Source organism: Caldanaerobius fijiensis DSM 17918, assembly GCF_900129075.1.
Taxonomy (GTDB): Bacteria; Bacillota; Thermoanaerobacteria; order Thermoanaerobacterales; family Caldanaerobiaceae; genus Caldanaerobius; species Caldanaerobius fijiensis.
This window is the reverse complement of the sequence record NZ_FQVH01000001.1, coordinates 1-57514: the sequence shown is the minus strand read 5'-3', so window position 1 is coordinate 57514 and position 57514 is coordinate 1. Positions and strand designations below refer to the sequence as shown.

The following is a 57514-nucleotide window of genomic DNA, read 5'->3' as shown; positions in this document are numbered from 1 at the left end:
TCAATCGGACCATTATGGAATTGAAATGAAAACATGTATCGATATTGATACACTTGAATATAGCAGTTTCAATCGGACCATTATGGAATTGAAATCAGGCTGCAGGTGCAGGCCTTAGGTTCAGCCTCGTTTCAATCGGACCATTATGGAATTGAAATGGAATTTATTTCTAAACTTTTTGTACTCCTTTGGTGTTTCAATCGGACCATTATGGAATTGAAATTATCTGCCGAAAAGCCTTCCGATGAATTCATACATTTGTTTCAATCGGACCATTATGGAATTGAAATTTTACAAAAACCGCTAAGAATTCATCTATTGTTTTTGCGTTTCAATCGGACCATTATGGAATTGAAATTGCCTCCGGCGAAGGATAAGAAGGTAAAATGTGCGGTTTCAATCGGACCATTGTGGAATTGAAATCACGGATACTGCTTTTGGAACACAGCTACGCCGTGCTCGTTTCAATCGGACCATTATGGAATTGAATTTTGACGACGAAGCAATCCACCGCACGTGGATATTTCGTTTCAATCGGGCCATTATGGAATATTAAACAAAAGGTAGTAGTTGTAATTTCCATATACAACAGCGTTTAGGTGGAGTGAGGCGTGTCACTAAAGTTGTCAGGGTTGGTATTTATTCCACACATGGTTTGCAGCTAATACATCGCTAATGTCTGGAATAGTAGTCGGAGTTTGATTAAAGGCATTAAATTGTTTACTAAAAAAAAATCACTTACCTATAGAAAGGTAAGTGATTACATGTTTTTGACAACTTGTTTTTTGTAGCTGTGAATAACTACTATAATCTGCTTCGATATTGGTTTTAATGCGCCTGGCAGGAATTGAACCCGCGGCCTTTTGGTCCGGAGCCAAACGCTCTATCCACTGAGCTACAGGCGCGATGCTTATTTTAAGACTTCATTTTTTGCTTTGCTAACATTACTTATTATAACATATTATAATTACTTATTATAACATATTATAACATATTTATGATAAAATTTCACCTTCTCCTGACCGAAATCTGAGGATTCAAAAGATCATATCCTAAATCCTGCAAAAAGAAGTATTTATTGTAATCAAATTGTTTCATCTATAGGAATGTATTATAATAATGAGGTATTTATGAATTCTTATATAGGAGTGAGAGAGATATTTTATGAAAAAATACGACGCAATAGTTATAGGAGGAGGACCAGCGGGTCTCTTTGCTGCAATAAACTTATCTGGAGGAAGTAGAAGTGTTCTCATTCTGGAGAAAAATCAAAAGCCGGGTAAAAAGCTTTTATTGACAGGAGGAGGACAATGCAATTTAACCCATACAGGAGATGTATCTGAGTTATTGAAGCACTATGGAGATGGTGCAAAATTCTTAAAAACTGCACTATTCAGCTTTTCTAACACGGATCTTATGCATTTTTTTAATAAAAGGAAACTTAAACTTATAACTGAAGAAGATGGAAAAGTCTTTCCGGCATCAAAAAAAGCAGAAGATGTATTAAATGTACTTTTAAGAGAGTGTGATAAAAATGGTGTAGAGATAGAGTGCGGTACACCAGTAAAACACGTTGAAAAGAGTGATGATGGCTTTTATATTTTTACTGATATTAAAAAATATCTAGGCAAAAATCTTATAATAGCTACCGGCGGCATGTCGTATCCAAAAACGGGTTCCACGGGAGATGGCTATGCTTTTGCAAAATATTTTGGACATACCATAAACCAAGTAAGGCCAGCATTGACTCCTTTGTATGTTAAGGATTTTGTCTTGAAGGATTTGGCTGGCATTTCTTTTGAGGATTTGTGTCTTTCATTGTGGAGGGATGGCAAAAAAGTAAGAGAGTTTTCAGGAGACGTCCTTATAACTCATAGAGGAATATCTGGGCCGGGCGTGCTTAACAATTCCAAATATGTGGATGCTGGCGATGTTATAAAAATTAATTTTATGAATACCAATCCCGAAAGATTCAGAGCTGATTTTGTTGAGACTGTGGCTAAAAACGGTGGGTTAACTGTAAAAAGTATTTTAAGGAAATATCCAATACCGAGAAGATTAGCGGATAAGATTTTACAGTTGGCTGGTATCCCTGATGAAATGACATGCGCAAACCTTAAGAAAGAATACAGAAAAAGGCTTGTTGAGATGCTGACTGAATTTCCTATAGAAGTAGAAAAACCAGGAGATTTTAATGTGGCAATGATCACTAAAGGTGGGATTTCTTTAAGGGAAGTAAAGCCAACCAGCATGGAGTCTCGCCTTGTAAAGGGATTATACTTTGCAGGAGAGATACTGGATATAGATGGAGATACAGGCGGCTATAATTTACAAGCGGCATTTTCTACAGGATACCTTGCTGCTCGCTCTATATTACAAAATACACATGAAATTATGTTATAATTATTAAAGTACCTCTGCTTTAGAATTAGGGAGAAAATGTAATAAAATGTATAAATATGAGGAGCGGATATTTATGAACATCAAAAAATGGTTAGTCTTTTTATTATCCATATTGATAATATTGAGTTTGTCTGGATGTATGTCTTCAGATATAGGCCATAACAGAGATGTGCAAGATACCCATTTCACTTTGGAACAAGATACAGGTGTTCAGAATAAAAATGACCTGATAGTGAGTTTTATTGATGTAGGGCAGGGTGATAGTATATTGGTACAGGCACCATCAGGTAAAAATATGCTTATAGATGCAGGAGTACCCGAAGCCGGGGAGAAAGTTGTATCGTATCTTAAAAGCAGGGGGGTGAATAATATAGATATTCTTATAGCCACGCACCCTCATAGTGATCATATAGGTGGACTGCCTGAAGTTATATCGTCGTTTTCCATAGGTGAAATTTACATGCCTAAAGTAAGCAACAATACATATTCGTTTGAAAAATTATTAAATTCAATAAAGCGTAAGGGATTAAGGGTCAAAACCGCTAGAGCTGGAATAGTTTTAAACATGGGAAAAGGCATAGATGCAACCATGCTGGCACCGAATAGTGCCTATTATGAAGATCTCAACAATTATAGTGTTGTAATAAAATTGAGATATGGCAATACTGCTTTTTTATTTACAGGTGACTCTGGAACTGTATCAGAAAGAGAGATGCTGAAAGCAGGGTATGACCTTAGCGCGGATGTCATGAAAGTTGGGCATCATGGAAGCGCATATTCTACTTCCATGGATTTTTTAAATGCTGTAAATCCTCGATATGCTGTTATATCCGTTGGGAAAAATAATGACTATGGACATCCCGCTAGAGTTACATTAAATAAGCTTAGAGCACATCATGTGACAGTTTATCGAACAGATGTGAATGGAACAATTATTGCTATCAGTAATGGAAATAATATCTCTTTTCATTTCACTAAGATGTATTGAAGATGTGAAGGTTTTATGTTAAGATTATGCTAAATGTGGTAGGAGTTGAGATTAATTATGTTAGAATTGTTCATAGTTATTTTGATTATAGTGATTGACCAGGTATCAAAATATTTTGCAAGAATCTATTTAAGGCCAGTTAAGACTATTCCCGTTATTGATAATTTTTTTCACCTTACATATGTAGAAAATCGCGGTGCGGCTTTTGGAATATTGCAGAATCAATTATGGTTTTTTATCGTAATTACTATTATGGTGGGATTTGCGTTGATTTATATGATGATTTCTATGCCGGAGAAAAATAAGCATATTAAACTTATTTTAGCTATGATATTGGGTGGGGCTATAGGCAATTTTATAGACCGCATAAGGCTGGGATATGTAGTAGATTTTTTGGACTTTAAGATATGGTCTTATATTTTTAATGTAGCTGATTCATTTATAGTAATAGGTGCAATATTACTAGGTGGTATAATGTTATTAAGGAAGGAAAATCAATGAGCCAGGATACATTTGATGTATATAATTTGCAGGCTGAGGCTGAAAATATAAGACTTGATGCTTTTTTGAGTACAAAAATTGATGGGGTATCGCGTTCATATGTAAAAAAATTGATAGATGAGGGTTATGTGAAGGTAAATGGACATGTAGTTAAGCCGAGTTATAAGGTTAAAAAAGGTGATGATATTTCAGTCTGTATACCAGAGCCCCAAGAATTAAAAATAGAACCTGAGGCTATACCGCTGGATATTTTGTATGAAGATAGTGATATTATTGTTATAAACAAGCCGCAAGGCATGGTGGTACATCCAGCGCCGGGGAATTACCATGGCACGCTTGTTAATGCATTGCTTTACCACTGCGGAGATAATCTGTCAGGTATAAACGGGATTATAAGGCCGGGGATTGTGCACAGGCTTGATAAGGATACATCTGGTGTTATATTGGCAGCTAAGACCAATAGCGCTCATTTAAAATTGGCACAGCAGATAAAAAATAGAGAGATAAAGAAGATATACAATGCCATTGTCTTTGGGAACATAAAGGAAGAAAATAACACTATCAACGCCCCGATTGGAAGACATCCTGTCGAGAGAAAAAAGATGGCCGTAGTAGAGGATGGGAGAAGTGCTGTAACACACTATCGTGTATTAGAGAGATTCGGCGAGTACACATATGTAGAAGCGAGGATCGAGACAGGAAGAACTCATCAGGTGAGGGTACATTTCGCGTATATAAAGCATCCCATATTAGGTGATACCACTTATGGTCCTAAAAAACAGCCCTTTAACTTAAAAGGCCAGGTATTACATGCGAGACTTTTGGGTTTTGTGCATCCTGCTAAAAATGAGTATATGGAAATAGAAGCTCCATTGCCGGATTATTTTGAAGAATTATTGCATAAGCTGCGAAGAACCTGTGGATCAAATAATTTTATAAGTGGGGGTAATGGCAGTGAAGGTATACAGGGGCATTAGTGCATCTCCGGGAATTGCCTTGGGTTGTGTTTATGTTTATTCCCATAAAGACATAGATAAATATTCGTATAAGCCTTTGAATCCTAGGGCTGAGCTTAAAAGATTTGAGACGGCATTGAAGATTTCAAAAAAGCAGATAAAAAAACTTAATAGCAAGATTTCTAAGCATTTGGGAGAAGAAGATTCCAGGATAATAGATATCCAGATGCACTTTTTAGAGGATGAGGTGTTTATTGGTGAAGTAACACAGCTTATAAGTACAGGTATGTCTGCTGTTGAGGCGGTAAAGAAGGTTTTAAAAGAGTATGAAGAAACGCTTTTAAAGAGCGGTGATGAGTATTTCAAAGAGCGTTGTATAGATATAAGGGATATAGGTTACAGGATAATAAGTAATATACTGGGAATAAAAAATGAGTTAGGTTCTTTGGATAAGAATGTCATATTGGTAGCAAATGACCTTACGCCGTCGGACACAGCGCAGCTGGACAAATCAAAAATACTCGGAATAATAACGGATACAGGTGGTTTGACATCACATACAGCTATACTGGCAAGGGCGCTTGGCATACCAGCGATCGTTGGTTTGAAAGATTTTTCATTAAAGGTACATGAAGATGACGAAGTTATTATCGATTCTGAAAATTCTATTGTAATATTGGAGCCGGATGAAGCTACGAAGGCAGAGTACCTGAGGAAAAAACAAGCATACGAAAATAAAAAACAAGAGATATTAGTTCTCAAAGATGTAAAAGCAGTAACAAAAGATGGTGTGCAGGTGACAATCGATGCTAATGTAGGCACTCCAGAAGAAGTTGCAAAAGCACTAGAGTATGGTGCTGAAGGGATAGGCCTTTTAAGGAGTGAGTTTTTGTATATAAATAGATTTGATTTTCCTTCGGAAGATGAACAATTTGAAGCATACAGGTATGTAGTTCAGACAATGAAAGGCAAACCTGTAACTATAAGGACTTTTGATATTGGAGGCGACAAGGATTTTCCATATATAGATTTAAAGAGAGAGAACAATCCGTATCTAGGAATGAGAGGTTTGCGATTTAGTTTGGCAAATATTCCTGTATTCAAAGCACAGCTTAAGGCAATACTGAGAGCCAGTGCATATGGACCGGTTGGCATGATGTTTCCCATGGTTTCGGATGTAAGAGAAGTGATTGCATGTTTAGATATCGTCAACGACGTAAAAAAGGAATTGATTGATGAGAGAAAAGATTTTGATAGGAATGTAAAAATAGGTATAATGATAGAGGTGCCTTCAGCAGCGTTAACTATAGATAGGTTTATAGATTTCGTAGATTTTTTCAGTATTGGCACCAACGATCTCACTCAATATACGTTGGCAGTAGATCGCTCTAATGAGAATGTGGCTGACTATTATATTCCGCTTCATCCATCTGTTCTTAAATTGATCGGCATGGTCCAGGATGTTGTCCAAAAAAGCGGCAAAAAATTGAGTATTTGTGGAGAATTGGCTGCATTTAAAGATGGTATCTTCGCGCTTTTAAAGCAAGGCATAAGGGTATTTAGCATGAGTCCGGTAAGTATTCCTGATGTAAAAAAGTATATAAGTGAAATAACATTGGAGTGATACCAGAAATGAAAAGCGCAGAAATTATAATAAATATACCTAATGGATTTCACGCACGGCCTATTGCTGAATTTATAGCCCTCGCAAAAGAGTATAAATCCCACGTAGAACTTCAATATATGGATAGAAAGGCTAACGGGAGAAGCATACTGAGCATGTTAGCCTTAAGAGTTCCCGATGGCGGAAAGATGAAAATAACAGTAGAAGGCGAGGATGAAGACATCGCCTTTGATGCATTGTGTCAGTTACTAAAAACCTATAATGAATGACTATAGATTTTTATAGATTTAAGGTTGATATCACTTCTTTTAGAGTATTAGCCGAATTTATAAAAGAATTTATTTCATCTTCACTTAAAGGCATTTCCAGTATCCTTTTAACCCCTGTATTACCTACAATTGTTGGAAGGCTTAGGCATATATCTCTTACACCATACTGGCCTTTTAAAAGAGTCGACACGGTGAGTATGGAGTTTTCATCTCTAAATACGCATTCAACAATTCTTCTGACAGCAAGGGCAACTGCATAATATGTGGCGCTCTTTCGTTCGATGATCTTGTATGCGGCGTTTTTTACTTCATCCACAATGGCTTTTTTTTCTGAATCATGGCAACCTTTTTGACAGAAATTGCAATATTCTGTAAAAGGAGACCCTGCTACGTTTGTCAGGCTCCAGGCGGCTACTTCAGTATCCCCGTGTTCTCCGATTATGTATGCATGGACATTTCTGGGGTCAATGCCGCAAAGCCTTCCTAGGAGGAATTTGAATCGAGAACTGTCCAGCACAGTACCGGAGCCAATGACTTGATTTTCCGGGAGGCCAGATACTTTTAATGTCACGTATGTCAGTATGTCTACAGGGTTTGTAACTATCAGGTAAATGGCTTTGTCATTGTATTTAAGCAATTTTGGTATCATGTCTTTAAAAATGGCTGTATTTTTTTTAACCAGGTCTAACCGTGTTTCACCTGGTTTTTGGTTTGCCCCTGCTGCTATAATAATCATTCCTGCCTCACTACAAGCGGAATAGTCGCCATTGTATATATTTGCTGGTGGGATAAAAGCCATTCCGTGATTCAGGTCCATGGCTTCACCCTCTGCCTTTTTAGCGTTTATGTCGATAAGGGCGATTTCAGGAGCTATACCGCTTATAGATAATGCAAAAGCTGTGGTTGAACCTACAAATCCGGTTCCAACTATTGCAATTTTGTGTGATGCTATTGCATCCATTCTTAACACCTCTTACATTCTTTTTTAATTATTTTACCTTGTTATAGTGAAAATTATTGATGAGACAAGCCCTGCACACTCGTGAATTTATTCATGAGTAAGGGGCTATTGTTTTACATATGTAACATATACATTCTATTATAGATATATATAAGAATAATCAGCAAAATCACTACACATATGTTATAATGGGATAGGGTGAAAAATATGGCAAATGTGTATCATGGTAGAGGGTATGTATATTCTATACAATGGAAACTAACAAAGATCATACACTTACTAATAGAATGTTCTTCCCAACATTACATTTCAAATATCATAAAAGCCTTAAAAGGAGTAAGTGCAAGACGATTATTTCAAGAATATCCCGAAATTAAATTACATTAATTCTCAAAAAGAGAGATGAGATTATGGGAGAAACAATAAAAACGGTTAAGCTTAAGCTGTTTAAACCAAACAAGGGTAAAGTGGATTATCTTTCTGAGACGAAGAAAAAATGCGATGAAGCTTTGGACTTTTTCATTAACCTCATTATGAACAATAGTCAAGTGTTAGAAGATAAGTATCCTCTACGCGCAGTAGAGTCATTATGTATAAGGACAAAGGAAAGACAAGATACCGTAGTAGATTTTTACAAAGAATTTCCTGATTTCCCATCGGTAACAAAACGAGCAATAATAAACACTGCAATTGGTATGGTAAGAAGTTATCTTTCCAATTTAAAAGCGTGGGAAAAATCACCTAAAACTGAAAGTAAGCCAGCAATTCCCAAAGCGTCCTCAATGCCAACGTTCTATAAAGAAGACTATTCGATGGAATTTAAAGATATTAAAAATCAGTTTATCAAGTTAAGAATATATAACGGAGAAAAGTGGACATTTGTTAATTATCCTGTTAAGTTTACAAAACAGTTTCTCGACCTATACGCAGAAAACGAAAAAGCAAAGGAATATAACAAAAAGCGTACTCGATACAGAAAACAGCTAAAACTGCTGGGGTTGGACAGTAAGCAGATAAAAGAGATAATGAAAAATTACCCAGCTAATCCATACTTGGAGTGTTTATCACCGTCGTTGAGCTGGAATGAGCGAAAGAAAGAATGGTATATCTGTTTTCCATTTAAGAAAGAGATTAAAGTAGACAAAATAGAGGATCAAATAAAAAAAAGGAAATATCAAAAGGACGCTGGCTGTAGATCTTGGCTTACATCATACGGCGGTTATAACGATTATGGAAGGCAATAAGCTAATACATGCGGAATTCATCGATACAAACAACATAGATGAAATAAGATATAAACGTTTAATTAAGATAACACAGCATCAGAGATTATCGGGTAAACCAACGAAAGGGGTACATTCAGACAAAAAGCTGTGGAAATCGATACACAACATGAACAACGATACTGCACATAAAGTGTCAAGAAAGATAGTCAACCTTGCGACAGCTTATAACTGCTCAGTAATTATCTTTGAAAAATTAAGTGGTTTCAAAGCAGAGAAAAAACAATCGAGAGCGAAGAAACTCAATCTGAAGCTTAACTACTGGATGTACGGGAAAATAATCGAATATACAAAGTATAAGGCATATGCAGAAGGAATACTTACAGTAGAAGTCAATCCGTTCATGACAAGCCAGATATGCTACAGAAATGAGTTAGCGGGTGAGAGGTTCTCACCAGCGGATATAAAAGGCAAATCGTTGATCATGTTTTCTGATGGAAGCATACTCAATGCAGATTTTAACGGCAGTATGAACTTACACAGAAAGTTTTGGGGAACATTTCCGTCGTTGAAAGGTAGAAAAATCAAAGAAGAAAGAAAAGAAATTAAAAAGGAGATAGAAAGATTTATCAACAAAACCCTACAGCAATGCAGGGTAGCACATATACAAGACACGGTTGCATGAATAGGGTTGGTGTATTGTGTGTTATGCAGCATGTGACCTGCTGTGGACTGGAGAATTGGGGCGTGGCACCTACGGTACCGCACCTGTAGATTAGGCAGTACCCAATTCTCATACCCGGAGGGAATTAGGAATCCTGAATCTACCGGGATACAACACGGAAGGCATCATGTTAGTCCTGTACCTGAAGGGGCAGCCTAAACCGCAACCGGGCGTAAGCCGAAAGACTACATAATTCCCGGGGATGACCACCAATGAGGTCGAGGGGAGACGAAGCCCTCGACTTCAGTCGTGGGAGGAGTCACTATTGACACTCAAAAATATATCTGTTATGATAAAATTTAATTAATAATTTTTTTATATTTTTGGAGGTGCGTCAATTGAAGATATATTTAAATGGGGAGTTTGTTGATAAGCAAGACGCTAAGGTATCGGTATTTGATCACGGTTATCTCTATGGAGATGGAGTATTCGAGGGTATTAGAGCCTATAACGGTGTTATCTTCAGGCTCGATGAACATATAGATAGATTATACTATGGTGCAAAGGCCATAATGCTGGACATTCCCTTAAGTAAAGAGGAAATGAAAGCAGCTGTTGTAGAGACCGTAAGGCGTAATAATCTTTATGATGCGTACATAAGGCTTGTAGTTTCAAGGGGCGAAGGCGATTTGGGGCTGGACCCGCGCAAATGTCCCAGGCCAACAATTGTTATAATAGCTGACTCCATACAGCTTTATCCGAAAGAATTGTATGAAAAGGGCATGAAGGCTATGACTACATATATGAGGAGGAATTCTCCTGCAGCACTAGATCCTCAGATAAAGTCATTGAATTATCTCAATAACATTTTGGCTAAACTGGAGGCCAATAGGTGCGGTTATGCCGAAGCTATATTTTTGAACGATAGAGGCTATGTAGCGGAATGCACGGGCGACAATATATTTATAGTAAAAGATGGGGTTCTGATAACGCCGCCTGTTACTATAGCAGCTCTGGGTGGCATAACGCGAAAAACCGTTATAGAAATTGCAGAACAGATAGGGATAAAGGTGGAAGAAAGGGAGTTTACCCTTTACAACCTGTATAATGCTGATGAATGCTTCTTGACAGGTACAGCAGCAGAAGCTATACCTGTTGTAGAGATAGATGGAAGGGTGATTGGCGACGGCAAGCCCGGCCCAATAACAAAAAAGATTCTTCAAGAATTTGCAGAGATAGTGGACAAAAAAGGTACAAAAGTATACGAATAAAGAGAGTGCAAAAAAAGAGCACGAAAACGTGCTCTTTTTTAAATTTTCAAAAAAATAAATTCATTTTTTTAAAAATATGTGATATAATAATAAAAAAGGCGTAGGAATAAAATCTTGTTAAACGTTTTCCTGAAGGAGGGGATAGAGTGAAAACAGTGGTGGCTTATTTTAATTCGGTGTTTAATGCTCAAAGAGCCATGGGTCTACTCAAAAAAGCAGGTTACGATATGGTTAATATAGACATAATGGATTTCGAATCCGATTTGTGGGGAAGTATATCTCAGTTAGTATTAAAATCTTCATTGAGCAACAGATACGATGTTGGAACTATAACTGACTCAGATCCTATGGATGATTTATCATCAGGTATATACGGAGAGTTAAGCGATTCCAATATAAAACTGGTGGTAACCTTTGATGATGAGGATGATTCATCAGTAAAGAGGATTATAAAAGAGAATGGTGGAATTATTTAAATAGAAAAAGAAGGAAAATATTGTTTTGTGTAGAATGTATTTATTACGAAAACGAAAGAGGGGGTAGCAATTATGGTCAACGCAGAAGATGAAGTTATATTAAAGCAAATATATTCAGTATTAGATGATATTAAAAGTAATATAGAAAGTGATCCATATTTATATGGAACCTATAGAAAAGATATTGAAAATGAAAATATCGCGTTTGAGACAAATGACCCTATAAGAGAGAGCATTGCAAATGATATAATCTACATTTATAAAAAAATATCGGAAGCGACATTATATGACAAAATTATTTATTGAAAAAAAATGTGAAAGGCTGGTATTATTTATAAGTGGTCAAGTGATAGTGTTAGTATTTAATGTATTAATAATACAGTTATTGTAAAATATTATTAAATATTATTAAAAAATAAGGAGCTATAAAGGAGTTAGATCGATGGATGAACTACAGCTTAAAAAAGAGATTGCCAATTTAAGAGAGGAACTGGATAAGTTTATATCCGGTCCTAAAGACAAAGAATATTCAAGAAGGTTGTTGCAGTTAAGTCAAAAATTGGACGCATTAATTATGGCATATTACAAACAGTATAAGGGGAAATTATACAGTTAACAAGGGGGTAGAAACATTTTGCATATAACGATATTGGGCAACAATGGGCCATTTGCAGGTCCGGGTAAGGCGTGTTCAGGATACCTTATAGAAGAAGGGGATACTTGCCTGCTTATAGATCTCGGTAACGGAGTTCTTGAAAGGTACCTGTCGCTTAGGAAATTAGAGGATATAAATGCAATCATCTTGTCGCACCTGCATAATGACCACATAGGTGATATGTTTATTTTGAGGTACGCCTTAGAGCTTAGCGGTATAACAAACGTTCCTGTTTATATTCCTGAATCGCCAGATGGGATAATACAGTCGCAAAATGTAAAAGGCGTATTTGACTTGAGACCCATCAATGCTCTGACGCGATTTGGCAATATAGAGTTTAAGACGATGAGGACCATACATCCTGTAGAGACCTATGCCATATCCTTTAAATGCAGTGGTAAGAAATGCACATATACCTCCGATACGTCTTATTTTGAAGAGCTGAAGGAGTTTGCCATGGGTTCTGATATCCTCATATGTGAGTCAGGGCTGCTAAGAAACCAAAAGAAGGAAGATTCTGTACACCTAACGGCTTATGAGGCAGGCTGTATAGCCAGGGATGCACGGGTAAAATCGTTGTACCTTACCCACTTTTACCCTTTTCAAGATCCGAAGAGATATCTGGAAGAGGCCAGGGAAGTATTTAAGGATTCTTTCATTGCAGGGGATTTCTTGAGGCTTGAAGTCTAAAGTACTTTTTGACAGGCCTCTTGTTATCCCCAGCTTGCTTTTATGCGCCGGTATTGTGATAGGAAGATATCTATCCCATCCTGTTATTTTTTTGTGGAGTGTTTTTGCATTATTTTTTTTCTATGCTCTTTATCGCTATTATTATATTTTGCTTGCTCTTTTTCTGGCTTTTGGTGCATATGTAAGCAGTAGAGCGCTATCTGTACCATCGGATTATCTCTCGCTGGCAGGCACAAATGTTAATATAAGAGGATACATAGTTACACAGCCGCTCTATAGGCCTCAAAAAGTTTCGTTTGATCTAAAGCCTTATAATGTAAATACAGAGCAAAAAATACGGATAAACATGTACAGCAACTCAAACTTTCTGCCTGATTTAAAGTACGGTGATATACTGGATGTAAAAGTAAAAGTAAAGTTGCCGCGTGGAAGAACCAATCCTTTTGGTTTTGATTATAGCCTGTATTTAAAGAAAAATGGTGTATATGCCATAGGTTCAACAGATATTAATGGCTATAAAAGAATAGGTAAAAGGGATATGGGCTTTTTAGGATTAGCTATGGGGATAAAAGATAAGCTAAATGGAACGATCCATGCGTGCATGGATAACCCCTATTCTGATTTATTATCAAGTATGCTCCTGGGCTATGATTTTAGAGATGAAGATGTTATCGAGTCTTTTTCTACTAGTGGCGTAATGCATATTCTGGCCATATCGGGCTTTAATGTAGGTATCATTTTTAGTGCAGTATTTTTTATGGCAAAACCGATAAAGGATGTATATATTAAAAATACTATAGCTATTGTAGTTCTTTTGATTTATTTATTTTTAGTGGGTTTTTCTCCATCTATGCTCAGGGCTGCATTAATGGCTATTATATTTTTGATAGGTCAATTTTTTAAAAGACAGGCTGATTCCTTAAACTCATTATCTGCAGCAGCCATCCTCCTTTTAATAATAAATCCGCTGAGCCTTTTCGATGTAAGTTTTCAGCTTTCTTTTGTGGCGACGGCGTCTTTAATCCTCTTTTATCCGACAGTATATAAGTACTTGCGCTCATTGCCCATTTCTGAGAATATCAGTTCACTGATGGCAATGACCATATCTGCACAGCTAGGGGTTTTGCCTTTTCTTGTATATTATTTTCATAAAATTTCTATAATATCTATTTTGGCAAATGTTGTGGTAGTTCCTTTTGCGGCCTTTTTAATACCATTAGGCTTTTTACTGATTCTGACGTCTTTTATACCTGCTGTATCAGCTTTTTTGACAATGCCATTGGTAGGTATAATCTACTATGTATTGAGGGTCACAGATTTCCTCTCAAATCTACCTTACGCTGCCATTACAGTGCCTTTTCCAGGTTTTATATGGATAGGTTTGTACTACTTGTTTTTATTCAGGTTTACTGATATCATAGAGTTTGATGCGAGGTATACCATAGCCAGCATGATATTAGCTCTGGCGTTGTTTATACAGCAATTTTATATACCAGGACCGCTTACAATATCATTTATTGACGTTGGACAGGGGGACAGCATATTAATCGTTACGCCCCACAAACATTCACTTTTGATTGATGGAGGTAGACTTGACACCAGGACAGGATTTGATGCAGGCAAAGCTATTGTAGAACCATATCTTTTGATGAATGGAATAGGTAAGCTGGATGCCGTAATTGCAACCCATCCCGATGCAGATCATATGGGAGGATTGCTCACAGTGGTAAGGGATATGCCTGTAAAAAGTGCTATTGTGTATCAAAAGTGTGATGATAGTTTATCCTCAGCTTTTTATGACGCTTTAAGAGACAAAAGAGTGCCGATAAAATATCTGCATAGAGGCTACAAAATACATATTGACGGCGTTACACTTGAGGTGTTAAATCCGCCGCAGCCTACCCCGTTTGAAAATGATAACGACAATTCACTGGTTTTCAGGCTTTTGTATAAAAAGGCTTCGATTTTGCTGACAGGTGATATGGGATTAGATGCGGAAAAAGACCTTGTAGCTGACAGTATTGATTTGAAAGCTGATGTATTGAAGGTATCCCATCATGGCAGCGCAACAGCCGGTTCTCAGGAGTTTGTCCAAGCAGTTGGTCCTTTGGTTTCGATAATTTCGGTAGGTGAGAACAATTATGGACATCCATCAAAGATTGTTCTGGAAAGGCTTAAAAACACACGGATATTTAGGACAGATATGAATGGTGCTATAGTTTTAAAAACCGATGGAGAAAGATATTATATAAGGCCTTTTTTAAGGCGGTGAGGTGGTGGAAACATGTTTTTGAAAGAGCTAAATAAGCTGGCAGAAAACGTAAAAAACGGCTTTTTCCTGTTGGCAGGTGAAGAAGACTATCTTATAGATTTGTTTTTGCAAAAAGTCCAAGAAAAATATGACCAGGTCAACGTCAGCACTTTTCGAGAAAAAATGAAGGCACAGGATATTATAGACGCATGCGATACAGTACCTTTTTTTTCGCAAAATAAATTGGTGATCGTGAGAGATTCTGTAGATGACGAGCAAAAGCTGGCTGATTATATACAGGATATTCCATCATTTACGTGCCTTATTTACGTTAAAAAAGACATAGATAAAAGGACAGGATTTTATAAAGCTGCAAAGAGATATGGTGTGATATATGAGTTTAACAAATTAAAGGCTTATGAACTGGAGAGATGGTTAGTAGATTACGCAAGAGAAAAAAACATTCGATTGGAAGAAAGAGCGGCGTCCTATCTTACTCAAATGGTATCAGATCTAAGGGATGGCGTAAATTGTATCGATGTATTGGTATCTTATGTATATCCAGGTAAGGAGATAGGCCTTCAAAATGTAAAAGATTTTTATGGAAGACTTATTGATGACAATATCTTTGATTTTATTGACAGCGTGCAGGCAGGGAATGGTGGTTCTATAAAGAATTTAAATGATCTAATAGTAAAAGGCGTAAATCCCTTGTATATTTTATCCATGTTAGAGTGGCAGTACAGGTTGCTCATAAAAGCACGGCTTCTCTTAAATCAAAGCGTTCAGAACGTGCCCGAGAGATTAGGTGTTCACAGATACGCAGCTGAAAAGATTGTGAATATAGCTAAAAAACACAAAATGGATTATTTTGTACGAGGCATGAGGTTGTGCCTTGAGGCAGAGCAGGATATAAAAACAGGGGCAATAAAAGATGAATTAGCTATCGAGATATTAGCTGCCAGGCTTGTAAGCGCGCAAAAGTAAAAAGCGTACACTGTACGCTTTTTCTTATGCGCTGGTGCTTTCTGCGCTAGCGCTAAGTACCTTATTTAACTTAGAAGCTAATTTTGACTTTTTATTAGCGGCATTGTTTTTGTGCAAAACACCTTTTGTAACGGCTTTATCTAAAACCCTAACGGCATTTTTAAACGCCTCGGTAGCCGCTGTTACATCGCCAGAGTTTAATTTGCTCATAAAATCTTTTATAGCTATTTTTACCGCGTTTTTTACCCTTCTATTCCTTAAAGTCCTGACTTTGGTTATTTTAATTCTTTTCTTTGCTGATTTTGTATTCGCCAAAAAATTCACCTCCCTTGCCTTTTGAACAAGTGTATTTTATCATTTTAAAACTTTTTTTGCAATAGGAATGAATAAAAACAATATATTTGTCAATTATAGCATTAGGGAGGTGAAGTAATGCTAGGAGCTATTGTGAGATTTATTGTTTCAGCATTGGTGCTGTTAGTAATATCATATCTTTTACCCGGATTCAGGGTTGCAGGCTTTTGGGGTGCACTGATAGCAGCGGTCGTAATTGCGGTTTTAGGATGGGTTGTAGAGAGCATATTTGGCGATAAAATATCTCCACAAAGAAGGGGAATAGTAGGTTTTCTGGTCGCGGCGGTTGTGATTTATGCATCACAGTTTATTGTACCTGGTGCGATTAGCGTTTCTATATGGGGTGCTTTAATAGCTTCATTGGTTATAGGAATAGTAGATGCCTTTGTTCCCACGGAGTTGAGGTGATTAGATGGTTGATCTGAGAAGGACGGATCTCGCTATTGAAAGCCGTGAACTTTATAAAAGTGATTCGGGTCGAGAGGTACCAGGTGTAGAAGTTGATCAAGAAAAATTGGAAAACATCACCATAACTCGTGTAAATATCTTTGATCCACAGGGCAGCATGACAATGGGTAAACCAATGGGCAATTATATAACGCTGGAAATACCCGATATGAGGATGGGGACACCGGAATTCAATCATTATGTGTCCAGGATACTTTCAATAGAGTTGAATAGACTCATGAGGAGATTCCCAATTCACAATGTGTTGGTTGTAGGATTGGGCAACTGGAATGTGACGCCAGATGCTCTTGGACCTAAAGTGGTATCCAGAGTGGTTGTTACAAGACATGTATTTGAATTTGCTCCCGAAGAAGTAAAACCTGGTATGTTGTCTGTAAGTGCCATAGCTCCTGGTGTTTTGGGCATTACCGGGATTGAAACGGCTGATATAATAAAAGGCGTTGTAGATAGGATAAAACCGGATTTAATCGTGGCTATCGATGCTTTAGCTTCCAGGAGCACAGCGAGGGTTGCGTCCACTATTCAGATTTCAGATACAGGCGTAAGCCCGGGGGCAGGTATAGGCAATAGGCGTACGGCACTTGACTATAGTACACTGGGTATACCTGTGATAGCACTGGGCATACCAACGGTAGTGGATGCCGCCACTATGGCCAATGATACTATAGATCTTTTGATAGATTCGCTTATAAAGGCTACACCTCAAAATAGCCAGTTTTATCAGCTGCTAAAAGATTTAAATAGGGATGAAAAATATAGCCTTATAAAAGAAGTTATTTCGCCGTATGATAACCTTATGGTTACACCGAAAGAAATTGATGAAATGATAGACGATATGGCGGGAATAGTAGCAGAAGGTATAAACATAGCGCTACATTCCAACATGTATCAATAAAAAGTCATAATGTGCCCTTCTTTTTAATATAAATAGAGTAACTCAAAAGAAAAAGAGGGGTGCATTTTATTGTTTATACTCAAATATCGATCGTTATATACATTTTTTGCCATTATCTTATTGCTATTCATCTTGAGTTCTTTACTGTTTTCCGATACAAAAGCTGAAACAAATAATAATGCGGAAATGGACAAGCAGGTGAAGATATCGGAGGTTTTGTTGGATATGGGTATGCCATTACTTCAAGCTGAAAACAAAAAGCACAGTTATGACATCAATTGGGCTTTTATTAGCAAAATGACCTCTATAAGATTAGATCCTGAATTTATTTTATCTTTTCAGATACCTTTACTTAATAACACAAAAAAAATTGCAATAAGTAGCAGTATTGCAAAAGAAAATCAAACAAAATTACAGCCCAAAAAAGAGGTGATTGATGGCGATAAGCTACAAGATAACAATAATAATGTGGAATCTAATCCTGTAGGAAATTTCGATAATTCAAAACCATTGGTGTTAATATACCACACTCACACTCACGAGTCATTTATAGCTACATCTCAATACAAATATATTCCCATTGATAGCGATAGAAGTGATGACAATAATGTAAATGTGGTTAGACTAGGGGAGGAGCTTAAAAAAATTTTAAACGAAAATGGAATAGGTGTGTTGCACGATACAACGGTACACGATGTGCCCTACGAGGGGGCGTATGAAAGATCTATCATCACTTTTAAAAATGATTTAACAAAATACCCGTCGATAAGATTTGCTATAGACCTACATAGAGATGCTTATGGTGAGGTAATGAAAAAAGGTATAACGAAGATACCGGACTTAAATAAACTTCCCAATCCTGATTTCCGGAAAAAATATCTTCTGGAACGGAATGGTCAAAGGTATGCAAAAATCATGTTTGTTATAGGCACCAGGCGAAATCCTTCTGATAAAGAAGATTGGCATAAAAATTATGATTTTGCAGAACAAGTGAGCAATAGGGTCAATGAACTTATGCCTGGCTTAAGTTTGGGCATAGACACCAAGACTTATGCAAGTTATAATCAGCAACTTTTAGATCATGCTGTTCTCATAGAGGTTGGGAGTAATTATAACACATTAGAAGAAGCACTGGCATCAATTAAATACATAGGAAAGGCTTTTTCAGATGTTATAAATTCGATAAACAGATAGAAAAAACAAGGAGGTAAACACATATGAAAAGAGTACAGCGATACATGATGAGAAAACGCATGATAAGACGGTGGTATGCAGTTATACTGGCATTTATAGTAATATTTTTGGCAGGGTTTTTGGTTGTAGACTATAATACCGCTTGGATAATAGAAGGCCATGGAAGAATCAGAGCAATTTCCATAGATATAAGCAATCGTTATATTAATATAGATTTGCTAGGAAACAATATAAAAATACCGTTGTAAATTACGGATCAAAGCAATGGTGTTCAAAACTTATACAGTTGTGATATAATTAATATAATGAAATGATATGGTGTCGTAGGAGGATGAAATTTGTATAGGGAACATATCAGGAATTTTTGTATTATTGCTCATATAGACCACGGGAAATCAACCTTAGCAGATAGATTAATAGAAAAAACTGGTACTCTCACTCAAAGAGAGATGGAAGATCAGGTCCTGGATACTATGGATTTAGAAAGGGAAAGAGGCATTACCATAAAGCTTCAACCTGTTAGACTCATATACAACAGCGAAGATGGACAGGAATATATCTTAAACCTTATCGATACTCCTGGACATGTGGATTTTAACTATGAGGTGTCTAGAAGCCTGGCTGCCTGTGAAGGAGCTCTATTGGTAGTAGATGCATCGCAGGGAATAGAAGCTCAAACCCTTGCCAATTTATATCTGGCACTGGAGCATGATCTAGAGATAATACCTATTATCAACAAAATAGATCTGCCCAGCGCTCAGCCCGACGTGGTAAAGCAGGAGATAGAAGACGTAATAGGGTTAGATGCCAGCGATGCCCTGTTGATATCAGCAAAAGAAGGGATAGGCATTGACGAGGTTTTAAAAGCTATTGTGGAAAAAATACCGCCTCCTGAAGGCGACGAAAATAAACCTCTAAAAGCCCTGGTTTTTGATTCTTACTACGACAACTATAAAGGTGTTATCGCATTTGTCCGGATAAAAGACGGCATGGTGAAACCAGGAACTATTATAAAGATGATGTCAACAGGACGAGAATTTGAGGTCACAGAAGTAGGTACCTTTACGCCGAGTTTAAAGCCACTAAATCAGTTACAGGCAGGAGATGTAGGCTATATCGCTGCTAGCATGAAAGATGTAAGGGATTGCCGTGTAGGCGATACTATAACGGATGCCAAAAATCCTGCCAGCGAGCCTTTGCCTGGCTATAAAAAAGCAACGCCAATGGTCTATAGCGGCATTTATCCTGCGGATACCACCCAGTACGAGGATTTAAAGGATGCCCTTGAAAAGCTTCAGCTAAACGATGCTGCGCTTGTATTTGAGCCGGAAACATCTGTAGCTTTGGGATTTGGCTTCAGATGCGGTTTTTTAGGGTTGTTGCATTTAGAGATTGTACAGGAGCGATTGGAGCGAGAGTATAATCTCAAGCTGATTACGACGGCTCCCAGCGTTATATACAGGGTAACTAAAACTAACGGCGAGGTACTGGAAATATCCAATCCTGTGAACATGCCTAAGCCGCAAGAGATCGAATACATTGAAGAGCCGATAGTTGATGCATCTATCATTGTATCATCAGACTTCGTAGGGCCCGTTATGGACTTATGCCAGGAAAGACGAGGTATATATGTAAATATGAACTATATAGATATCAATAGGGTAATGTTACAGTATAAGCTGCCGCTGAACGAGATCATCTTTGATTTCTTCAATACGCTGAAGTCGAGGACAAGAGGTTATGCATCGCTGGATTATCAAGTTTCAGGTTATCAAAAGTCAGATCTCATAAAATTGGATATCCTGATAAACGGAGAAGTGGTAGATGCCCTTTCTGTAATCGTTCATAAAGATAAGGCTTATGAGAAGGCCAGAAAGATTGTAGAAAAACTCAAAGATTCTATACCGAGACAGCTATTCGAGATACCAATACAGGCGGCTATAGGAAACAAGATAATCGCCAGGGAAACTATAAAGGCTATGAGAAAAGATGTGCTGGCCAAGTGTTATGGCGGCGATGTAACCAGAAAGAAGAAACTCCTGGAAAAACAAAAAGAAGGGAAAAAGCGCATGAGACAGATCGGCAAGGTGGAAATACCTCAGGAAGCTTTTATGTCGGTATTAAAGCTGGAGGATAAAGATTAAAATTGAACGATATAAGCCTTTATATACACATTCCTTTTTGCCTTAAAAAATGTTATTATTGTGATTTTAATTCTTATCCAGGCATGGATGATTTAAAATCCACTTACGTAAATGCCTTGATAAAAGAACTGTATATGTACTCATATAAATTAAAAGGTTATGTAGTAAGGACGGTATTTATAGGAGGCGGTACACCTACCACGTTTACTATCTCACAGCTTTCCCTTCTTTTAAATACCGTTAAGAGTGCATATAATATAGAAAAGGGAGCGGAGATAACCATAGAGGCCAATCCAGGCACGCTTTCTCGAGACATGCTTTATGCTTTATCTTGCCTGGGCGTAAACCGGTTAAGCATAGGTCTACAGGCCGTGCAGGATGATATTTTAAAGTCAATCGGTCGTGTGCACACCTATCGCCAATTTTTAGAGAACTATAATAATGCTTTAGCCTATTTTGACAATATAAATATTGATCTTATGTTTGGGCTGCCTTTCCAGACTGTAGACTTGTGGTTAGAAACCCTTGATACCATTATAGCCCTTAAACCTCAACATTTATCTTGCTATAGTCTCATTTTAGAAGAGCATACACCTATGTACGATATGGTGCGCAAGGGCGTTTATAAATTGCCTGATGAGGAAACCGAGCGACAGATGTACTATGAAGCAAAGAAAAAGCTGAGATCAGCAGGATACAGGCATTATGAGATATCCAACTTTGCGTTACCGGGGTATGAGTGCAGGCACAACATGGTTTATTGGACAGGCGGCCAATATGTTGGCGTAGGGGTAGGTGCCAGCTCATATTACAGCAACATAAGGTATAAGAATGTGGATAGCATAGAAGATTATATCGATAGGGTTTATAAAGATTTACTGCCAATAGATGAATTTGATTATGTTGATAGCCAGCAAATGGTGATATATGCTATTATCACAGGCTTAAGGCTTATTGACGGAATAAACCTCGACGAGTTTAGGCAAAAATATCGCTTTGACATAGAAAAAGAGTATGGCGATGTTATTGAAAAATACAGTGACCTCGATTTGCTGGAAATAAAAAACGGACGCCTCAAATTTACAGAAAAAGGTATAGATGTATCCAATACTGTATTGTGCGATTTTTTAAGATAAATATTGACATTTTGGCTTTTAAGTGATATTTTATAAGCATGAATTAGCACTCTACACAAGAGAGTGCTAATAATGAGAGGTGAGGCCAAATGCAATTGGATGAAAGGAAGGATATGATTTTAAAGGCTGTCGTTGATGGATATATAAAGACAGCCGATCCTGTGGGATCCAGGACAATTGCAAAAAAATACAAGATGGGTTTAAGCTCAGCCACTATAAGAAATGAGATGGCTGACCTTGAGGATATGGGATATCTGGAGCAGCCTCACACATCTGCCGGCAGAATACCTTCCATTAAAGGATATAGATATTATGTAGATAGTATAATGAAAGATCTGATGGGTTTGACCTCAGAATTAGGTCAGGATGAAAGATATATACTTGAAAAATATTTGTTTGAAGATATATATTCTAAAGCCAATGATAGAATCGATGAAATTATCAAGAAAATTGCCAAGTTGCTTTCAGATATAACTAAATATACATCACTGGTATTAGCGCCGCAGGTCAATCAGAGCAAATTAAAGGCGATAAAACTGGTACCTATCGATGAAAGAAATATGCTATTAGCTTTGCTTACCAACACAGGTCTTGTTAAAAATACGGTATTTAAAATAAATGCAGTGTTAGATGCTCTTGAAGTTGACAGGATAAACAACCTTATAAATGAAAAACTAGCAAATTTAACCGTCGAAGACATAGATGACCACTTGATCACCAGTATAAAGGCCGAATTTAACAATGATGCGTTGCTAAACGATGTAGTGAACATGATAAAAAATTTTCTAAGGAGAGCCGATGATAGCGATATATTCATGGATGGTACCACGAATATATTTAACTATCCTGAGTACCAGGACATAGAAAAAGTAAAAAACTTTATGTCATTGCTCGAAGAAAAAGAGCTGCTTTATGAAGTATTGCGGCCGAATAGAGAGAATGAGATAGATATAATAATAGGTAGTGAAAATAAATACGATGAGACAAAGGACATGAGCATAATTATTGCCACATACAGATTAAACGGCAGATCTATAGGCAGCATAGGTATAATAGGGCCTACGCGAATGAATTACCGAAAGGCCATAGCTACTGTTAAAATAGTCAAAGAGGACATGTGCAAATTGCTGGAATACCTATATGGAATATAAAGACAAGGGGTGGGTTGAACGGTGGAAAAGCAAGAAGAAAAAAAGCAAGAAGAAATAGAGAATAAAGAAATAGAGAATAATGAAGTAGAGGATAGTATAAATCAAGATGAACCGAACACCGAAGAAATAAAAGAAGAAACCATCGAAGCCACAATGAAAGATACACCGGTAAACGACGAGCAGGATAAAAACGAGGCCGAAGATATCCAGAAACTCAAGGAAGAGCTTTATGAAAAAACAAGACAGGCAGACGAGTATCTAGATATAGCCAGGAGGGTTCAGGCTGAGTTTGATAATTTTAGAAAGCGGACTCAGAAAGAAAAAGAAAATCTCATTAAATATGCTAACGAGCAGCTGATATTGGCTATATTGCCTGTACTGGACAATCTGGAAAGAGCGGCTGCCGTAGAAGTCAATGAGGCTAACAAATCAATAGTAGATGGTGTAAATATGGTAATAAATCAGTTCAAAAAGGTCCTTTCTGATTTCGATGTAAAGGAGATCGAAGCAGAGGGAAAGCAGTTTGATCCATATAAGCATCATGCAGTGATGCAGGTGGAAGACAGTGGCTTAGAGCCTAATACAGTTGTAGAAGTGCTACAAAAAGGCTATGAACTAAATGATCGCGTAATAAGACCTAGCCTTGTAAAAGTTGCAAAGTAAAAATAGATTCAAGGAGGAATGATTTAAATGGGGAAAATAATAGGGATTGACTTAGGTACCACATTTTCATGTGTTGCAGTAATGGAGGGAGGCCAACCTGTAGTAATACCCAACGCAGAAGGTGCCAGGACGACGCCCTCTGTAGTGGCGTTTACGAGCAACGGCGAAAGGTTGGTAGGCCAGGTTGCAAGGAGACAGGCTATTACCAATCCTGAGAGGACGGTTATGTCCATAAAAAGGCACATGGGAACAAATTATAAGGTAAAGATAGATGATAAGGAATACACGCCACAGGAAATATCTGCTTTTATCCTGCAGAAATTGAAGAGCGACGCTGAGGCATATCTGGGCGAACCGGTTACTCAAGCTGTCATTACCGTTCCTGCATATTTTAATGATAGCCAGCGACAGGCGACAAAGGATGCAGGCAGGATAGCGGGGCTTGAGGTCCTGAGAATCATCAATGAGCCTACTGCCGCGTCTTTGGCCTATGGACTGGATAAGGAAGAAAACCAGAAAATTATGGTATACGACCTGGGTGGAGGTACATTTGATGTATCTATTTTAGAGCTGGGCGATGGTGTATTTGAAGTACTGGCTACCAGCGGTAACAACCACCTGGGTGGTGATGACTTTGATCAGAGGATAATGGATTGGCTGATAGATGGGTTTAAGAAAGAGCACGGAATAGATTTAAGCAAAGACAAAATGGCGTTGCAGAGGTTAAAGGAAGCCGCAGAAAAGGCAAAAATAGAGCTTTCATCTGCTACCTCATCGCTTATCAGTCTGCCATTTATAACTGCTGACGCTACAGGACCAAAACATCTGGAAGTCACATTGACCAGGGCAAAGTTCGAAGAGCTTATATCAGATCTGGTGGCTTCTACAGAAGGGCCTGTAAGACAGGCATTAAGTGATGCTAATCTCACTCCGGATCAGATAGATAAGGTCATATTGGTAGGAGGCTCTACCAGAATACCTCTGGTGCAGGAGACTGTAAAGAGGCTTACAGGCAAAGAGCCATATAAAGGCATAAATCCGGATGAATGTGTGGCTATAGGTGCGGCTATACAAGCAGCTGTGTTGGGCGGTGAAGTAAAGGACATATTGCTGTTAGACGTCACGCCACTATCTCTTGGTATTGAGACCCTTGGCGGCGTGTTTACAAAGCTTATAGAGCGCAATACTACGATACCTACAAGAAAGAGTCAGATTTTCTCCACGGCAGCAGACAATCAGACCAGCGTTGAGATACATGTGCTCCAAGGCGAAAGACCTATGGCCAGGGACAACAAGACGCTGGGGCGCTTTACTCTGACAGGTATACCCCCTGCTCCAAGAGGAGTACCGCAGATTGAAGTTACATTTGACATTGATGCCAATGGTATTGTACACGTATCGGCTAAAGACCTGGGAACAGGCAAAGAGCAGAGCATCACGATTACTTCTACCACTAACCTCAGCGAAGAAGAGATTGAGAGGATGAGGAAAGAAGCTGAGAGGTACGCCGAAGAGGATAAAAAGAAGAAAGAAGAAGCTGAGATAAGAAATAACGCTGATTCGGCTATATATCAGGCTGAAAAGACATTAAAAGACCTGGGTGACAAGGTAACACCTCAGGAAAGAGAACGGATAAACTCAGAGATAGAGAAGGTAAGAAAAGCATTAAGCGGCAATGATGTACAGGCCATAAAGAATGCCACAGAGGCATTATCTCAGGCATTCTATGAAGTGTCTACAAGAATCTATCAGCAAGCCGGTAGTGCTGGTGGAACCGGTGGTGCAGGCGGTACTGGAACCGGCTCCAACTCAGGCAACGATGGTAATACCTACAATGCGGACTACAAGGTTGATTAAAACCTGCGATTGAATTAAAACCTGCCCTGTCAGGGCAGGTTTTAGATTGAGGTGGTGATAGTGATTGGCTAAAGATTATTATGAAATATTGGGAGTAGATAGAAATGCGTCGCAAGATGATATAAAAAAGGCGTATAGAAAACTGGCCAAAAAATATCATCCTGATATGAACCCTGGCGATAAAGAAGCCGAACAGAAATTTAAAGAAATAAACGAAGCCTATGAAGTGTTGAGCGATCCTGAAAAAAGGGCAAGATATGATCAATTCGGGCATGCGGGAGTAAATGGCCAGGGAGGATTTGATACGGGTGGATTTGGCGGCTTCGGTGGCTTTGGTGATTTTGGCGATTTTGGTGGTTTTGGAGATATATTCGATATGTTCTTTGGCGAAGGATTTACGGGCCGAAGAAGAAATGCTCCACAAAAAGGTGCCGACATAAGGTATAGCATGACCATATCATTTGAAGAAGCCGCTTTTGGAGCAGAAAAGGAATTCAGGATTGAACGCACAGAGGCATGTAGTACTTGCGGTGGTACTGGTGCAAAGCCAGGGACCAAACCTGCAGTGTGCGGATACTGCGGTGGAACAGGTCAGATAAGACAGACTCAGCGTACGCCCCTTGGAAGCTTTACTCAGGTGAGGACTTGCGAACACTGCCATGGTACGGGTAAAATTATAAAAGAGCCATGTCCTGAGTGTAGGGGAACGGGAAGAGCCAGAAAATCCAGGAGAGTAAAGGTAAAGATACCAGCGGGTGTAGATAACGGTTCTGTTATATCCTTGAGAGGAGAAGGTGAACAGGGTATAAACGGCGGCCCTCCGGGAGATTTGTTTATTGAAATAAAGGTAAGGCCCCATGAAATATTTAAAAGAGAGGGACAAAATATCATATGTGAAATTCCCATTTCTTTTGTTCAGGCAGCCCTGGGAGCCGAGATCGAAGTACCCACATTAGAAGGCAAGATAAAATACACCATTCCTGAAGGAACCCAGAGTGGAACGATTTTTAGATTAAAAGGCAAAGGCATACCAAATGTTCACGGCTATGGTAGAGGCGATGAATTGATAAAGGTGTATGTAGAAGTGCCTAAAAAATTGACAGAAAAACAAAAAGAGCTTCTCAGAAAGTTTGCCGAAATAAGTGGTGAGGACGTCAATGAACAGAGCAAATCCTTTTTTGAAAAGATGAGAAACGTATTTGGAGGTTAGGGGTATGAGTTGGATAGAAGTCCAGGTTAAAACTACTCGGGATGCGGTAGATGCGGTTTCTAATATTCTTTATGATGTTGGTGCGGGAGGCGTTGTAATAGAGGATTTTCATATAAATTTGGATGAGGTCAACGAATGGGACGAAATAGATATAGACAGATTTATTGTGGATGAGAATATTGCTACAGTTAAAGGATATTTGCCAGGAGGCCCGGATTTGCCGGATAAGATCAATGTAGTAAAAGAGCGAATAAGAGAGTTGCGGAATTACCTTAATACCGGCGAAGGCACTATAAGCATCACAGAGGTTTATGAAGAAGACTGGGCTAATTCATGGAAAAAGTATTACAAACCGGTGAAAATCGGGCCTAAAATTGTGGTAAAGCCCGATTGGGAGGAATATGAGCCTGAAGATGGGGAAATAGTTATAGAGATGGACCCCGGTATGGCTTTCGGCACGGGCACCCATGAGACCACAAGGATGTGTATAATAATGTTACAAAAATATGTAGAGCCCGGAATGAATGTCTTTGACGTGGGATGCGGTTCAGGGATATTAGCGATAACAGCCGCAAAACTAGGGGCATCCCGGGTCCTGGCTTCGGATATAGATGATGTGGCGGTAAATGTGGCGAAAGAAAACGTGCAAAAAAACGGTGTAAGTGATGTCATAACCGTAAAAAAGAGTGATGGACTTAAAGAGGTGAACGAAATAGGACCAGCAGATCTAATTGTGGCTAATATAATAGCGGATGTTATCATAAAAATAACCCATGACGTCAGGGAAAACTTAAAAAATAATGGTATCTACATCGCCAGTGGTATCATAAGAGATAGGGAAAAAGACGTGGTAGAAAAATTAAAAACCGAAGGATTTTCTATTGAAGAAATTATGTACGATGGCGAGTGGGTTACGATAGGTTGTGTGTTAAATGCATAAGTTTTTTGTGCCGCCTCAAAATATATTTGACGATAAAGTTGTAATAGAAGATAAAGAAGATTTTAATCATTTTAAAGTTCTGCACATCAAAAAAGGCGAAAGCATTATAGTATCTGATGGTATGGGAAACGACTATGAAGCAGAAGTTTATAAAATAGATAAAGATAAGGTTACGGCAAAAATTGTAAATATCCTTCCACCGGTGGAGTCCAATATCGATGTAACCCTTTATCAGGCTCTTCCCAAATCCACTAAAATGGATTTGATTGTGCAAAAATGTACTGAATTGGGTATCAATAGTATTGTTCCTGTCATCACAGAGAGAGTGGTCGTAAAATGGGATGATAATAGCAGTAAACTTAACCGATGGAGAAGAATAGCTTATGAGTCATCAAAGCAATGTCGGCGGTCCAGAATTCCACAGGTACATGAGCCCATGAGCTTTGAAGAACTGCTGAATTTGATACCGACTTATGATATTTTTATTTTACCGTATGAAACTGAAAACGTGGTTCACTTGAAAGATATTATGAGAGCGGACAATAATTTTAAAAAAATAGGCATCTTTATAGGTCCTGAGGGAGGATTTAGCAATTGTGAAATAATCAAGGCCACGGAAAAGGGAGCTCGTGTAGTGACACTGGGATCCAGGATTTTAAGAACCGAAACAGCGGGTTTTGTAACTGTTTCAATAATTATGTATGAGATGGGGGATATTGGTTAATGCAAAAAAAAGCAGCATTTTATACGCTGGGTTGTAAGGTAAATCAGTATGAAACAGAGGCAATGGAAGAGCTTTTTGAAAATGCCGGATATACCGTGGTGGATTTTGACGATGTGGCAGATGTGTATATCATAAACACGTGCACCGTAACTGCCAGAAGCGATAGTAAATCCCGCAATCTCATCCATAAAGCGTTAAAACTTAATCCCAACGCGGTTATAGGTGTTGTGGGTTGCTATGCCCAGGTCGCACCCGAGGAAATCATGGACATTCCAGGCGTAGATCTGGTAGTAGGCACAAATCACAAACAGGAAATCGTGCATCTGGTAGAAGAGGCCATGAAAGGCAAGAAGATAAATGCGGTGGAAAACATATGGCAGCAGAAGGATTTTGAGCAACTGACAGTAAAAGGCCATAAAGGCAGGACAAGAGCATATGTAAAGATTCAGGAAGGTTGCAATCAATTTTGTACCTACTGCATAATACCGTATGCCAGAGGACCTGTGAGGAGCAGGCCTGTAGAACATGCTATGGAGGAAATACGCCGATTGGCCGCTGCCGGATTTAAAGAGATCGTGCTGACGGGTATACACATAGCATCATATGGAAAAGATTTGAAAGGTGAAAGCCTTATAGATTTGATAGAAGCGGTCAACGAGGTGGAAGGTCTGAAAAGAATACGCATGAGTTCTGTAGAGCCGTCTCTTTTAACCGATGAATTTGTGAGCAGGGTATCCCGAATGCCTAAGTTTTGCAGGCATTTTCATATTTCGCTTCAAAGCGGTTGTGATGAGACTTTAAGGAGGATGCATCGGAAGTATACCACCTCTGAATACAGGTCTATAGTAGAAAGGGTACGGCGGTATATACCTGATGTAGCCATAACCACTGATATTATGGTAGGATTCCCCGGTGAGACGGAAGAAGAGTTTGAAAAAAGTTATGAGTTTGTAAAAGAGATAGGTTTTAGTCATATTCACGTGTTTAAATATTCCAGACGAAAGGGGACACCTGCAGCTGAATACCCCGATCAGGTAAAAAACAGTGTAAAAGAACAGCGCAGTAAAAAGATGATACAGCTGGGTAACATATTAAAGCAAAATTATATGTCCAGATTTTTGGGGACAACACAGGAAGTGCTTTTTGAGCAACCAGTAAATGACAGACCTGGATATATAGAAGGTCTTACAGATACCTATATAAGGGTTTTAGTAAAAGGCGATGAATCTCTAAATAACAGGCTCATACCCGTGGAATTTACGGCTATAGAGGATGACCACATAATAGGCAAAATTAATTAAACAAGGAGGATTTTTCGAATTTATATTGAATATAAAATATAGTAGGTTTGGAGGTGAAAAGATGACTGAATGTATTTTTTGTAAAATTGTAAACAAGGAGATACCGTCAGAAATTGTGTACGAAAATGATCAGGTTGTGGCTTTCAAAGATATAAATCCAGTGGCACCTGTACATATACTCATTGTACCTAAAGTACACGTAAAGTCTATTATGGAACTGGATACAAGTTCTAATATATTAAATGGTGTTGCCGAGGCGATACAAAAAATTGCCAAAGACCAAAACATAGCTTGTGAGGGCTTTAGAGTTGTCAATAATTGTGGTACCTTGGCCGGCCAATCGGTAGACCACCTGCATTTCCATCTGTTGGGTGGCAGGGCTATGCAGTGGCCGCCGGGTTAATAGCTTGACTTTAATAGAAGAGGGGTATATAATGTAAATATACTTCGCCCAATGTACTTGGAAGGGGGGAGAATATTATGCCAGAAATCAGAGTTGGGGAAAATGAATCTTTAGATAGTGCACTTCGCAGGTTTAAAAGAGAATGTGCAATGTCAGGTATCCTTTCTGAGATAAGGAAGAGAGAACATTACGAGAGTCCCAGCGTAAGGCGCAAGAAGAAGTCTGAGGCTGCAAGGAGAAGAAAAAACAAATAGTGGAAGAAAAAATCCGGTTAACGCCGGGTTTTTTTATTTACTGTTCAGCATAGATATTAGTATAGAAATAAAAAAGGAATGCGGGGATATGTATGAAAGAAGATTTGAACAGGGTAAAAAAGGCTTTCGCCGATATGCTTGATTACCCCAAAGATGTCATACTGGATATGCCGCGGATCACGATGATAGGTGATATAGAGCTGGTAATAGACAATCACAAGGGCATTATAGAGTACAAAAGCGATATCATAAGATTAAATTCAGGATGTGGGGTTGTGAGGATCACCGGGAAAAATCTTACTATCAAGGAGATACAACCTGAAGAGATATATATAACTGGAAACATCACAGCCATAGATTTTATGCAGTAGGGTGATAATGTTGCGAAATAATGTGTGGAATTATTTGAAAGGTTATGTTAATATAAGAATTGACGGACTTTCCATAGAAAAATTTATAAATATGGCTGTGACCAGAAAAATCTGGCTGAAAGATGTCAAAAGATTATCTAATACCAGTATGCTGGCTACTGTCAGCATAAGGGGATTTTTTGCGTTAAGACCTGTGGCAAGAAAACTCAAGTTGAAGATATCCATAGTAGATAAAAATGGGTATCCCTTTTTGTTGAGCAAAATCAAAAGGCGAAAGGTATTTGTATTTGGGATTATTTTTTGTTTTCTTTTTGTGATGTATATTTCATCATTTATATGGGTGATAGATATCCATGGCAATGAAAAAGTCAGCACTAAAACCATTGAAGAGGTACTTGCCAGATGTGGAGTAAAACCAGGGGTTTTTAAATACGGCATAAAGCCATCAGAAATTGAGAGAAAACTTCTCATTGACATAGACGACCTTGCATGGGCGGGTGTCATGATACAAGGGACTCGAATCAGCGTGTCTGTAGTTGAAAAGAAAAAGCCGCCAAAGGTTAAAACAGATAATGCTCCATCAAATATTGTGGCGAGCAAAGATGCCATTATTGACCGCATCATCACATTTCAAGGAGATCCGGTGGTAAAAGACGGCGATACGGTGAAAGCAGGCCAGATTCTTGTTACAGGTATAATTCAAAGAGAAGGGGTACCTACCAGGTTTGTCCATTCCAGCGCCATCATCGATGCCAGGACCTGGTATGAAGAAGAAGCCATGATACCTATAAAAGATTCAAAGTTTGTTGACACAGATAAAAAGATGGCAAATTTATGGCTTGATGTAAATGAAAAGGTATTTCCCATATATGTGCGGGAAGTACCATATAAATATTACAGTAAAAGTATATCCAGGACCCCTATTCTCTGGTATGGCGATAAAAAATTTCCGCTCTGGATAGTAAAAGAGACATATAAGGAAAAACGGCTGGTAGAAAAAAGCATGCCACCGGAAGTAGCTCGCAAAAAAGCGGAAGAAATGGCTTACGAAAAGGTCTACAAAAAATTGCCCCATAATGCTATAATTATAAGTAAAAAGGTCATTGCCTCCAGCGTCTATAATGGTGTTGCCAGGGCTAAAGTCTTAGTTGAAGTTAAAGAGGATATTGCGAGGCAAGAAAAAATTGAGGTGAAGGAGGAATACGTTGAAAGAATCAACGATTCAAATAGATAAGTTAGAGGCTGCCGTGGCTTTATTTGGTAAATTTGATGAAAATATAAAGATGATTGAAGAAGGACTAAATGTGAGGATAGCTATAAGAGATAACGAGCTGAAGATCATAGGGCAGGACGAGTCTGTGAATTCGGCTTACAAGCTTATACAGAGGCTCTTGGAAATGTTGGAGCACGGTGAAATGATAACGCCTCAAAATATTGTGTACGTTATGAATCTCATAGATGGAGGCGAAGAAGAAAAGATAAAGAGCATATTATCCGACGTAGTCCTTATAACTTTCAGGGGTAAGCATATCAAATGCAAGACCATAGGACAAAAAAACTATGTAAACGCTATAAGAAATAATGATATCGTATTTGGCATAGGGCCTGCTGGTACAGGTAAAACATACCTTGCTATGGCTATGGCTATAGTGGCATTTAAAAACAAGGAAGTTAACAGGATAGTGCTTACAAGGCCTGCTGTAGAAGCTGGCGAGAAACTGGGTTTCTTACCTGGAGATCTCCAGGACAAAGTGGATCCGTATTTAAGACCGCTATACGATGCACTTCACGATATGCTGGGCTATGATACTTTTAACAAGTATATTGAAAAAGGGCTTATAGAAGTTGCACCACTGGCTTACATGAGGGGCAGAACCCTTGACGACGCGTTTATCATCCTTGATGAGGCGCAGAATACAACGCCAGAGCAGATGAAGATGTTTTTAACCCGTATCGGCTTTGGATCAAAAGCGGTTATAACGGGAGATATCACCCAGATAGATCTGCCTAAAGACAAGGTATCGGGTTTAGTAGAAGCTATAGATATCCTCAATGGTATTAAGGGTATATCATTTGTATACTTTACCGAGAGAGATGTGGTAAGACACCCACTGGTTCAGAAAATAATACAGGCCTATGGAGAATACGATAAGAAGGTCAAAAATAACTATTCAGTAAAAGCGAATAGGTGACATGTCATGTTTAACATTCAGGAACGATTGAGGCCTGTTTGGGGAAACTGTCTGAATATTGTTTTCTCTAAAGATATGCAGAGGCTATTGATGCTAATAGTGGTATATGCAGCAGTATTTTTTGTTCTATTTGATGGAGTTTCCCCAAAAAAATACGAATTGAAAGTAGGGGATATATCCCAGAGCGATATAAAAGCCCCCAGGGATTTTATTGATGAATATGCTACAAAGCGAAAGATTGATGCTGCCGTTAATGCCGTTAAGCCCAAATATGACCTGGATAATACTGTGCTACAGCAGTCTCAGGGCAAAATAGAGGATTTTTTTGACAAGTTTATAAACAGCGGTGACAGAGGGAAAATACAACCGGCCACTGTAAAAGCGGTTATAGATTTACAGGACAATTTAATAGAATACCTTAAGTCCCTAAAAGATGATCAATTGCTTCAATTAAAAACGATTGCAGTAAAGATTGTACACGATACCCTATCAAGACCTGTATCTATAGAAAGCCTGAATAGTGCAAAATTAGACGCCAAAAATCGCGTGCTTACAATGGATATTCCGGATAAATCCAGAAGTGTGCTTATGCAGATAATAGACAGTGTCGTAAAACCTAACATGATATACAACGAAGAAGAAACTAAAATGGCCAGGATGGAAGCAGCTCAAAGCGTTGAGAAGGTCATGTACAAAAAGGGACAGAGCATCGTAAAAAGCGGTGAAGTAGTGACAAAAGAACAATATAGAATTTTAAAAGCTATGGGTCTGCTAAAAGATACGGGACATACGGATTTGTGGTTGGTGGCCGGTGTAGCAGCATTTGCCCTTTTTATTGTAGGGATATTAGCCGCTTTTATAATTTTGTTTAAAGATGATTTAAAAAACGATACGAGCAGGTTGTTGCTTTTATGTATTTTATTTATACTGCCACTTTTCTTTTTACTTGCTTTTAAAGATATATCGGTGTACTATATACCTGTAGCTGCTATTGCAATGCTGTTTACGGTTATATTTGATTACGGCATTGCATTGGTAGGTACGTTTATGCTATTCATTATAAGCGGTTCTATTGTGGGTTTTGCTCCTGCTCTTTTGTCTATAGGCTTTATCGGCCCCATCGTTGGTATATTGATGCTGACAAGGGCACGACACCGAAATGCCATCATGTGGACAGGCGTGGCGATAAGCGCAGTTAATGCGCTAAGCATTTTGAGCCTCGGTCTTATAAACAGCAGTGAGATAACAATGGTTTTAAAGGAAAGCCCATGGGGTGTTTTAAATGGAGTTTTATCAGCGGTATTTGCCATTGGCACACTTCCGTTTTGGGAAGCGGCTTTTTATGTTGTTACACCCATGAGGCTTATTGAGCTTTCAAATTCAGATCACCCACTTTTGAAAAAACTGCTGATGGATGCGCCGGGTACGTATCATCACAGCATTATCGTAGCCAACCTGGCCGAAGCTGCGGCTAGTGAGATAGGTGCTAATGGGCTATTGGTCAGGGTTGGAGCGTACTACCACGATATAGGTAAGATTAAGAGGCCATATTTTTTTAAAGAAAATCAATTGACGATGGATAACCCTCATGATAAGATATCGCCCGATTTAAGCGCTCTTGTGATAATATCCCATGTAAAAGATGGAACTAAGATGGCCAGGAAATATAGGTTGCCATCTGTTATAAGGGATATAATAGAGCAACACCACGGCACTACCCTGGTATATTATTTTTATAACAAAGCGTTAAATATGCGGGAGGAATGTGAAGAAAAGGACTACAGATACCCAGGGCCAAAACCTACAAGCAAAGAAGCAGCGTTGGTCATGCTGGCGGATTCGGTAGAAGCTGCGGTAAGGTCTCTGGTCAATCCTTCAGAGGATAGTATAGACAACATGATAAAGAAGATAATAAGGATGAGAATGGAAGACGGACAGTTTGATCAATGTGATCTTACTTTTAAAGATATAGAAGGCATAACAAGGGCCTTTAATAAAGTATTAACAGGGATATTCCATGAGAGAATAGAATACCCTGATATTCAGCCTGAACAGGAAGGAAGATGATCATGGAAGTATATATAGATGATAGACAAGAAAGCGTGTATATAACGGAAGAACTAAAAAAATTATTGATAGATGTGGTGGAGAGTGCTGCTAAATCCGAAGGATTTGAAGATGTAGAAGTGAGCATTTCTATCGTCGATGATGAAGAAATAAGAAAGTTAAACAAAGAATACAGAGGTATAGATAGAGCGACAGACGTATTGTCATTTCCTATGATGGACTTTGAAGGGGATGATGCCATTATTCAGGAAGCTACTGATATTGTCATGCTTGGAGATATAGTCATATCAGCTGAGAGGGCTAAAGCTCAAGCCGCAGATTATGGGCACAGCTTTGAGAGGGAGATGGCTTTTTTGACCGTACACGGCATGTTTCACCTTATGGGCTATGACCACGAGAAGCCAGAAGATGCCAGGGTCATGAGGGCAAAAGAAGAAAAAATTCTTTCGGAATTGGGTATTGAGCGGGTATGAAAGCGAGGAATATTATAGAGAGTTTTAATTACGCCATAAATGGAGTAATATATGCCTTTAAATCTCAGAGAAACATGAAGATACACTTTGCAATAGCCATTTTAGTTTTATTTTTAAGTTTATTTTTTGATCTGAATAAATGGGAATTTTTAATATTGCTTTTTTCCATTACACTTGTTATCGTATCCGAATTATTTAATACAGCCATTGAGTCTGTAGTAGATCTTATAACGGATAAACATCACCCGATTGCTGCTATAGCTAAGGACGTGGCAGCAGGTGCTGTGTTGATATCTGCTATGAATGCCATTGCTGTGGGATATATTCTTTTTTTCTACAGGACCAATGACATACTCAGGAATATTTTTAGTAAAGTGAAGCATTCACCGCCATACCTTACTTTTGTGGTGCTTATAATCATCATGATTTTGACGATCATGTTAAAGGCCTATTTTAGAGATGGGACTCCCCTTAGAGGAGGCACGCCCAGCGGGCATAGCGCTTTGGCTTTTGGTATAGCCACTTCCCTTTCCTTTATAAGCGAAAATGTTCTCGTCATGGTGTTGTCGTTTTTAATGGCCTTTTTAGTGGCCCAGTCAAGGGTAGAGGGTAGGATTCATAGTGTATATCAGGTAATCACAGGAGCGGCATTAGGAATGGTCGTAAGCGTTCTAATATTTCAGTTGATGGAGAGGTGAGGTAAAATTGTATAAGTCAGGTTTTGTAACTATTATCGGCAGGACCAATGTAGGCAAGTCAACACTCCTGAATGCATTGTTGGGAGAAAAAATATCTATTATATCCAATAAACCACAGACGACGCGCAACGAGATAAAGGGCATACTGTCGGGGGATGGTTATCAGATCATCTTTTTGGACACGCCTGGACTTCACAAGCCCAAAAATAAGTTAAGCGAGTTTATGATAAAGACGGCTCTCAATACCCTTGAGGAGGTAGACTGCATATTGTTTATGGTGGAAGCCGACTCGGATGTAGGAGCTGGTGATAGATATATAGCAGGGCTTTTAAAAGATGTAAAGACACCCATTATATTGGTTTTGAATAAGATAGATAAGGTAAGTGAAGATGTCCTTAAAGAGCGGATTGAGGCTTATAAAGAGCTGGGAAATTTTAAAAATGTGTTATGGATTTCTGCTGAAAAAGGCCAGAATTTAAAAGAACTGGTAGACGCTATTAAGGAGGTATTGCCGGAAGGGCCACAGTATTTCCCAGAAGATATGGTTACAGATCAGCCTGAAAGAAATATCATCTCTGAGCTTATAAGGGAAAAAATGCTTTATTTCTTAAAAGAGGAGGTTCCGCATGGTACAGCCGTTGATATAGAAAGCATAAAATACATTGAGGAAAAAGGCCTTGTAGATATAAACGCGACCATATACTGTGAGAAGGATTCACATAAAATGATAATAATAGGCAAAAACGGGTCTATGATAAAGAAAATAGGGACAGCGGCCAGACTTGATATAGAGAGACTTTTAGGCAGTAAGGTGTTTTTGGAACTATGGGTTAAGGTTAAAAAAGATTGGAGAAATGACGAAAAAATCTTAAAAATATTGGGGTATCATTGATTGACAATGGCTATATAATTTGTTAAAGTATATATTGTAAGATAGATTAGGCCTGCGGGATAAAAAGGAACCCGACCAATTGATGTTAGAAGGGGGCCATTGTGCATTATGAATGAATTGCTGTGGCAGTTGTTCAAGAAGACGGGCGATATCCGGGTATTTATACTTTACAAAAACCTGGAAAAAATCTATTATTATAAACTAAAGGAAAAAGGTTTTCATCAAAAGGCAAAGTTATGAAAAGATTTCTAAAGACGCAGGCTGTCGTCATCAGGTGCGAGGATTTTGGTGAAGCCGACAGGTTGGTTACCCTGCTGTCAGGGCATTACGGATTGATAAGGGCCATTGTCAAAGGGGCTAGAAAGATCAAGAGTAAATTGGCTTCAGGTACTCAATTTTTGTCTGTAGGGTATTATAACCTTTATCACGGCAAAACCTTTTATACGGTGACGCAGTGTGAAGCTGTAAGAGTTTTTAAAAGCATTTTTGACGATATAAATAAATTCATGTACGCCAGTGTTATTGCTGAACTAGCATCGTATATCGCGACAGAAGGTGAAGCCAGTTATTCTCTCTATAACCTGGTTTTAAAAGCATTATATGAACTTGACGATTGTGAAGGAAATTGTGAGAACTATGTCATATATTTTATGCTGGAGGCCCTCAAAATAGCGGGCTTTAAGCCTGAGGTGGATGTGTGTGTTCGCTGTAGAGTGCCTATTGATGCTCCAGAATATTTCAGTATAAGCGATGGAGGTATAATTTGTCCCGATTGCATGCATAATAAATTACACATATACAGGTTAAATCCAGAGATAGCAGCTGTATTAAAGTATATGCTTACAGCAGATATAAAGGGCGTTAAGGGTCTTGTTTTAAGCAAAAGCTCGCGATATCAAATAAAAAAATTATTGGCAGCGTTTGTAAGTTATCATTTTGAAAAGGAAATAAAATCGCTACAATTTGTGGAGAAAGAGAGTGTTTGATATGGATGTAAGGCTGGAGGATATTGATGTCGTCAGGGAAAGAACAGGAGTAAGCTATAGCAAAGCAAAAGAGGCTTTAGAACAGGCCAATGGCAGTGTTGTGGATGCCATAATATTTATAGAAAAAGAACAGGAAAAGCAAGAAGGTGTATGGACAGAAAATATAAACGTAAAAGGGTCTGAACTGCTAGAAAAAGTTAAAGATATTATAAAAAAAGGTAATGCTACTAAGATAAGGGTTAAGAAAGGCGAGAAGGTTATTGTGGATATACCCATAACAGTTGGTGTTGTGACGACTATATTCTTTCCATATCTGACTTTATTAGCATCTATCATTGCTCTGGCAGCAGAGTATACACTGCAGATAGAGCATCCTGTTCAGGATACGACAGGTGTTTCAAATAGCGATATTGAAAATAAGCATTAAAAAGCAAGCGGCTTTCAAAAGACAAAAGCCGCTTGCTTTTATCGTGCATGACATGCTATAATAAAAAACAATGTATTTTGTATATAGAAGCTTAAGGAGGAGGACCAGTGAGTGCGATAAAATCGATGGATAAGCTAGTAGCGCTGTGCAAGTCCAGAGGCTTTGTATATCAGGGCTCGGAGATATATGGAGGTCTTGCCAACTCATGGGATTACGGGCCGCTTGGCGTTGAGCTTAAAAACAATATAAAAAAAGCCTGGTGGAAAAAATTTATACAGGAAAGCACTTATAATGTAGGAATAGACTCGGCTATTCTCATGAATCCAATGGTATGGGTTGCATCTGGACATGTGGGTGGTTTTAGTGATCCCCTTATTGATTGTAAGGATTGCAAAGTGAGGTTTAGAGCTGACAAGCTCATTGAAGATTATTTGAAGGCCAAAGGTATAGAAGGGGTTGTCGTTGATGGTTGGACCAATGAAAAGATGATGGAATACATAAGAGAAAACAACATACCGTGTCCTAACTGCGGGTCTACTAATTTCACGGACATAAGAAAATTTAATCTCATGTTCAAGACGTATCAAGGTGTTACAGAAGATTCAAAGTCCGAGATATATTTAAGGCCTGAAACCGCTCAGGGCATATTTGTCAATTTTAAAAATGTACAGAGGACGTCGAGAAAAAAGATACCATTTGGCATAGGCCAGATAGGCAAGTCTTTCAGAAACGAGATAACTCCCGGCAATTTTATATTCAGGACTAGGGAATTTGAACAGATGGAGCTTGAATTTTTCTGCAAACCTGGAGAGGACCTAATCTGGTTTGACTACTGGAAGAAATTCTGTTATGACTGGCTGTTATCTTTGGGTTTAAAGAAAGAGAACATAAGGTTCAGAGATCACTCTAAAGAGGAGCTTTCACACTACAGCAATGCCACTACAGATATTGAATATCTTTTCCCCTTTGGATGGGGTGAACTGTGGGGCATTGCCGATAGGACGGATTTTGACCTCAAGCAGCACATGAAATACTCTGGAGAAGATCTGTCTTATATGGATCCTGTTACCAACGAAAAATATGTGCCGTACTGCATTGAACCATCTGTAGGCGTTGATCGATTGGCTATGGCATTTTTAGTAGATGCTTACGAGGAGGAGCAGCTGGAAGGCGGCGATACAAGAGTTGTATTGAGGCTTCACTACGCGTTAGCGCCTATTAAAGTAGCTGTATTGCCGCTGGTTAAAAAGCTCAGCGAAGAGGCTTTTAAGGTATACGATGAGCTTAAAAAGTGGTATATGGTGGACTTTGATGAAACGGGCAGCATAGGAAAAAGATATCGAAGGCAGGACGAGATAGGGACGCCTTTCTGCGTCACCATAGATTTTGAGTCATTAAATGATCATTGCGTTACTGTCAGAGACCGGGATAGCATGCAGCAGGTAAGGATACCCATTGACCAGCTTAAAAGGTATTTTGATGAAAAATTATCATTTTAGCAAAAAATAAACCCATATATGGGTTTATTTTTTTTAGGTGCAGGAAAAATCATATGCGTGTAGAATAAGTATATTTAAGAAGGAGAAGATGCTTATGAACATAAGAGAGAGAACAGAAGAGATTGAAAGCATGATTTTATCTCCTTATGCCGTATTAAGCAGCAAGACAAAAGGGAGGCTAAAGGATGAGCCAAAGTGTGATATAAGAACAGAATTTCAGAGGGATAGAGATAGGATAATACATAGTAAAGCATTCAGGAGACTAAAGCACAAGACACAGGTGTTCATATCGCCATTAGGCGATCACTACAGGACGAGGTTGACACATACACTGGAAGTAGCCCAGATTGCAAGGACTATTGCGAGAGGTTTAAGGTTAAACGAAGATCTAACAGAAGCGATAGCACTTGGCCACGATTTAGGGCACACCCCTTTTGGCCACGCTGGTGAAGCTGTTTTAAACGAGATTATGCCCGATGGTTTCAGGCACAATGAACAAAGCCTTAGGGTGGTCGATATCCTAGAGCGAGAAGGAGGACTAAACCTGACGTGGGAGGTAAGAGATGGGATATTAAACCACACGAGAAAAAATACTCCTGCTACTCTTGAAGGCAAAATCATACAGTGGGCGGATAGGATAGCTTATATAAACCACGATATAGACGATGCTATAAGAGCAGGTATACTAGATGTCAACGATTTACCTTGGGAGACCACTCACATATTGGGCTTAACCCATAGTGAAAGGATAAATAACATAGTTGTTGATATTATAAACAATAGTATTGACAAAGATGATATAATAGTAAGTGAGACTATAAGACACGCATTGGATGTGTCATGGAATTATATGTATAATAATATATACGTAGGGTCAGAACCCAAAAAGGAAGAAGAAAAGGCGAAAAATCTACTCAGAGAACTCTTTTTTTACTTTGAAAAGCGACCTGAATTGATGCCACCTGAATATATAGACTTAATTGACAGATATTCACTCAAAAGAGCTGTGTGCGATTATATCGCTGGCATGACTGATCAGTACGCTATCCAGATGTTTAGAAAAATTTTTATACCGGATTCATGGAAAAAATGAAGGAATTTTAAAGGATATGTCGAATTATAATTTATTAGGCGTAAAGGTGATAGCCATATGGCTAAGATTTCACAGGATACAATTCGTAACGTTATAGAAAGCAATGATATTGTCGACATCGTTTCAAATTATGTGCAATTAAAAAGAGCAGGAAAAGAGTACAGGGGGTTGTGTCCTTTTCACAGTGAAAAGACGCCGTCGTTTTATGTCGACGGTGAAAGACAGGTTTATTACTGCTTTGGGTGCCATAGCGGTGGGAATGTTATAAGTTTTATAATGAACATTGAAAGTTTAAATTTTATTGATGCTGTGAAATTCCTTGCAAATAAAGCAGGTATAGCAATCAAAGAAGACCAGGTGAATGATCAAAGGAGTATACTATATGAGATAAACAGGGAAGCTGCCAGATTTTATTATGAAAATTTAAAAAGTAAGCGGGGCGTAATTGCATATAATTATTTGAAAAATAGAGGTATTGAAGATAAGACCATTGTTAAATTTGGACTTGGTTATTCGCAGAAGGCGTGGGATGGCTTGCTAAATCATTTAAGCAAAAAAGGATATAAAGTACAGGATATAGAAAGGGCAGGTTTAATTATAAAAGGCAAAGACGGGGCCAGCTATTATGACAGGTATAGAAACAGGATCATGTTTCCCATCATTGACAGCAGGAATAACATCATAGGTTTTGGTGCCAGGTCTATTGATGAGACCATGCCTAAGTACCTCAATTCGCCGGAGACGGAGATATTCAATAAAAGCTCTGTATTATATGCATTGAACTTTGCCAAAAAGAGCAGATCAAATCATTTTATTATAGTGGAAGGGTATATGGATGCCATATCTCTTCATCAGGCAGGCATTGATTACGCGGTGGCTTCATTGGGGACAGCCTTGACCCCAAAGCATGTAGAGCTTATGAAAAGATATAAAAATAGCGTGATTATAGCATATGATGCCGATGCAGCGGGAAAAATGGCAACAGATCGCGGTCTGGACCTATTAGAAAAGACTCATCTTGATATAAAAGTACTTGAGATACCCTCAGGTAAAGACCCGGACGAGTTTATAAGATCTGCGGGAGTACAGGCTTTTAAAGAAGCTGAGAATGCTGCTGTGCCTTTTGTCCAATACAGGTTAAAAAAGGCACAAGACGGGCTTAATTTGGACAACCCAGAAGAAAAAGCTATCTTTGTCAATAGAGCTTCAGATGTATTAGCAGATGTAACTGATGAGGTAAGGTTGAATTCATATATTAAATACGTGTCGGAATTGACAGGAATTGAAGAACCTATTATTAAAGCACATATCATAAAAAAAGTCAAGAGTAAAAATCAACAAAATAAGAATATCGAGTATATAAGTGGCAATAACAGGCATAATATAAATTATGAAAATAACGATGTTGACGATAAGACAAGAGTACCATTGATAGACGAGACGGAGCGAAAAGTATTGGCTGTATTGACAAACAGCCGGGAATTGCGTGAAAAATACATTTATTCATTAGAGGAGGATTTATTCAAATATCCTTTCAGTCAGAAGTTGCTGGTGTGGTTGAGGGATGTAACGTTACGGAATGAAAACATAGATGTGGCTGAACTAATGAGTAAATATGAGGAAGATGAAGAAATAGAGGAAGTAGGTAAGATTTTATCGATGCAATTGCCGCAAGAGCCTGAGAACACATTAATAGAAGGATTGCTGACATTGAAGAGAGAAAAGTTAAAAAGAGCAATATCAGAGCTTACTGTTAATATAAACCAGAGTAAAGACATAAATATTATTAAAAAGTTACAGCAGGAGGTTATGGAGATAAAAAAGGAATTGTTTAATTTAAGCATTAAAAAGTCGGAAAGGAGGGGACAAAATGGCTAAAAATGAGGCAAATAAAGCAAACAATAAAATAATGCAAGTAAAGAAATTAATACAAGCTGGAAAAGAAAAAGGCTCGTTGACATATCAAGAAATAATGGACACATTAGAAGACGTAGACATCGATGCCGATCAGATAGAAAAATTTTATGAAACATTAGAAACTATGGGCATAGAGATTGTTGGTGATCATCCCCTGGATGAAGTTGAAAAAGATGGTATAGAAAATATAGATGATGTAATTGATATAAATGATGTAGATGAAGATATCGACATGGATTTATCCATCCCTGATAATGTAAATATAGATGATCCTGTGAGAATGTATTTGAAAGAGATTGGAAAGATACCTCTATTGACTCCAGAAGAGGAGATAGAGTTAGCCAAGAGGATAGAAAAAGGCGATGAAGAAGCTAAAAAAAGATTGACAGAAGCGAATCTAAGATTGGTTGTATCAATAGCTAAAAAATATGTAGGCAGAGGAATGCTATTTCTAGATCTTATACAGGAAGGGAATTTAGGTCTTCTAAAAGCGGTTGAGAAATTTGATTATCGAAAGGGGTATAAGTTCAGCACCTACGCTACATGGTGGATAAGGCAGGCTATAACCAGAGCTATTGCTGATCAGGCAAGGACTATAAGGATACCTGTGCATATGGTTGAAACGATTAACAAGCTTATAAGAGTATCCAGACAGCTGTTACAACAATTAGGTCGAGAGCCTTCGGCAGAAGAAATAGCAAAAGAAATGGATATGTCTGTCGATAAAGTCAGAGAGATAATGAAGATAGCTCAAGAGCCTGTATCTTTAGAGACACCTATAGGCGAAGAAGAGGATAGTCACCTGGGAGATTTTATACCTGATGATGATATTCCGGCACCCGCGGAAGCAGCGGCGTTTACCCTGTTAAAAGAGCAGCTTATGGAAGTGCTTGATACCTTGACGCCTAGAGAAGAAAAAGTATTGAGATTGAGGTTTGGCCTCGATGATGGTAGGGCCAGGACCCTTGAAGAGGTAGGCAAAGAATTTAACGTTACCCGTGAGAGAATAAGGCAGATAGAAGCCAAGGCCCTTCGAAAACTGCGCCATCCCAGCAGAAGCAAGAAGTTAAAAGATTTTCTGGAATAGCCGGCATTATCCTCTCCATTTTGGAGAGATTTTGCTGGTTTTTTTATTTGCTAGTATTGACAAAGCAATTAAGAGTATGTATAATATAAATTGTGAGCTGAAAATTCCTCAGTAGCTCAATGGTGGAGCAACCGGCTGTTAACCGGTAGGTTGTAGGTTCGAGTCCTACCTGGGGAGCCAAAAGGGCCTTTAGCTCAGCTGGTAGAGCAACCGGCTCATAACCGGTCGGTCCGGGGTTCGAGTCCCTGAAGGCCCACCACTACATAAAAGCACATTTACAGATGTGCTTTTTTTGTATACTTTTATGCTCTTGTAAAAACAAAATTAATGTAGTATAATTAGAGGCGTTGAGGTATCAATCTTAAAAGTAAGCTATACATAGTAGGAGAAAGGAGTTTACATATGACGAAAAAGTACGTGTATTTCTTTAACGAAGGCCGTGCTGATATGAGAAACCTTCTGGGAGGCAAAGGAGCTAACCTTGCTGAGATGACAAATCTCGGTTTGCCTGTACCTCCAGGGTTTACTGTTACTACAGAAGCCTGTACCAGGTACTATGAAGATGGCGAAACGATTGCACCTGAAATCGTAGAACAGATCTACGATAAACTGGCTCAACTGGAAAAGGTTATGAATAAGACCTTTGGGGACACAGAAAATCCGTTGCTGGTGTCTGTTCGTTCAGGGGCCAGGGTTTCGATGCCTGGTATGATGGATACAATCTTAAACCTTGGGTTAAATGATCAGTCAGTTCTGGGCCTTGCTAAGAGCACCAACAATGAACGCTTTGCATATGACAGCTATAGAAGGTTCATTCAGATGTTTTCAGATGTCGTAAAAGGCATCGACAAGAATAAGTTTGAAGCAATTCTTGATGCTGTCAAAGAAGAGAATGGTGCCAAATATGATACTGATTTGACTGCTGAAAACTTAAAAGAAGTTGTAAAGAGGTATAAAGAGCTTTATAAAAAAGAGATGGGAGTGGAATTCCCACAAGATCCCAGAGAGCAGCTTATGGAAGCTGTAAAAGCTGTTTTCAGATCCTGGAACAACCCCAGAGCTATTGTGTACAGAAAAATGAATGATATACCCAGCGATTGGGGTACTGCTGTAAACGTCCAGGCCATGGTGTTTGGTAACATGGGCAACGATTCCGGAACAGGCGTTGCTTTCACAAGGAATCCGTCAACAGGAGAAAAGGTTTTGTTTGGCGAATTCTTAATGAATGCACAGGGCGAAGATGTAGTGGCAGGTATCAGGACTCCCCAGCCCATATCACAGCTTAAGGAAACACTTCCAGAAGTATACGATCAATTTGTCCAGATAGCAGAGAAATTAGAGAAGCATTATAAAGATATGCAGGATATGGAGTTTACAGTAGAAAGAGGTAAACTCTACATGCTGCAGACCAGAAACGGCAAAAGGACGGCTGTAGCTGCCCTTAAAATAGCTGTTGATCTGGTGAATGAAGGGCTTATAGACAAAGAAGAAGCAGTATTGAGGGTTGATCCCAAACAGTTAGATCAACTGTTGCATCCAACGTTTGATGCTAAAGCATTAAAAGAGGCCAAACCTATAGCTAAAGGGTTACCTGTGTCTCCAGGTGCTGCAACGGGTAGGATATACTTTACGGCAGAAGATGCAGTAGCTCATGCCAAAGCCGGTGAGAAGACCATACTGGTAAGGCTTGAGACATCGCCTGAGGATATCGAGGGTATGTATGCGTCACAGGGTATTCTTACAGGACGCGGTGGTATGACATCCCATGCTGCAGTTGTTGCAAGAGGAATGGGTCGCTGCTGCGTTGCAGGCTGTGGTGAGATCACCATAAACGAGGAAGGAAAGTATTTTACAGTTGGTGGCAAGACATATAGAGAAGGTGACTGGATATCATTGGATGGCAGCACCGGTTATGTATACGGTGAACAATTGCCCACAGTTGAGCCTACAGTTACAGGCAACTTTGCTACGCTGATGAGCTGGGCTGATGAAGTGAGGAAGCTTAAGGTAAGGACCAATGCCGATACACCGAGAGATGCTGCCACAGCAGTAAAATTTGGCGCAGAAGGTATAGGATTGTGCCGCACCGAGCATATGTTCTTCGATGAGGACAGGATCCCTGCCATGAGGGAGATGATCGTTTCTAAGACTGAAGAGCAGAGGAGAAAAGCACTGGCAAAATTGTTGCCTATGCAGAAAAATGACTTTAAGCAGTTATACGAAGCCATGGGCAGCCATCCTGTTACCATAAGGCTTATAGATCCTCCATTGCACGAATTTGTTCCCCATGAAGACGAGGACATTGCGGCACTGGCTAAAGAAATGGGCTTGACTTTTGAAGAACTCAAAGCTACGGTAGAAAGCCTGAAAGAGTTTAACCCGATGTTAGGCCATAGAGGCTGCCGTCTTGCGGTGACATATCCTGAAATAGCAGAAATGCAGACAAGGGCTATAATGGAAGCGGCTATAGAGGTTAAGCAGGAAAAAGGCATAGAGATAGAAGCAGAGATAATGGTGCCTCTGGTAGGAGATATTAAAGAGCTCAAATATGTAAAAGATATCATAGTAAGAGTAGCAGAAGAGGTTATAAAAGAAAAGGGCGTCAGGGTTGAGTACCATGTAGGTACCATGATTGAGGTTCCTAGAGCGGCTCTGACGGCGGACAAGATCGCTCAAGAAGCAGAGTTCTTCTCCTTTGGAACCAACGACCTCACGCAGATGACCTTTGGGTTCTCGCGTGACGATGCCGGCAAGTTCCTCAACGATTACTATGACAAGAAGATCTACGAATTTGATCCGTTTGCAAAGGTGGATCAAGAGGGCGTCGGCAAACTCATGAAGATGGCTGTAGAATTAGGCAAAGCCACAAGACCTGATATCAGGCTTGGCATATGCGGTGAGCACGGCGGTGATCCCAGCACCATCGAGTTCTGCCACAATATAGGTCTTGATTATGTATCCTGCTCACCCTACAGGGTGCCTATTGCCAGATTGGCTGCGGCACAGGCAGCTGTAAAGGCTAAGAGAGCTGCAAAATAATTGTGAACGTAAAATAGGTGTATGGAGAGGTCGATGACCTCTCCATATATTTTTATAAGGAGCGGCATAGATGACATGAAGTTAAAATTGGGTAAAAGGTTAAAGGCTATTGTGGATATGGTAGATAGATGTGGAGTAGCTGCGGAAATAGGGACGGATCATGGCAAAATTCCGGTGTATCTGGTGGAAAATGCCATAGTTCAAAAGGTTGTAGCCAGTGATATAAGCGGGCCGTCACTGGAAAAAGCTATAAGATTGGCAGAAAAGGCAGGGGTACAGGAAGCTGTAGATTTTAGGCTTGGGGATGGGCTTAAAGTATTGAGGCCGGGAGAAGCCGATACTATAATAATAGCGGGTATGGGCGGAGACCTTACCGTTCATATGCTGGTAGAAGGAAAGGACATAGTAGGTGATGCTGTACTGGTATTACAGCCTATGAAAGACGATAGCTTACTTAGAAGATGTCTTATAGAATTGGGATATTGTATAGTAGATGAAGATTTGGCTGAAGAGAGGGATAAAATATATACTATTATAAAAGCGAAGAAAGGCCATATGAATATCAAAGAGAATATATTTTTGGAGATAGGGCCGATTTTGTATAGAAAAAGGCACCCGCTTTTGTGGCGCTATATAGATTATAAAATAGGTTTGATGAAAGATATACTGAGGCAAAAAGAAGACGTAGACCTGGCGTATAAAATTCGAGAGATGGAGGCGATGTTAAATGAACTTAAAATGTCATGACGTTATAAAGATCATCGAAGAACTGGCCCCTAAAGTTCTGGCTTTAGAAGGAGACAATGTAGGCCTTCAGATAGGCGATCCTGATAAAGAGGTTAGAAGAGTAATGGTTGCCCTTGACGCAGTACCAGCGGTGGTGTATGAAGCCATTGAAAAAAGAGTAGATATGCTCATAACTCATCACCCCTTTTTTTACCGACCGGCTAGAAATTTAAGGTACGATGTTCCGCAAGGTCATATTACTCAACTCCTTATAAAAAATGACATCGCTCTATACTCAGCTCATACAAACCTGGATTGTGCTATAGGGGGTGTAAATGACGTACTGTGTGATGTGCTTGAACTAAAAAATAGGGAGGTACTTGATAAAGGATATGAAGAAGGGCTTAAAAAAGTGGTGGTATTTGTACCAAAAGGGTATCTGGACGCAGTAAGGGACGCTATGAGTGAAGCGGGAGCGGGTCATATAGGCAATTACAGCCATTGTACCTTTGCCTGCGAGGGGATAGGGACCTTTAAGCCCCTTCAAGGGAGCAATCCCTTTATAGGCCAGGTTGGAAAGCTGGAAAAAGCGGAAGAATACCGCCTTGAAACCATTGTTCCCGAAAGCAGGCTTGATGCCGTAATCAAGGCAATGCTATCAGTACATCCCTATGAAGAAGTTGCCTATGATGTGTACCCCGAGGACATATCATATAAAATATATGGATTGGGCAGAATAGGCGAACTGGAGAAAGAAATGGATTTTTCAGAATTTGCCTGCTATGTCAAAAATAAATTAGCAGTTACATTTGTAAGAGCTATAGGCAAGAGAGATAAAAAGGTAAAGAAAGTAGCGGTATGCGGAGGCAATGGGACAAGTCTTATACAAAAGGCCATATCAAAAGGAGCAGATGTCATGGTTACAGGTGATGTGGGATATCATCAGGCCCAGGATGCGCTGGCAGCGGGATTTTCGATAATAGATGCAGGCCATTATGGTACAGAAAAGGTTGTCGTACCGTATTTAGCGGGTTATATAAGAAAAAAATTGCATCACGCCGATTTAGAGGTGATGCAATCAGAAATAGACATTGAGCCTTTTTCTATTTTCTAGTGAGGATTTCGGGCAGTTCGAGATTATATGCATTAGCTGCTTTTAAGACTGATATCTTGCAGCCGAGTACTGCCCATAAACCATATCTTTTTCCAAATTGATCTAATAAATCATTCAATATGGTTTTGCCATCGCCGGCGATAGATTGGACATTTCCGTCTTCGTCGGCTATTATGTTGAAGTCATTAAGCACGGCAAAGGTTTTATCTTTACCTAGAATGCCCAATTCTCTTTTTATTACCATTTCTATTAAATCCTTGTATGTTCCCATCATACCACGACCTTTCTTAATAATACATGTAGTCGCCAGGATCTAATTCTTTAAGGGCATCTATGTATTTTTGTATGTCTTTATCGATTATAGAGCCGTGCTGGGGACATATCATCTTGATGTCCAGCTGTTCGATCTTTTCCATAGCTCTATTGAGGATTTCCTTGGAAGGCATGTAGTTTTCATGAAAAGCTTTCATGGCCTCTATATAATATTTGTTTGCAAAAAGGTTCCAGTCGTAAGAAAACGCGCCGAATATATCACCTGAAAACAGAATTTTGCTTTTTTCATCATAGGTTACGAACATCCCTGGGAAATGGCAGTAAGGCGTGAAAATAAACCTCAAAGTCCTGCCGCTTTTTAGTGTCAACTTCCACTCATTTTGATCCACGTAATAAAAAGGCGCTTTAAAGCCATAATGAGCCATGAGTATAGCAGCTCTGGAATGAGTTACCACTTTGAGATCCTTTCTGTTTATAACTTCCTCAAATTTTGGGATGGAAGCGCAAAGATCTGGATCTTGATGGGACTCTAAAATGTAATTTATCCTCCTTATGTCGATGATGGATACTACTTTGTTCAATACGATAGGATAGTGGGGAACCGATCCTGGTTCTATAAAAACCACGTCTTCGCCGTCGTCGATTATGTACGGATTGCAGTGCAAACTGGCTGATTCATCAAAATACCCAACCCAATATATGCCTTCGTCTAATTTAACAGCTTTGTCCACATCGTATCCTTCCATTTCTACCTCTCCTTTCCCTCTGTTTTAAATAAATCATATCATGACTTCACTGGAAAAAGTATCAAATATACAATCAACGATGTTATCACAATAAAAATTATACCATTAGTTTATGTAATATACAATATATATTAGGAGAAAATTAATATTCATATGGTTCTCATTTGCATAAATTATATATTATAGTAGATGATATATTGTGGAGGTATTAATAGATGGAACGGGGAAAAATTTCTACAAACAAATTGACCATGTTGAGCGTTGGCGGTATTATTGGCGCTGGATTCTTTTTGGCCAGTGGTATTGCTATAAAGGAAGCAGGGCCTGCTATATTGATAAACACACTTATAAGTGTTTTTTTAATGTATACTGTTTTTCAGGCATTGGTAGAAATGATCACGGCCCAGCCTGTTGCAGGCTCATTCAGGGTTTATGCTCAGGAAGTTCTTGGAAATAGATATGGATTTATGAGCGGATGGCTATACTGGGTAGCAGGTGTTTTGGTGATGTCCAGTGAGGTTACTGCATCAGCTATATTTACCAGGTACTGGTTTCCTGCAATTCCTTTATGGGTGTTTACTTTGATGTATTCTGTGTTAATAGTAGGGGTAAATCTTATGGGGATTGAGGATTTCAGCCTCATTGAATCTATTTTTTCCGTTATAAAGGTGTTGGCTTTGATGTTTATAATTATTGCAGGGATAGTATTGCTTATTATGCTATCACCTAAAAGGCCTGATATCGGGTTTGAAAACTACGTAAAATTTGGCGGCTTTTTTCCCAACGGTATAAAAGGCATGTACGGCGCCATGCTCATGTCCCTTTTGTCGTTTGCAGGTATAGAAGTGACAGCAATGGCGGCCAATCAAGCCAGATCCGAGAGGACCATAAAAAACACCTTGAGAAATGTAATAGCATTGCTCACTATCCTTTATACAGGTTCTTTTGTGGTACTTTTAGCACTGACCCCATGGAAATTAATAAGTGTGAAAATAAGCCCATTTGTAAAGCTTTTTGATTTTGTCAAAATTCCATATGCTGACTCTATACTCAATTTTATAATATTAACTGCGGCACTTACTACCATGAACGCTGCTATGTACGCAGTAACACAGGTACTCTTTTCTCTAGGGCAAGGGGAATTTGCCCCTACGCTATTGGCGAAAGAAAACAAGCGTGGAATACCTATATATGCTCTTATGGCCACATCAATGGGATTGATAATAGCGATAACATTATCATATATCCTGCCAAAGGCAGTTTATGAGTATATAACCAGTTCTGCAGGCATTATACAGTTCAGCAACTGGATTATAATACTCCTGACACATATAAAATTTAGAAAGTACATCGACAAAAAAGGTATGAAGGATAAGTTAACTTTTAAAGCGAAGGGATATCCGCTTTTGTCCTGGATAGGCCTGATAGGTGTGTTGCTTGTAATATTGTCATCGCTGGTGGTACCTAAAGAGAGGATAGGCTTTATTGTGGGAATTGTGATTATATTATTTCTTTTCATTTTTTACAGTGTAGCCAAAAGAATAAATCTGTTTGAGAGGTGGTGATCTCAATATAAAATACAAAGGTGTTGTAAGAGAGAAGAAGGAATTTTATAGCTTATATAGAAATAATTCAAAAATTTAAAACAAACATTAAGTCTAGGGGGATTTAATATGGGGAATAAAAGTAATATTTTTGTATTGCATTCATCCCATCTTGATTTGTATTGGATCGGCGAGCAAGCGGACTGTTTGGAAATTGGCTCTAAAATAATCGACGATGCAGTAACATCTGCTGCTGCTAACGAAAATATGCATTTTTTAATTGAGACTGTAAGATTTTTAGAGTATTATATTGACAGGCACCCAGATAAAAAGGATATTGTAAGAAAATTGTTTTTAAATAGACAACTGGAGATAGGCGCTTGTTATACTGACAGACTCGAGAATACCCATGATGGCGAATCGCTGGTTAGAAATGTGACGTATGGCAAAAGAATTTTAAGTGAATTATTGGGAATTGATACCCAAATCACGGTACACTCTGATTTACCCGGATTGGCTGAACAATCTCCGCAAATATTTAAAAAGGCAGGAGTTAATTATTATCTTTTTTCACGTGGATTTAAATACGGAGCGAGATTTTATTGGAAAGGTCTGGATACAAGCAAAATAATTGCTTACAATTTTCCTGTTCATTATTCGTATTATAACATTGAAGGTGAAATAATACCCTATTTGAAAGAGATAAAAGAATCTATACTTGCTGAAGATATATTGATATCATGTTCAGCGGGCGATCTTGGAGACTTTAATACGTTTGTTTCGAAAGAAGATGGAAAGTGGCAAAGGGTTAATGTAGGAGACCTTTTGGAATATTTAAATAAAAAGTATAATGATTTAAACTTCAAAGTATCAAGCGCAGTCGATGTACTAAAAAATATGGATAATAGTTTGTTAGAAGTAAAAAGTGGGGAATTTCCTTCGCGATGGGGTCATAATGCATCGGCGCTTCATGTTAAGTTATATCAGCTTGATAAAAAAGTTACATCACAATTAATAGAGGCAGAGAAATATAGTGCTATATGCGAGCTTCTTAACATACCAGTTTTATATAGTGAGCCAAACAATCCTCTTAAACACAAAGGTGGTTCTGGAGGAAAAAGAAGATATTATGACTTAAAAATGGCGCCAGGAACTACCAAGGAATGGATAGATTATGCGTGGAGATTACAATTGGTAACGCAGGATCATAATTATGGTGGTGTTGGGGGAGCTCAAACAAATTTTGATAGAAATATGTATAAACAAACAGCACTTTATATTGCGAATAAAATTAAAGATTTGAGTTTAGAAAAACTTTGTTCAATTATTAAGGCTGAGAAAAATTCAGTTATCGTCTTTAACTCTATGAACTGGAAAAGATCAGATATAATTTATTTTGAGGCAAACGATTTAGATGATACGAAGCACTATGTTTTAAAAGATAACGAAAATAATGTGTATCCGATAGTAAATTTGAATCAACAATATTGTGCATACGTGGAGAATATTCCCTCTTTTGGTTACAAAGCGTTTAGGATAGAAGAGGGCCTCGGGACATCCATTGCCAATAGAGAAATATTTGAAAAAGACGATTTTATAATATTAAAAAATAAATATTATGAAATCTCAATAAATAAAATAGATGGTACATTCAATTATATAAAAGATCTTGAATTAGGGATAGATTTGACTAGAAATGAAGATTTTTTAGAAATAAATGCATTTTTGGATAATTCCGTTGGTGTGGCAGAAAGAGAAGTTAATAAAGAACTTTTAGATAGTTCCAGAAAGCATGTAAGAAGCGTTAGAATTATTGAAGACAATTGTCTTTGGACAAAAGTACTTATTGAAACAGAAATTTGCAATGCAAAGATTAGATTAGAAATCTCATTGATCCACGTGAAAAAACAGATAAGAATAAGACCAACGCTGTATTGGCCGGGCGTTCCAAATGTACAGATTAAAATGAAATTCAATTTTATAAATAACTTCAAAAAATTGTTTTATGCAGTTCCATATGGTGTACAGGAATACGGTAGATATTTAGCAGATTCAAAAATATTTGCACCTGACGAGATATCTGATGAGCTTTATATGCGCTATAGAGAGGTTCAAGGCTGGCTGTCACTAAACGGTGATAAAGCTTCCATCTCATTAAGTAGTGACCATTCTGCATTTGATATCAATTATAATGAGGTAAATGATTTAAGTGTAATCCTTTTAAGAGATGTAAGAAGTGGTGGGGATGAAGATGTTTGGTTTTTAAATGAGGGTGAGCTAAAGTGGGATTTTTCAATTTCATCATACATTGGCATGTGGAACGAAAATGAATCGTATAAAGACAGGTGGGAAATGCTATATCCATTAGAAGCAAAAATAAAGGTGAACGAGAATGATGGCGCTGTATTACCGTATGCAGGTTCATTTATCACAACAGAGGGAAATTGTATTTTGACGGTATTTAAAAAATCTGATTATTATAAAGATAATTATATTGTGAGAGTATTTAATACAACAGATAAGGAAAGTTTATTTAAGCTGAGCAGTAATATTACCTTGTTCAATATAAAACCATGTGATCTCAATGAAAAAGATAGCTCTGAAGCCGTTGATGTAATACATCCATATGAGATTAAGTCATTAAAATTATGGAAGTAATTCGTGATTGACATATACTAATATATGTGCTATTATATATGAGCTGATAGGAAATGAATATGATATGTGAGTAAGCCGGATGGTCGCGTGCTGTGCACGAGGAAAGTCCGGGCTCCAAAGGGCAGGGTGCTGGGTAATACCCAGTGGAGGTGACTCCAAGGAAAGTGCAACAGAGATATACCGCCGATGAGATGTCGGTAAGGGTGAAAAGGTGAGGTAAGAGCTCACCGACAGCCAGGCGACTGGTCTGTCCATGTAAACCCCACCTGGAGCAAGGCTAAGTATGGAGGCGATAAGGTGGCCCGCCGATGCCTCGGGGTAAGCCGCTAGAGGTGTCAGGCAACTGACATCCTAGATAAATGACCATCCAAGACAGAACCCGGCTTACAGGCTTACTCGCTTTAAAAAAAGACCTGCTTTTCAGCAGGTCTTTTTTGCTATTTGCCACCGAATAGAAAATAATCATGGATGGATTGGAGAGATACTTATGAAAGTTGGAGCTGCAAAGGCTGCAGCTACTGAATGGGTTATGCAGCATGCTAGTAAAGAGGAGTGGTTTCAGGGTGCGTATTTCAGTGGCTCAACTGTAGAAATGTCGAATGACGCTGAGTTGTCAACATCGTCCGATGTAGACATTGTGGTAGTCACTGCACTGGACGAACCCCCGCCTAAATTAGGAAAGTTCTTATATAATGGAGCTTTACTGGAGGTTACTTATCTATCCTGGAATCAGCTTTCTTCGGCGGAGAAAGTTTTAGCGAATTATCACTTGGCGGGCAGTTTTCGAGTGAATACAATCATTGCTGATCCTACAGGACGTTTGCGGCAGTTGCAATCACAGGTGTCTCAGCACTTTGCTGAAGAATTGTGGGTACGTAGGCGATGTGAGAATGTCATGAAAAAAATTGAGAATGGATTGAGGAGCATTGATACATCTGCACCATTTTACGATCAAGTGACATCATGGCTGTTTCCGACTGGTGTGACCACGCATGTTATTCTGGTGGCAGCACTTCGTAATCCCACCGTACGACGCCGCTACGTTGCTGCCCGTGAAGTACTTATGGAATATGGTCATTTAGATTTCTATTCAAATCTGCTTGAATTACTTGGGTGTACTCATATGACTCCGCAGCGTGTCGAAGAATATGTCGACGAGCTTGCCAGAACATTCGATGCTGCTGTGACTGTCGCAAAAACGCCATTCTTTTTCAGTACTGACATAACAACCATAGCACGACCCATTGCTATTGATGGAAGTCGTGAACTTATTCGAAGTGGTTATCATCACGAAGCAGTCTTTTGGATCGTAGCAACATTTGCGCGCTGCCATAAAATTTTGGCTGCAGATGCCCCATCCGATCTGCAGCGAGCATTTACTCCAGCTTTTGAAAATATAGTCGCCGATCTCGGTATTACCTCTACTGACGATATCATCTGCCGTAGCCAAGATGTCATCCGCTTTCTTCCCAGGTTGTGGGAAATTGCCGAGGATATCTTGCTCAAAAATCCCAATATTGTAACCAAGTATCAAGGACGCCAAGCAGTTCAAAAACCATACTAGTATTCATAAAATTCCCCCATTGTTATAAGTGTCGCACATAAAAAAATTCTGTGTTAAGTTTGTGTTGAAAAAAGAGAAGCCTTTATTTTTTATTTTGTTATGGCTTCTCTTTTTTTGTATTTATTAGATTTCAGGGATATTTATTTCCACCTCACGTCCGCTTTCTACAGATCTGATAATACCATCAATTATGGCCTGGTTGTAAAGTATTTCGCTGGTGGGTATGGGAGCCGGTCTGTTTTGCAGTATCGCATCTACAAAATCTCTGACCTTCTTTTCAAATATACTTGGCCCGTAATTTTGCTTGAGAGGTATTGCGGTTTCAGTATGCTGCCCTAATATATCCTGGTACAGGTATATTGGTCCTACACCGCCATCCCATGCGCCGCCCCATGGGCTTCCAAGTCCTGGAGATTTCACCTTTAAGCCAGCATTTTCGCCCAGGAAGATGGTATCGCCCATAGTATCCATGTGCATAGCCCAGGAAATCCTGAAATCTATAACTGTTCCGCCTTCCAGGCGTATAAATGCGGCGGCGAAGTCATCAACATTGAATTCTGACGCCTCAGGGTGATACTGGGGTTTTGTGCCAAAATAATTTGAGGCATAGGCCGACACGGTCAACGGCTTTGGATAACCGATGGCATTGAGTACCATATCCAAAGAATAGCAACCGATATCCGCCAGTGCTCCTACTCCAGCGGTTTCTTTCCTTATGAAAGTGCCGCCGGGCATACCCCTACGTCGCCCACCACCTGTGGAGATGTAGTATACTTTGCCCAGGATCCCCGATTGAACGATCTGCTTTATCATCTGCATATTGACGTCATATCTGGGCTGAAAACCTATTGTGAGAATCTTTCCTGATTTTTTTTCAGCCCTTACCATTTCAACAGCTTCATCTAAAGTGACGGACATGGGTTTTTCACAGAGAACGTGCTTGCCCGAATTGAGGGCGTCTATGGTACATACGGCGTGAGTTGTATTGTATGTACATACGCTTACGGCATCCAGATCCAGTTCAAGTAGGTCCCTGTGGTTCTCGAAGGCCTTGGCCTCTGTTAAACCGTGGCGGTCCAAAAACGCTCTGGCTTTTCCAGGTACTATGTCTGCACCTGCCACCACTTCCACTTCAGGAATGTTCTTGTAAGCGTTAACATGAGCATTGGCGATGCCGCCTGTCCCTATTATACCTATGCGTAATTTTCTCATCACCTAATCCCCCTCGTATAATATGATTTGTAATCAACCAAAAAGGTCGACCTTTAACAAGATTAATAAAGATCTTTGATATTTAAATATTGTTTCTTTAAATTTCACCATGATTAAATCTATCAAGTGCCACTTGATACTTATGCATACATCGCATAGCTACTACCCATGTTTGGGAAGATGGGTTGTCAAGCCCGAACGCAGTGAGTTCATTTTAGGCTTGACTACTCATCGACCAAACATATAATCCTCTCTGCGATGTATGCTCGATTGCTGCATTTTGTATTGTAGTACACGTATTCCCTCTTTCTTCTTCAGGTTGT

General features: G+C 38.9%; 55 protein-coding genes, 3 tRNA genes, 1 other RNA gene, 1 pseudogene and 1 CRISPR repeat array. Of the genes and pseudogenes, 54 read left to right on the top strand and 6 right to left on the bottom strand.

What is annotated here, in order from left to right; translation table 11 throughout:
* Positions 1–65: 65 nt before the first annotated feature.
* Positions 66–557: direct repeats of the CRISPR family, unit length 30 nt; unit sequence GTTTCAATCGGACCATTATGGAATTGAAAT.
* A gap of 275 nt (positions 558–832) precedes the next feature.
* A tRNA-Arg gene (locus BUB87_RS00295) sits at positions 833–905 on the bottom strand.
* A gap of 259 nt (positions 906–1164) precedes the next feature.
* Between BUB87_RS00295 and BUB87_RS00290 the strand changes: the two genes are divergently transcribed.
* The 6 genes from BUB87_RS00290 to BUB87_RS00265 all read left to right on the top strand — a co-directional run bounded on the left by BUB87_RS00290 (position 1165) and on the right by BUB87_RS00265 (position 6741).
* A complete protein-coding gene (locus BUB87_RS00290; RefSeq protein ID WP_073341095.1) occupies positions 1165–2403 on the top strand; it encodes a BaiN/RdsA family NAD(P)/FAD-dependent oxidoreductase in 1239 nt (412 codons plus the stop codon).
* Positions 2404–2476: 73 nt separating this feature from the next.
* Positions 2477–3391 (top strand): ComEC/Rec2 family competence protein, encoded by a 915-nt coding sequence (locus tag BUB87_RS00285; protein WP_073341278.1) that lies wholly within the window; start codon positions 2477–2479, stop codon positions 3389–3391.
* Positions 3392–3448: 57 nt separating this feature from the next.
* The gene (gene lspA / locus BUB87_RS00280; protein ID WP_073341094.1) at positions 3449–3892 is read left to right on the top strand and encodes a signal peptidase II; all 444 of its coding nucleotides are present in this window, start codon (positions 3449–3451) and stop codon (positions 3890–3892) included.
* Positions 3889–4869: an RluA family pseudouridine synthase gene (locus BUB87_RS00275; RefSeq protein ID WP_073341093.1), complete on the top strand. Its 981-nt coding sequence runs from the start codon at positions 3889–3891 to the stop codon at positions 4867–4869. The genes lspA and BUB87_RS00275 overlap by 4 nt, the downstream gene beginning before the upstream one ends.
* Positions 4847–6472 (top strand): phosphoenolpyruvate--protein phosphotransferase, encoded by a 1626-nt coding sequence (gene ptsP, locus BUB87_RS00270; RefSeq protein ID WP_159432339.1) that lies wholly within the window; start codon positions 4847–4849, stop codon positions 6470–6472. The genes BUB87_RS00275 and ptsP overlap by 23 nt, the downstream gene beginning before the upstream one ends.
* 8 nt (positions 6473–6480) lie before the next feature.
* Positions 6481–6741, top strand: coding sequence for an HPr family phosphocarrier protein (locus BUB87_RS00265; RefSeq protein ID WP_073341091.1), 261 nt, complete (start codon positions 6481–6483; stop codon positions 6739–6741).
* Between the two features lie 10 nt (positions 6742–6751).
* Here the strand turns inward: BUB87_RS00265 and BUB87_RS00260 are convergent, their stop codons facing one another.
* Entirely contained in the window at positions 6752–7702 is a 951-nt protein-coding gene (locus tag BUB87_RS00260) for an L-lactate dehydrogenase (protein ID WP_073341090.1), read from the bottom strand.
* A gap of 251 nt (positions 7703–7953) precedes the next feature.
* Here BUB87_RS00260 and BUB87_RS00255 point away from each other — a divergent pair.
* The 10 genes and pseudogenes from BUB87_RS00255 to holA all read left to right on the top strand — a co-directional run.
* Positions 7954–8080 (top strand): annotated as a pseudogene (locus BUB87_RS00255) (transposase); the annotation flags it as partial.
* A gap of 32 nt (positions 8081–8112) precedes the next feature.
* Positions 8113–8946: a hypothetical protein gene (locus BUB87_RS00250; protein WP_073341088.1), complete on the top strand. Its 834-nt coding sequence runs from the start codon at positions 8113–8115 to the stop codon at positions 8944–8946.
* Positions 8933–9610, top strand: coding sequence for an IS200/IS605 family accessory protein TnpB-related protein (locus BUB87_RS00245; protein WP_073341087.1), 678 nt, complete (start codon positions 8933–8935; stop codon positions 9608–9610). The genes BUB87_RS00250 and BUB87_RS00245 overlap by 14 nt, the downstream gene beginning before the upstream one ends.
* A 377-nt stretch (positions 9611–9987) precedes the next feature.
* Positions 9988–10860 (top strand): branched-chain-amino-acid transaminase, encoded by an 873-nt coding sequence (ilvE, locus tag BUB87_RS00240; protein WP_327021773.1) that lies wholly within the window; start codon positions 9988–9990, stop codon positions 10858–10860.
* Between the two features lie 146 nt (positions 10861–11006).
* On the top strand, positions 11007–11336 hold the full coding sequence (locus tag BUB87_RS00235; protein WP_073341086.1) for a hypothetical protein: 330 nt from the start codon (positions 11007–11009) through the stop codon (positions 11334–11336).
* A gap of 72 nt (positions 11337–11408) precedes the next feature.
* Positions 11409–11642: a hypothetical protein gene (locus tag BUB87_RS00230; RefSeq protein ID WP_073341085.1), complete on the top strand. Its 234-nt coding sequence runs from the start codon at positions 11409–11411 to the stop codon at positions 11640–11642.
* 136 nt (positions 11643–11778) lie between these two features.
* Entirely contained in the window at positions 11779–11952 is a 174-nt protein-coding gene (locus tag BUB87_RS00225) for a Spo0E family sporulation regulatory protein-aspartic acid phosphatase (RefSeq protein ID WP_084110717.1), read from the top strand.
* An 18-nt stretch (positions 11953–11970) separates the two neighbouring features.
* Positions 11971–12681: an MBL fold metallo-hydrolase gene (locus tag BUB87_RS00220; protein ID WP_073341084.1), complete on the top strand. Its 711-nt coding sequence runs from the start codon at positions 11971–11973 to the stop codon at positions 12679–12681.
* Positions 12671–14953 carry a DNA internalization-related competence protein ComEC/Rec2 gene (locus BUB87_RS00215; RefSeq protein WP_073341083.1) on the top strand — a complete coding sequence of 761 codons (2283 nt, stop codon included), beginning with the start codon at positions 12671–12673 and terminating at the stop codon, positions 14951–14953. The genes BUB87_RS00220 and BUB87_RS00215 overlap by 11 nt, the downstream gene beginning before the upstream one ends.
* 12 nt (positions 14954–14965) lie before the next feature.
* Positions 14966–15919 (top strand): DNA polymerase III subunit delta, encoded by a 954-nt coding sequence (gene holA, locus BUB87_RS00210; protein ID WP_073341082.1) that lies wholly within the window; start codon positions 14966–14968, stop codon positions 15917–15919.
* 24 nt (positions 15920–15943) lie between these two features.
* Here holA and rpsT read toward each other — a convergent pair whose 3' ends face one another.
* A complete protein-coding gene (gene rpsT, locus BUB87_RS00205) occupies positions 15944–16234 on the bottom strand; it encodes a 30S ribosomal protein S20 (protein ID WP_073341081.1) in 291 nt (96 codons plus the stop codon).
* A gap of 117 nt (positions 16235–16351) precedes the next feature.
* Here rpsT and BUB87_RS00200 point away from each other — a divergent pair, with 117 nt between their 5' ends.
* The 34 genes from BUB87_RS00200 to BUB87_RS00040 all read left to right on the top strand — a co-directional run bounded on the left by BUB87_RS00200 (position 16352) and on the right by BUB87_RS00040 (position 49194).
* Complete coding sequence (locus BUB87_RS00200; protein WP_073341080.1) at positions 16352–16681, top strand: phage holin family protein; 330 nt, start codon at positions 16352–16354, stop codon at positions 16679–16681.
* A 4-nt stretch (positions 16682–16685) separates the two neighbouring features.
* Positions 16686–17636, top strand: coding sequence for a GPR endopeptidase (gene gpr / locus BUB87_RS00195; protein ID WP_073341079.1), 951 nt, complete (start codon positions 16686–16688; stop codon positions 17634–17636).
* 69 nt (positions 17637–17705) lie between these two features.
* The gene (gene spoIIP, locus BUB87_RS00190; protein WP_084110713.1) at positions 17706–18830 is read left to right on the top strand and encodes a stage II sporulation protein P; all 1125 of its coding nucleotides are present in this window, start codon (positions 17706–17708) and stop codon (positions 18828–18830) included.
* A 23-nt stretch (positions 18831–18853) separates the two neighbouring features.
* Positions 18854–19078, top strand: a complete 225-nt coding sequence (locus BUB87_RS00185) for a hypothetical protein (protein ID WP_073341077.1) — start codon at positions 18854–18856, stop codon at positions 19076–19078.
* 90 nt (positions 19079–19168) lie between these two features.
* Positions 19169–20974, top strand: coding sequence for a translation elongation factor 4 (gene lepA, locus BUB87_RS00180; protein ID WP_073341076.1), 1806 nt, complete (start codon positions 19169–19171; stop codon positions 20972–20974).
* A gap of 2 nt (positions 20975–20976) precedes the next feature.
* The gene (gene hemW / locus BUB87_RS00175; RefSeq protein WP_073341075.1) at positions 20977–22110 is read left to right on the top strand and encodes a radical SAM family heme chaperone HemW; all 1134 of its coding nucleotides are present in this window, start codon (positions 20977–20979) and stop codon (positions 22108–22110) included.
* Between the two features lie 89 nt (positions 22111–22199).
* Positions 22200–23261, top strand: a complete 1062-nt coding sequence (hrcA, locus tag BUB87_RS00170) for a heat-inducible transcriptional repressor HrcA (protein ID WP_073341074.1) — start codon at positions 22200–22202, stop codon at positions 23259–23261.
* A 21-nt stretch (positions 23262–23282) separates the two neighbouring features.
* Positions 23283–23924 carry a nucleotide exchange factor GrpE gene (gene grpE / locus BUB87_RS00165; RefSeq protein ID WP_073341073.1) on the top strand — a complete coding sequence of 214 codons (642 nt, stop codon included), beginning with the start codon at positions 23283–23285 and terminating at the stop codon, positions 23922–23924.
* A 27-nt stretch (positions 23925–23951) separates the two neighbouring features.
* Positions 23952–25781 carry a molecular chaperone DnaK gene (gene dnaK, locus BUB87_RS00160; RefSeq protein WP_073341072.1) on the top strand — a complete coding sequence of 610 codons (1830 nt, stop codon included), beginning with the start codon at positions 23952–23954 and terminating at the stop codon, positions 25779–25781.
* Positions 25782–25845: 64 nt separating this feature from the next.
* Complete coding sequence (dnaJ, locus tag BUB87_RS00155) at positions 25846–26991, top strand: molecular chaperone DnaJ (RefSeq protein WP_073341071.1); 1146 nt, start codon at positions 25846–25848, stop codon at positions 26989–26991.
* Between the two features lie 4 nt (positions 26992–26995).
* Positions 26996–27931 (top strand): 50S ribosomal protein L11 methyltransferase, encoded by a 936-nt coding sequence (prmA, locus tag BUB87_RS00150; protein WP_073341070.1) that lies wholly within the window; start codon positions 26996–26998, stop codon positions 27929–27931.
* Positions 27924–28655, top strand: a complete 732-nt coding sequence (locus BUB87_RS00145) for an RsmE family RNA methyltransferase (protein ID WP_073341069.1) — start codon at positions 27924–27926, stop codon at positions 28653–28655. Before prmA ends, BUB87_RS00145 begins: the two co-directional genes overlap by 8 nt.
* Positions 28655–29956, top strand: coding sequence for a tRNA (N(6)-L-threonylcarbamoyladenosine(37)-C(2))-methylthiotransferase MtaB (gene mtaB / locus BUB87_RS00140; RefSeq protein WP_073341068.1), 1302 nt, complete (start codon positions 28655–28657; stop codon positions 29954–29956). Before BUB87_RS00145 ends, mtaB begins: the two co-directional genes overlap by 1 nt.
* A gap of 61 nt (positions 29957–30017) precedes the next feature.
* Positions 30018–30359 carry a histidine triad nucleotide-binding protein gene (locus tag BUB87_RS00135; protein WP_073341276.1) on the top strand — a complete coding sequence of 114 codons (342 nt, stop codon included), beginning with the start codon at positions 30018–30020 and terminating at the stop codon, positions 30357–30359.
* A gap of 77 nt (positions 30360–30436) precedes the next feature.
* Positions 30437–30613: a 30S ribosomal protein S21 gene (gene rpsU / locus BUB87_RS00130; protein ID WP_073341067.1), complete on the top strand. Its 177-nt coding sequence runs from the start codon at positions 30437–30439 to the stop codon at positions 30611–30613.
* A 92-nt stretch (positions 30614–30705) separates the two neighbouring features.
* Positions 30706–30984 carry a sporulation protein YqfC gene (gene yqfC / locus BUB87_RS00125; RefSeq protein ID WP_073341066.1) on the top strand — a complete coding sequence of 93 codons (279 nt, stop codon included), beginning with the start codon at positions 30706–30708 and terminating at the stop codon, positions 30982–30984.
* Positions 30985–30994: 10 nt separating this feature from the next.
* A complete protein-coding gene (yqfD, locus tag BUB87_RS00120; RefSeq protein WP_073341065.1) occupies positions 30995–32218 on the top strand; it encodes a sporulation protein YqfD in 1224 nt (407 codons plus the stop codon).
* Positions 32190–33176, top strand: coding sequence for a PhoH family protein (locus BUB87_RS00115; RefSeq protein WP_073341064.1), 987 nt, complete (start codon positions 32190–32192; stop codon positions 33174–33176). The genes yqfD and BUB87_RS00115 overlap by 29 nt, the downstream gene beginning before the upstream one ends.
* A 6-nt stretch (positions 33177–33182) precedes the next feature.
* Positions 33183–35243 (top strand): HD family phosphohydrolase, encoded by a 2061-nt coding sequence (locus tag BUB87_RS00110; protein WP_084110709.1) that lies wholly within the window; start codon positions 33183–33185, stop codon positions 35241–35243.
* A 2-nt stretch (positions 35244–35245) separates the two neighbouring features.
* Complete coding sequence (gene ybeY, locus BUB87_RS00105; protein WP_073341063.1) at positions 35246–35716, top strand: rRNA maturation RNase YbeY; 471 nt, start codon at positions 35246–35248, stop codon at positions 35714–35716.
* Positions 35713–36414, top strand: coding sequence for a diacylglycerol kinase (locus tag BUB87_RS00100; protein ID WP_073341062.1), 702 nt, complete (start codon positions 35713–35715; stop codon positions 36412–36414). Before ybeY ends, BUB87_RS00100 begins: the two co-directional genes overlap by 4 nt.
* A 7-nt stretch (positions 36415–36421) precedes the next feature.
* Complete coding sequence (era, locus tag BUB87_RS00095; RefSeq protein WP_073341061.1) at positions 36422–37306, top strand: GTPase Era; 885 nt, start codon at positions 36422–36424, stop codon at positions 37304–37306.
* Between the two features lie 108 nt (positions 37307–37414).
* Complete coding sequence (locus BUB87_RS14840) at positions 37415–37546, top strand: hypothetical protein (RefSeq protein ID WP_268761521.1); 132 nt, start codon at positions 37415–37417, stop codon at positions 37544–37546.
* On the top strand, positions 37543–38292 hold the full coding sequence (recO, locus tag BUB87_RS00090) for a DNA repair protein RecO (protein WP_073341060.1): 750 nt from the start codon (positions 37543–37545) through the stop codon (positions 38290–38292). Before BUB87_RS14840 ends, recO begins: the two co-directional genes overlap by 4 nt.
* Before the next feature lies 1 nt (position 38293).
* The gene (locus BUB87_RS00085) at positions 38294–38719 is read left to right on the top strand and encodes a DUF4342 domain-containing protein (RefSeq protein ID WP_073341274.1); all 426 of its coding nucleotides are present in this window, start codon (positions 38294–38296) and stop codon (positions 38717–38719) included.
* 125 nt (positions 38720–38844) lie between these two features.
* Positions 38845–40218 carry a glycine--tRNA ligase gene (locus BUB87_RS00080; RefSeq protein ID WP_073341273.1) on the top strand — a complete coding sequence of 458 codons (1374 nt, stop codon included), beginning with the start codon at positions 38845–38847 and terminating at the stop codon, positions 40216–40218.
* A gap of 94 nt (positions 40219–40312) precedes the next feature.
* Positions 40313–41311 (top strand): deoxyguanosinetriphosphate triphosphohydrolase, encoded by a 999-nt coding sequence (locus tag BUB87_RS00075; RefSeq protein WP_073341059.1) that lies wholly within the window; start codon positions 40313–40315, stop codon positions 41309–41311.
* Between the two features lie 57 nt (positions 41312–41368).
* Complete coding sequence (dnaG, locus tag BUB87_RS00070; protein WP_073341058.1) at positions 41369–43189, top strand: DNA primase; 1821 nt, start codon at positions 41369–41371, stop codon at positions 43187–43189.
* Positions 43182–44315 (top strand): RNA polymerase sigma factor RpoD, encoded by a 1134-nt coding sequence (gene rpoD / locus BUB87_RS00065; RefSeq protein ID WP_073341057.1) that lies wholly within the window; start codon positions 43182–43184, stop codon positions 44313–44315. Before dnaG ends, rpoD begins: the two co-directional genes overlap by 8 nt.
* Before the next feature lie 105 nt (positions 44316–44420).
* Positions 44421–44495, top strand: a tRNA-Asn gene (locus BUB87_RS00060).
* Positions 44496–44498: 3 nt separating this feature from the next.
* Positions 44499–44574 (top strand) — tRNA-Ile (locus BUB87_RS00055).
* 143 nt (positions 44575–44717) lie between these two features.
* A complete protein-coding gene (gene ppdK / locus BUB87_RS00050) occupies positions 44718–47354 on the top strand; it encodes a pyruvate, phosphate dikinase (RefSeq protein ID WP_073341056.1) in 2637 nt (878 codons plus the stop codon).
* Between the two features lie 75 nt (positions 47355–47429).
* Positions 47430–48101, top strand: coding sequence for a tRNA (adenine(22)-N(1))-methyltransferase (locus tag BUB87_RS00045; RefSeq protein WP_073341272.1), 672 nt, complete (start codon positions 47430–47432; stop codon positions 48099–48101).
* Positions 48082–49194 carry a Nif3-like dinuclear metal center hexameric protein gene (locus BUB87_RS00040; RefSeq protein ID WP_073341055.1) on the top strand — a complete coding sequence of 371 codons (1113 nt, stop codon included), beginning with the start codon at positions 48082–48084 and terminating at the stop codon, positions 49192–49194. Before BUB87_RS00045 ends, BUB87_RS00040 begins: the two co-directional genes overlap by 20 nt.
* On the opposite strand, the gene BUB87_RS00035 is transcribed toward BUB87_RS00040, so the two are convergent.
* Positions 49184–49468: a hypothetical protein gene (locus tag BUB87_RS00035; protein ID WP_159432338.1), complete on the bottom strand. Its 285-nt coding sequence runs from the start codon at positions 49466–49468 to the stop codon at positions 49184–49186. The two genes, BUB87_RS00040 and BUB87_RS00035, sit on opposite strands and share 11 nt — an antisense overlap.
* 13 nt (positions 49469–49481) lie before the next feature.
* On the bottom strand, positions 49482–50213 hold the full coding sequence (locus BUB87_RS00030) for an oxygen-binding di-iron domain-containing protein (RefSeq protein WP_073341053.1): 732 nt from the start codon (positions 50211–50213) through the stop codon (positions 49482–49484).
* A 215-nt stretch (positions 50214–50428) separates the two neighbouring features.
* Here BUB87_RS00030 and BUB87_RS00025 point away from each other — a divergent pair, with 215 nt between their 5' ends.
* From BUB87_RS00025 to BUB87_RS00010, 4 genes are all read left to right on the top strand, one after another.
* A complete protein-coding gene (locus BUB87_RS00025; protein WP_073341052.1) occupies positions 50429–51778 on the top strand; it encodes an amino acid permease in 1350 nt (449 codons plus the stop codon).
* Between the two features lie 108 nt (positions 51779–51886).
* Complete coding sequence (locus tag BUB87_RS00020) at positions 51887–54415, top strand: glycoside hydrolase family 38 N-terminal domain-containing protein (protein ID WP_073341051.1); 2529 nt, start codon at positions 51887–51889, stop codon at positions 54413–54415.
* A 67-nt stretch (positions 54416–54482) separates the two neighbouring features.
* Positions 54483–54818: RNase P RNA component class A (gene rnpB / locus BUB87_RS00015), an RNA gene on the top strand.
* Positions 54819–54902: 84 nt separating this feature from the next.
* On the top strand, positions 54903–55979 hold the full coding sequence (locus BUB87_RS00010) for a hypothetical protein (RefSeq protein WP_073341271.1): 1077 nt from the start codon (positions 54903–54905) through the stop codon (positions 55977–55979).
* A 123-nt stretch (positions 55980–56102) separates the two neighbouring features.
* On the opposite strand, the gene BUB87_RS00005 is transcribed toward BUB87_RS00010, so the two are convergent.
* A complete protein-coding gene (locus BUB87_RS00005; protein ID WP_200792725.1) occupies positions 56103–57191 on the bottom strand; it encodes a Gfo/Idh/MocA family protein in 1089 nt (362 codons plus the stop codon).
* Positions 57192–57514: the final 323 nt, after the last annotated feature.

Bases quoted from the DNA above. Each gene is read 5' to 3' on its own strand.
- BUB87_RS00290 (WP_073341095.1), top strand. From the start codon at position 1,165: ATGAAAAAATACGACGCAATAGTTATAGGAGGAGGACCAGCGGGTCTC.
- BUB87_RS00285 (WP_073341278.1), top strand. From the start codon at position 2,477: ATGAACATCAAAAAATGGTTAGTCTTTTTATTATCCATATTGATAATA.
- lspA (WP_073341094.1), top strand. From the start codon at position 3,449: ATGTTAGAATTGTTCATAGTTATTTTGATTATAGTGATTGACCAGGTA.
- BUB87_RS00275 (WP_073341093.1), top strand. From the start codon at position 3,889: ATGAGCCAGGATACATTTGATGTATATAATTTGCAGGCTGAGGCTGAA.
- BUB87_RS00265 (WP_073341091.1), top strand. From the start codon at position 6,481: ATGAAAAGCGCAGAAATTATAATAAATATACCTAATGGATTTCACGCA.
- BUB87_RS00260 (WP_073341090.1), bottom strand. From the start codon at position 7,702: ATGGATGCAATAGCATCACACAAAATTGCAATAGTTGGAACCGGATTT.
- BUB87_RS00250 (WP_073341088.1), top strand. From the start codon at position 8,113: ATGGGAGAAACAATAAAAACGGTTAAGCTTAAGCTGTTTAAACCAAAC.
- BUB87_RS00245 (WP_073341087.1), top strand. From the start codon at position 8,933: ATGGAAGGCAATAAGCTAATACATGCGGAATTCATCGATACAAACAAC.
- BUB87_RS00230 (WP_073341085.1), top strand. From the start codon at position 11,409: ATGGTCAACGCAGAAGATGAAGTTATATTAAAGCAAATATATTCAGTA.
- BUB87_RS00225 (WP_084110717.1), top strand. From the start codon at position 11,779: ATGGATGAACTACAGCTTAAAAAAGAGATTGCCAATTTAAGAGAGGAA.
- holA (WP_073341082.1), top strand. From the start codon at position 14,966: ATGTTTTTGAAAGAGCTAAATAAGCTGGCAGAAAACGTAAAAAACGGC.
- BUB87_RS00200 (WP_073341080.1), top strand. From the start codon at position 16,352: ATGCTAGGAGCTATTGTGAGATTTATTGTTTCAGCATTGGTGCTGTTA.
- gpr (WP_073341079.1), top strand. From the start codon at position 16,686: ATGGTTGATCTGAGAAGGACGGATCTCGCTATTGAAAGCCGTGAACTT.
- BUB87_RS00185 (WP_073341077.1), top strand. From the start codon at position 18,854: ATGAAAAGAGTACAGCGATACATGATGAGAAAACGCATGATAAGACGG.
- hrcA (WP_073341074.1), top strand. From the start codon at position 22,200: ATGCAATTGGATGAAAGGAAGGATATGATTTTAAAGGCTGTCGTTGAT.
- dnaK (WP_073341072.1), top strand. From the start codon at position 23,952: ATGGGGAAAATAATAGGGATTGACTTAGGTACCACATTTTCATGTGTT.
- prmA (WP_073341070.1), top strand. From the start codon at position 26,996: ATGAGTTGGATAGAAGTCCAGGTTAAAACTACTCGGGATGCGGTAGAT.
- BUB87_RS00145 (WP_073341069.1), top strand. From the start codon at position 27,924: ATGCATAAGTTTTTTGTGCCGCCTCAAAATATATTTGACGATAAAGTT.
- mtaB (WP_073341068.1), top strand. From the start codon at position 28,655: ATGCAAAAAAAAGCAGCATTTTATACGCTGGGTTGTAAGGTAAATCAG.
- BUB87_RS00135 (WP_073341276.1), top strand. From the start codon at position 30,018: ATGACTGAATGTATTTTTTGTAAAATTGTAAACAAGGAGATACCGTCA.
- rpsU (WP_073341067.1), top strand. From the start codon at position 30,437: ATGCCAGAAATCAGAGTTGGGGAAAATGAATCTTTAGATAGTGCACTT.
- yqfC (WP_073341066.1), top strand. From the start codon at position 30,706: ATGAAAGAAGATTTGAACAGGGTAAAAAAGGCTTTCGCCGATATGCTT.
- BUB87_RS00110 (WP_084110709.1), top strand. From the start codon at position 33,183: ATGTTTAACATTCAGGAACGATTGAGGCCTGTTTGGGGAAACTGTCTG.
- ybeY (WP_073341063.1), top strand. From the start codon at position 35,246: ATGGAAGTATATATAGATGATAGACAAGAAAGCGTGTATATAACGGAA.
- BUB87_RS00100 (WP_073341062.1), top strand. From the start codon at position 35,713: ATGAAAGCGAGGAATATTATAGAGAGTTTTAATTACGCCATAAATGGA.
- BUB87_RS14840 (WP_268761521.1), top strand. From the start codon at position 37,415: ATGAATGAATTGCTGTGGCAGTTGTTCAAGAAGACGGGCGATATCCGG.
- recO (WP_073341060.1), top strand. From the start codon at position 37,543: ATGAAAAGATTTCTAAAGACGCAGGCTGTCGTCATCAGGTGCGAGGAT.
- BUB87_RS00085 (WP_073341274.1), top strand. From the start codon at position 38,294: ATGGATGTAAGGCTGGAGGATATTGATGTCGTCAGGGAAAGAACAGGA.
- BUB87_RS00080 (WP_073341273.1), top strand. From the start codon at position 38,845: ATGGATAAGCTAGTAGCGCTGTGCAAGTCCAGAGGCTTTGTATATCAG.
- BUB87_RS00075 (WP_073341059.1), top strand. From the start codon at position 40,313: ATGAACATAAGAGAGAGAACAGAAGAGATTGAAAGCATGATTTTATCT.
- dnaG (WP_073341058.1), top strand. From the start codon at position 41,369: ATGGCTAAGATTTCACAGGATACAATTCGTAACGTTATAGAAAGCAAT.
- rpoD (WP_073341057.1), top strand. From the start codon at position 43,182: ATGGCTAAAAATGAGGCAAATAAAGCAAACAATAAAATAATGCAAGTA.
- ppdK (WP_073341056.1), top strand. From the start codon at position 44,718: ATGACGAAAAAGTACGTGTATTTCTTTAACGAAGGCCGTGCTGATATG.
- BUB87_RS00045 (WP_073341272.1), top strand. From the start codon at position 47,430: ATGAAGTTAAAATTGGGTAAAAGGTTAAAGGCTATTGTGGATATGGTA.
- BUB87_RS00040 (WP_073341055.1), top strand. From the start codon at position 48,082: ATGAACTTAAAATGTCATGACGTTATAAAGATCATCGAAGAACTGGCC.
- BUB87_RS00035 (WP_159432338.1), bottom strand. From the start codon at position 49,468: ATGATGGGAACATACAAGGATTTAATAGAAATGGTAATAAAAAGAGAA.
- BUB87_RS00030 (WP_073341053.1), bottom strand. From the start codon at position 50,213: ATGGAAGGATACGATGTGGACAAAGCTGTTAAATTAGACGAAGGCATA.
- BUB87_RS00025 (WP_073341052.1), top strand. From the start codon at position 50,429: ATGGAACGGGGAAAAATTTCTACAAACAAATTGACCATGTTGAGCGTT.
- BUB87_RS00020 (WP_073341051.1), top strand. From the start codon at position 51,887: ATGGGGAATAAAAGTAATATTTTTGTATTGCATTCATCCCATCTTGAT.
- BUB87_RS00010 (WP_073341271.1), top strand. From the start codon at position 54,903: ATGAAAGTTGGAGCTGCAAAGGCTGCAGCTACTGAATGGGTTATGCAG.
- BUB87_RS00005 (WP_200792725.1), bottom strand. From the start codon at position 57,191: ATGAGAAAATTACGCATAGGTATAATAGGGACAGGCGGCATCGCCAAT.